This is a genomic window from Kistimonas ophiarachnellae, from assembly GCF_057552235.1.
The window spans coordinates 57,672-115,342 of record NZ_BAAJPA010000001.1 but is presented as its reverse complement, the minus strand read 5'-3'; the positions used below and the strand labels follow the sequence as shown (position 1 = coordinate 115,342).

The following is a 57,671-nucleotide window of genomic DNA, read 5'->3' as shown; positions in this document are numbered from 1 at the left end:
ACCGATATTTTTTAAACATTCCTGTTGAAGACTGATCTTAGGCAATAACAGCGCCCTTTTTATTGTGAAGAATGCCTATCGCATCCTCATCGTCGAGTCATAAACGCTGCAATAAGGTTCTTTGATGTACGCTTACCCCTGCCTCACGATCAACCTCGATAGCATTCGGCACAATACCCGCGCCATGGTGGCACTCTGCCATCGTCATGGCGTTGAGCCCGCCGGTGTGACCAAACTGGCCTGCGCCAGCCCTGATATCGCCCGGGCGATGGTGGAAAGCGGTATCTCCCTGCTGGCGGATTCGCGCCTCATAAACCTGCAACGCCTTGAGGGCTTGCCGGTCAGGAAGATGCTTCTGCGACTCCCGGCGCTGAGTGAGGCAGAGGCGGTGGTGCAGTTTGCCCAGGTTTCCCTGAACTCGGAAGAAACCACGCTAAAGGCCCTGTCCAAAGCCGCCTGCCAGCTCGGCGTCACCCATGGCGTGATTGTGATGCATGATCTTGGCGACTTACGTGAAGGCTGCTTCTTTGAAGAAGAGACACTGCATCTGGCCCGAACAGTGACGGAATTGCCCGGACTGCAACTCGAAGGAATGGGTGCAAACCTGGCCTGTTATGGGGGTGTAGAACCCACAACCGACAACCAGACTGAACTGGCCGCAATTGCCAGCCGCGTTGAGAAAGCACTTGATGTTCAGTTAAATGTCATCAGCGGCGCCAGCTCCGCCGGCCTGTTCCTGATGCTGCGCGGCGGCCTGCCAAAGGCCGTCAATCAATTGCGACTGGGCGCTTCGCTGCTGATGGGCATCGGCCTCAATGATGACCCGGTACCCGGCACCTGCCAGTCTGCCTTCTCCCTTCAGTGTGAAATCATTGAGGTCAAACTGAAGCCCTCGGCACCGGTCAATTCCACCGCGCTGGACGCCTTCGGGAACAAGCCTGTTTTTGTAGACAGGGGGATTCGCCGACGCGCCATCTGCGCCATCGGCAAACAGGATATTGATATCAACCAGGTTACGCCCCGGGATCCGGGCATCCTGGTGATCGGGGGCAGCAGCGATCACCTGATTCTTGATATCACCGATGCCATCAACGTCCACAGCGTCGGTGACATTATCGAATTTGATGTTTCCTACAGCGGCGTTCTGCAGTGCATGACATCGGAGTATGTGGTCAAACGCTGTATTTCCGCCGACAACCTCCGCTGATCATCCATAGTGCGGGCAATGCGTCCGCACTATTTCTTCTGTCCCAATCCTGGAACGCCTTCAATCACGCTCAAAATCGGACTTTTCCGGAAAACGTGTCGCCAGAAACCGCTGCATCTGCTGCTGGTAAGGCGCATACTGCGCCTCGGGCATATCATCCGAGATATCGTTGATGCACAGGCACAGGGCATCATGGCGACCTTCCAGCAGCATCGCATACTGTTCAGCCGCCCCTGGTTCACAGTTTTCCATGTAACAATTCCGGTTTTGCCGATACTGCGCCCGCCCGAGATGATGCAGCCAGCGGAAGAACAGGTCATCAATGATGGGCGCATCCGCCCGACGGAACCGCCCCTGCATGGCATCCTGAAATAATGAAGGGAACTGTTTTTCCAACTGCATCATCCGGGAGCGCTGCATCGCCTTGGGGGCATGTTCCGGCATCGGGAAGGGATCGGTCACGCCAAATTCCCTCTGCATGAAGGTACGGCTGAAAACAACGCCGTTTCGATCAGAATGGCTGGTGTCCGATACGTGGTTTGCGTCGTCAACACGCTGTTCATTCACATAAAACAGGCTGCATTCACCGTCATAAAAGTCCCGCTCCTGCACCGGACGGAGAAAAAAGAAATCATCATTCAGGTAAAGGTAGCGTTCCCGAAGCCCGTGAATATGATGCAAACGGGCAATGATCCCCGTTGAAGAAAAAGTCGGCAGGTAATCCGCCGGAATGATGTCCCGATGATCAACCACTCGAATACGCGGGTGCTCCGTATGCAACCATGTCGGCGTCTGGCCCGCCGTTACGATATAAATCGTGCCCTCAAATGGCCAGTAGGCAGCCACAGAGCGCAATGAGTAGCGCAATTCTTCATTATCTTGCCAGCGGCAGTTCCGGTTCCCGATGTAATAACCCGCCTCATGGGCATAGCGGGCTTTCTCAGCCTGCCAGGCCGGGTCGGCACCATCCACCCACGTATACACCAGGTCTATTGCCGTATTGGACTGCACCACCATAGTGACCTGCTCCCCCGTTCCAGTCTCTGTGACAATCTCATTGCACCAGAAAGGTGCACCACGATAGTGCATAGCTCAATTTTTTCGCCCCAGAGCCTGCATCTGGCAGTGCACGATTTATGCGCATGATATGCAAAGCACCCTCTCTGTCTATCACAAAACCCCTGCAAAAACGGGATTTCGCAACAGTATTCAATAACTGGCACGATGAGTGCAATTAAGCCAGCAACCGCCCTGGACTGTGAGCCAACACGGGGCACACCGATTCACGACAGCGAGGAGCATCATGACAACAACAAAAACCGCATTCTGTCGTCTAACTAGTCACCGGCATACGGTTTCCACCGTCTGTCCGGCCATGATCCAGCGCGACAAGTACTTATAACCCGAAACCGAAAAGCGTAGACTTGTCCGGGTTCAGCCCCCCGGACACGCAAAGAATGAGAAGCTCAGGAGAAAATGCCATGAAACTGGTCTCAGCAGTCATCAAGCCGTTCAAGCTCGACGATGTACGTGAAGCTCTTTCCGAGATCGGCGTACAGGGTATCACCGTCACGGAAGTCAAGGGCTTCGGTCGCCAGAAGGGCCACACCGAACTCTACCGTGGCGCGGAATATGTCGTGGACTTCCTGCCCAAGGTCAAGATCGAAGTGGCCATTGGCGACGACATGCTTGACCAGGTTATCGAAGCCATCAGCAAGACCGCCAACACCGGCAAGATCGGCGACGGCAAGATTTTCGTCACCGCACTGGAACAGGCGATCCGTATCCGTACCGGCGAGACCGGCACCGACGCCATCTAATAACAACGATTAACGAATAAACGGCACGCCGGCATCCCGATGCCCGGCTCGCTAACGTAAACTGGGGGGTTTACTGTGGAAAATAATCTCTTTCACCTGCAATACGCCATAGACACGTTCTACTTCCTGGTCTGTGGCGCACTGGTCATGTGGATGGCCGCCGGTTTCTCCATGCTGGAAGCCGGCCTGGTCCGTTCCAAGAACACCACTGAAATTCTGACCAAGAACATCGCCCTGTTCGCCATTGCCTGCATCATGTACCTGGTCTGCGGTTACCAGATCATGTACGGCGGCGGCTTCCTGCTCGACGGCATCCTGGTCGGTGACGATCACGTGGCCAGCACGCTGAGCGATTTCGCCGGCCGTGAAGACGGCTTCGAGGGTGGTTCCATCTACTCCGGCGCGTCTGACTTCTTCTTCCAGGTGGTGTTCGTGGCAACGGCCATGTCCATCGTCTCCGGTGCTGTCGCCGAGCGGATGAAGCTGTGGAGTTTCCTGATCTTCGCCGTTGTCCTGACCGGCTTCATCTACCCGATGGAAGGTGCCTGGACCTGGGGCGGCAGCGATGTCTTCGGCCTCTACAACCTGGGCGACCTCGGTTTCTCTGACTTCGCCGGTTCCGGTATCGTCCACATGGCCGGTGCGGCTGCAGCCCTGGCTGGTGTTCTCCTGCTGGGTGCCCGTAAAGGCAAGTACGGCGCAAACGGTGAGATCAACGCTATCCCCGGCGCCAACCTGCCGCTGGCGACGCTCGGTACCTTCATCCTGTGGATGGGCTGGTTCGGCTTCAACGGTGGTTCTGTCCTGAAGCTGGGCGATATCGCCAACGCCAACGCGGTTGCCATGGTTTTCGTTAACACCAACGCCGCTGCCGCTGCCGGTGTTGTCGCTGCCCTGATCACTGCCCGCCTGCTGTTCGGCAAGGCTGACCTGACCATGTCCCTGAACGGCGCGCTGGCCGGTCTGGTGGCGATCACTGCCGAGCCTTCTACCCCGACCCCGGTTCAGGCCAGCCTGATCGGTGCCATCGGTGGTGTGCTGGTTGTCCTCTCCATCCTGGCGCTGGACAAGCTGAAGATCGACGATCCGGTCGGCGCCATCTCTGTCCACGGTACGGTCGGCCTGTTCGGTCTGCTGGTTGTGCCTGCCACCAACAGCGGCGCTACCCTGCTGGGTCAGCTGGCCGGTGCCGCCACCATCTTCGGTTGGGTGTTCGTTACCAGCCTGATCGTCTGGGGCGTGCTGAAGGTTGTCACCGGCATCCGCGTCAGCGAAGAGGAAGAGTACGAAGGTGTGGATCTGGCGGAGTGTGGTATGGAAGCCTACCCGGAATTCACTTCCAAGTAAGACTGCAATACCCAATCAAAAAAGAGCGCCTTGTGCGCTCTTGTTGGTTGACGCATAAATTGTAAATCAACCACATATAGTGAAAATGATAGCAACATAAAGTGAAAAGGGGTTTTCACCATAACTTGTAAACTAACGACTCTGGTCTAACCTGCCATCAGGTTACCAGAGTCGTTCAGTTATGAAACCACGCAAGCTTGGCAAATCTACCAAAAAACACATCTATGGCTTCAATAGCATAAAGTCGGGAAAGCACTTCAGAGTCGAGTCGGGCAACGAGTTTGGTGCTTGTTATCATCTCGAATATCTAAATTCCGTCGCTGCCTTTGAAGCTCAACCCCTTGGGTATCAATATCAGGAATATCGTCGCAAAGCTCAGTATACGCCTGATTTCAAACTTACAGATCAGCAGAATAAAGACAGCTACCTTGAAGTAAAGCCTGCAGACAGGGCTTCCACATATAAGTTTCAAGATACTTTTGAGTGCAAGCAAAAAGCGGCTGAAGCAATGGGTGTTCCACTGACTCTGCTGAAAGATTCAGATATTAAGCGTGAGCCCCTTCTGCGGAATTTAAGGCTTTTGCACAAATACAGAACTGATTCTGAATTGACTATCAAGCACTGCAAGATATTAGAAATTTTTAACAGCTATCAGAAGCTATCTATCTTTGATATCAGCAAAGTCTTATCTATAGACAAGAAGGAGTGCTATCCGCTTATTTATGACCTTTTAGCCAGAGGAGCACTAACCCCGGTATGCAGTCTTGATGACACACCTTTAACCAGCAACTCGTTAATCCAGAAAACACCATGAACCGCTTTATTGAAGGTGCAAAAGTGCGGATTGAGTCCTTGGAAGGAAAGACTCATGAGTACCTTCTCGCTTCCCGAGAAGGTGAAACTTTTCAGCTGGATAGTTTGCTTGTGGAGAGCCGAACTATAGAATTAACCTTGCAGGAATTGCAAAGTGCCTTGTCAAAAGGCAGGCTTACTTTCATCCACTCATCGGAAGATGAAGATAAAAAGTTAGCGGCAGATTTAATGTCCTTTCCTGAAGAAGTAAGGGCAGAATCACTTCGACGGTATAAATATGTTACAGGCCTTATAAATCGGGGGGTTCAATATTGGAGTCCGAATTACATTGAAGACCTGATACCCGATATCGCAGTTGAGCTTCAAGACCCTAAGCCCCCAAGCTGGTTAACAATATGGCGCTGGCACAAACAGTACGTTCAGGCAAACTATTCAATCTTAGGCTTGTATCCTGCTAACCGTAAAAAAGGAAATAGAAAGAGTCGCCTGAAAAAAGAAGTCGATGAATCTATACAAAAAGCCATTACCTATTATCAGAATGAGCTCCGTCCTGACGCAAAGGATGCATATAATCGCTTGGAAGAGTACATCGTCGAAGCTAATGGCATTCGCCACGAAGATGATAAACTCGTCATACCCAGCTACAGAAGTTTTCTTAGACGTTTGGAAAAAATAGTACCGTATGAAATAGCAAGAACCAGACACGGAAAGCGAAAAGCTGATATCGAATACAATAGTATGAAAGATGGTGTAGTTACTGAAAGAGTTATGGAAAGAGTCTGTGTTGACCACACTAAACTAGATTTGTTCGTTATCGACCCAGAAACCCTAATCCCTCTTGGCCGCCCATGGCTTACTCTGGCAGTCGATGAATATTCAAGATCTATTGTCGGTGCATATATTTCGTTTCGTGACCCTGATTTTATTGTTCTGGTTAAATTGATAAGGAATATTATCGAAGATAAACAGTATATAAAAGAAAAATACCCATTCATTGAGAATGATTGGACTTGCTATGGATGCCCGGAAGTATTTATTTTTGACAATGGGAAGGAATTTTGGTGCAAAGATCTTGAAATAGTTCTGGCAGAACTAAATATCCAATATTCATTCAACCCAGTACAACACCCATGGCTGAAAGGAAAGGTTGAAAGAAAATTTGGAACAATCAACACCGAACTTATTTCTCAAATGCATGACAAGACGTTTTCTTCCATCGCCAAACAGGATGACTATAACCCAAAGAGAAATGCAGTCATCCGATTTAATTCACTTGTTGAAATATTCTACAAATGGCTTATCGATGAATACCAAGTGTCACCTACAACGAAGGACGAAATCATTCCTGACTTATACTGGTTGAAGTCTGTTGAAGATTACCCTCCAAAAATGATTGAGCCAGATCGATTGAATATCGTTCTTGGGCGTACAGAGGAAAGCAAACTGAGAAAAGGAGGTATTTATTATAAGAAATTAAGGTATGACTCAGAGGAGCTTGCAAGCTACAGAACCAAAACTGGAGATAAAGTAACAAAATATAAAGTTGATCCGGATGACCTTGGCTTTATCTATGTCTTTAATGAAATTGATAACAAGTACATGAAGGTTTTTGCCGTTGACCAAGAATACGCCTTAGGTCTTCGCGACAACCAGCATGATGTACATATTCGATATGCAAGGGAAGTGATAGGAAAAGATTACAGGCATGAAGATGTAGTCAGAGCAAGGCTCGAGATACAAAGAAGAATTCAGGAAGAAATAGATTCCTGGATAGAAATGCCAAGTAACACTTCAATCAGCGGAAGTTCGGCGGCTGCAAAATACTGCGACCTCGGGCAAGATTCCAACTCAAGCCTATCTGAAGGGCTTTCCTCACGTGAACCACAGAAAGAACAGAAAAAAGAATCAGAAAGCACAATAGTTACCATTGAAGAATTCGATGATGACGATGTGCTTGATACCTCTGGGTGGCGGAGTAACATGTGATGAATGAGCTTTATGAGCGGTATAACTCCATAACAGAAGAGCAAGATGAAAAAATAGAAAAAGTAAGAAACTGCTACATCAGCTCTCCAAATCTGGATCGTATTCTGGCGGACATACATCGTTGCAGGAAAATATCCCAAAGAGGGGGATATCCTGACTGCATGCTGGTGCTGGGTGAACCTGGTGCAGGAAAAACGACGCTGAGAAAAGAATATTTACGGCCAAACCCTATAAGAGAAGAACCTGAGGGCTCAGTTATCAATGTATTTTCAAGTGATTTCCCTGATCAACCCGTACCAAGACAAGCAGCCATCTGCTTTTTACAGGATCTTGGCCATGAACTGTCACCCAAAGGGCTTTCAGCACCCGAGCTAACAAGAGTATTGGCTAATTTAATGATTCACTGCGGCGTAGAGATCAGCCTATTGGATGAATTCCAACATCTTATCGAAACAAAATCCTATAGGGTTCTTGAAGATGCGGCAAAGTGGTTAAAAATTTTGATTAATAAGTCAGGCCTTCCTGTTGTCCTCTTTGGTATGCCGTATAGTAAAATTATTCTTGAATGTGATGATGCCCTTGCTGGACGATTTATGATCCAGAGAACAATAGAGCCATTTAGGATTATCAATAAAGAGCAGCGACAAGAATTCCGAACATTCTTGAAAGTATTTGACGATAGTTTGCCATTTTCAAGAAAACCAGGACTACATGAACTGGAGTTTTATCCAAGGCTCTTTGCTTTCTCTAAAGGCAATATGAGAAGACTGAGAGTTCTAATCAACTATGCCGCAGTGGAAGCCATACTGAATAAAGATGATGAGTTAAATATGGAGCACTTCATAGCAGGCTATCACTATTACATGGAGCATATTACTAAAAAGGATCAAATTGACAGTGCTGAAAAGTTAGAGGCTCAGCCCAATCCATTTGACACCCCTGTTGAGGAGCTAGAATTCAGGCAAATGGAATCCACATCTTATTGGAAAATGGATGCTGGAAAGGGGGAGTCCCGTATAGTTCCGGCAAAGTACACACGATTGATACCACTGCGCACTTTATTGAAACGCAGATAATCAGTTTATTGTAGAAGTCGCACTGATCAGCACCATACCAGATGGTTTTTATTTTATTATCAGGTCAACCCACGACTTCTACCATTTTTATGGTATCTCGTACTCCTGAACACCAGCAGAGGCTAACAAATCGTAAAAATCTGATACCCTGTTTCTATGGCCCCTTTGCTGACAATAGGAGAAGATTGCCCTTTGTTTAGCACGAGACAATGCAACAAAAAATGTAGATAGTCCTTCAGTGTCGCCTGGTTGGTAGGACCACCAAGCATTGTCATCAATCCCCATAAAAATAGTCGTATCAAACTCCAGTCCTTTGCTTTTATGAATAGTCATTAACGGGATATGATTGATGCCTTCAAACTCATCCAAGCAGTTTCTCCAAGAATTTTGTATACCAACGCAGCTCGCAAAAAAGGCTTCAAGTGCTTCCAAGGTTATTTCAAGGAGGTCGCCTGTAGCATAACGCACATATGCCTTTCGAAGGTCATTTAGATCAATGAAAGCTATGATTCGATCGAAAACAAGGCGACTATTTTCTGATGTAAACGGTTGTAGCATCAAGCCTCTAAGCTCAGAAATAAAGTTCGTTATCCCCTGCTCAACCTGCCTCAGTGCTTTTTCATCTTCTTTGTTTGTATTTCGCAGTAGCTGTATAGCTGCTGATAATTGACTCCAAACTTTTGCATTTCGCTGTCCAAATCCCAACCTTAGCAGGCTAGAAAACAGAATGGTCAAGTCTTCGGTAAGCAAGTCCTGAAGCGTAGTTTTCCCTATCTTCACACTTTCATTTCGTAAACTAAGTCCGTGCTGTGTTAAGCAAGTGGATAGTTGTTGCTCGTAATCCTCAGGTCTTTGTCGCACAAGAACTGAATAGTCTCTTGGCTTCAGTGATCTACTTCGCATGTCATCCACAATCCACTGTGCCAAATAACTAGCCTCATGATCAGTGTTATGGCTAACACAAACCCATGAGGCATTACCTGGTATTTGATTGTGATTAGTTGTTTGTACCTCTCCCACCTCATGGTCAATTGCTCGTGCGATAACATGCTGTATCCTCACCAACTCAGATGATGATCGATGATTAAGCAGCAGTGGATATCGTTGTGCAGAAAAATCAGCCTCAAACTGACGAAGTGCATCACTACGGGCTCCAGCCCAACCCATAATCCGCTGCTTATAATCCCCCACCACCGTTACAGATGTTTCACTATGACCAAAAGCTGACAACAGGAAGTCATACTGGCCAAAAGTCGTATCTTGGAATTCATCAACGAAGACAAATGGGTATGTCGCTTTTATAGCTCTGCATACATGATTATTAGTACGAATGATATATTCCGCTAGCCTATTCAAGGTAGTAAAGGACAGTCTTGATTTGTCGTTGCTGGAAGCGCTTATTTGCTTAAGTAACCAGTTAAAAATGATATAATCTTTGGCAGATTGAGGCGCTTGGAGACCACCTGCAGGAATCCTCCAAGTACCAATTGTGTTGCTTTCAAATGTCCTATCATCCAACTGCCTAACTGCTGTTGCGATCACAGCCCGGTAATTATCAGGAACACTGCGTTCTAGTTCCCTCCAAAAATTTCTTACCTGTGTGCTATTCGGATAGATAATTTCATACTGTTTTGATGGCTTCCAGTCGCCATGAATTGCAGAATAAAACCGGTCAACTAGATTTTTGGTAAATGCATCGAAAGTCATCGAAACAAATCTGTGGCCAAGTTCCTGAGAGCAACGTTCTTCCACCCGATCAGCAAGGTTTTTTGCAGCATCGGTTTTGAATGATATAGCTAAAATTTTCTTGTTTTGTGGGCACAGGCCTGTCTCAAGCAGATATGCAGCCTTTTGCGCTAAAAACTCTGTTTTACCAGCTCCTGGGCCAGCAATAACGCTTGTGGATTCCTGACGCCTTAATGCAAGCCAAGCATTTGGTTCAAGATTGTCTACCCCTTTGGGGCGCCAGTGTTCTGGTAGAATAAACTTCATTCTTTACCCCTAGCCTTGAAGAACAGCGTGTATAGACCGAACTAAGGCTTGCAGTTCTTCAGGTGCACACTCAGCTAACTGTGCTGAAGGAATTGTTCCCAGCACGCGAATGTGCGTACTTGGTTTGCCTCTACCTAAGAACAGATATCTGTACCACCGCAAATTTAGCAAGTCATTTGCGTAGAACTCAGGATGACCTTCATCTCCCAGAACAGCGTTACCCGGTTGGCCTCGTGTCGATGGTCCTGAAGAGCTTTCGTCTGGAGCAATTCGATATTGATCTGGAAATGCTCTCAACATCGAATAATCAATGTCCAGTGGGCTTGAGAAGTAAACATTGTGACTTCTGAGAGCAACAACCCAAGTGTCAATATCATCAGAATTATCATCTGGGAAGGTATCAAATGCATCAAGATTACGTTGGTATCCTAATGGATCAGGATCTTGAAAAATTGCGCTTGGATTAACACCATACTCTATCAGCTTTGCACATGCGTTTTTGATCCTTCCCCAGCCACCACCGTGCCTTCCCCAATCCAGATCCAGCAATGTGACAAAAGGTATCTCTAGGTCCGTCAACAAGCGCCACATATGATTCACATGGCGACCCCCTAATGGAACCATTGCAACAAAAGACTTATCTATTTGTACACCCATAGCTTCTGATATAGCAGGAAGGATTACCTCTTCTGAAGCCCCTTCTCCGAGAACAACAACCTTAGCGAAGTACAGCTCTGGATAGGCTTTTACTGCTTGCTGGATATACTTTGCAGCTTCATTCCCATCATCGGGCAAAGTCAGTTGTCGAACAACTGTCGTATTTGACCCTGATGCCAGCCTGAAGTGCCTTACTTGTGTTGGTTGAATTCTGGCGAGGATGCTGGGTGAATGGCTTGATATCACGGCTTGTGCCCGTAAGCCATGCGTCAGGCTAGTAATCTGACTTATAATTCGAGATAGATAGTATGGAGCCAGGTTGTTCTCCGGTTCCTCAAGCGCCAAAATAGTCAGCGAGGGCAGTGGTAAGCTTGCACCAAGAAAATCCTCACACTCTGGCTGAGCCAAGATCTCAGCTTCAACATCAAGAGTTGTTGAGGTCATAGCAATGTGGAACAACGAGCTTTGGCCATCACTTAACTCATCAATGCTCCTATCCCGGCCACTTTCATCTGGATGCAAAAGCACCTCAACCTTTCGCACAAACTCTTCAAAGCGCAGGTCTACCGGACGAAATTTAGGTGTGCTGTCAGTCCCTGCGGAATGCAGCTCCTGCCAGCGCTCAGTCAGCTTTCCGGTGACGGTACTAATCGCATTTTCACCCTCAAAGGCCTCATTAAGCTCTGTAGCCTTCTCCCTAAAAGATGTACGAACTTGTTCTGACCAGTTGATAGCTTTCCAAAGCCGCCCTTTCAAAAATGCGGATACCTGAGAAACTGCACACCTTGTCGCTGGCACATAAATCAATTGGATACGAGAGCGATCTGCTGGTCGTACATTATGAAAATCAGTTTCTTCTGGCTCTCCCCATGCTGTAACTGCCCGAAACTGGCTTGTAATATATCCATCTACTGAGCCATCATCTTCCCATTCTGCGTCCAAGCGCAAACGGCATTTCAGTTTGCCACCCTCATCTGTCACACTCATATGGTGAAAGAAATCTGGTATTGCAGAATGATCACCGCCTTCGTCGTCTAACTCAGGGAAGGCGACAATGGCCTCAAGAACTAAAGTCCGCTTACTGGGGGGGACTTCTTCCGTAGAAGGAATATGAAAGTCCTGACGACGAATAGCCCGTTGTTCATTGGAAATGCCAAACATTCGCTGCAAGGCCTGCATCAAGACCGTTTTTCCAGCACCGTTTGCTCCAACCAGGGTGGTCAGATCAGGGGCAACTGCTATGTTTTCCCCTTCTGGCCCAAAGCTCCTAAAGTTCTTTAGCTTAAGTGTTTCAATATACACTGTGGTTTTCCCTATCTAATCCATACCCGCATATCGTGTAGAGCCTCTCATACAGGCTTATCACTAATAACATCCGGTCATGAAGCTTGTGTTGGCTTACGGGTTACAAACGGTTAGCAATGCAAACAATTCTTCAAGATCGCAGCGACAAAGAATGGGAAGCTCTATTGCAAGTGTTGATAGAGCTTCAAGGCATAGACTTTTGTGACCGAAAATCCGCCAAAAAGTACCAATACTTCAGTTCACCACATCCGCTTGATACAAATACTTCTGAAATCCTCTGAACGTCTGCCCAATCGCAGCTGGTGAACCAAGCACTGCAGCAGCATCGCTGATGGTGTTGTACTTCAACTCAACCATGCTGCGCATCTTGGTCTTGGCCAGCTCATCAACATCATCCTGCACATATTTATCCAGTACAAAGTCGATAAATTCCTGCTGTTTCTCATCACCGAAAGCACTGTAAATAAGCGGTCTGGCCTTTTCGACGCGCTCCTGGCGTGTGCATGGTTCAGCGGCATAAGCGATATAAGCAAGAACGTCGTACACATCACTGTCCTGGGCATCAATCAGCTCTTTCATGCTGTCGAGTTTTTCATCGTCGTAGCCAGCCTCTGCGAGATCCTCACGCAGTTTTTCCCGTGTATCCGGGTCGCCCCAGATTTCCCGCAGCTGATCTTCGTTAGTGAAGAAGCGGGGCAGGTCTTCAAACATTTTCTCAACAAACTCTTTTGCGGTAATGGGCTTGCCGTCAGGCCCCCAGTACATCACTGAAGAGATATGCTGAATCTGCCGGGCCTTACCATCATGGAGTTTAATGGTGATCTTCTCAGGCTTTGGTGGTGCCTCACAGCTGCACGGTGATGTGCCACAAATTTCACAAGCTTCCGGTGCACAGGCACAAGGCTGCTGACCGCATTCCGGACAAGGTGGCTTGGGGCAGGCGCAAGGAGAGAAGCCACACTCAGCACAAGGCTCCTTCACGCAGGCACAGGGGCTTTCTTCACATTTCTTGCAGGGCTCAGGAGGTAAGGGTTCGCCATCCCATTCCGGGTCAGAAAAATTATGGTGGGCTTTCACAAAGTCATAAATAGTGAAAAACTCTTTGCCCTCGTACACCCGCGTACCACGCCCGATAATCTGTTTAAACTCGATCATATTATTACAGGGGCGCATCAACACAATGTTGCGCACGTTGCGGGCATCGACCCCTGTTGAAAGTTTGCGTGACGTTGTGAGAATCGTGGGAATGGTTTTCTCGTTATCAGAGAACGTTTCCAGGTCATTTTCACCGGCTGCGCCGTCATTGGCGGTGACACGCACACAGTAGCTGGTGTTGGTGGTCCAGCCCTTTTTTACTGCGTATTGATTGATAAAGTCACGCACCATACCGGCATGCGGTTGAGTGGCACAAAAGACGATGGTCTTGTGTTGCGGATTCATCCGATCCATCCAGTAATGTACCCGCTTCTCTTCACGGGCGGGAATGGTAATGGTTCGGTTAAAATCGCCTTCTTTATACAGCTTACCCGGCTCGGGCTCACCCTGAATCACTACGCCGTCACCGGGGGTATACACATACTCATCCATCGTGCCGACAATGGGGTACACCTTGAATGGGGTTAAAAAGCCGTCGTTGATACCTTCTTTCAAGGTATAAACGTACACAGGCTCGCCGAAATAACCATAAGTGTCGGCATTCTCGGTGCGTTTCGGTGTGGCGGTTAAACCCAGCTGCACGGCTGGGCTGAAGTAGTTGAGAATCTCCCGCCAGCTGCTTTCATCGTTGGCACCACCCCGGTGACATTCATCAATCACAATAAGATCGAAGAAGTCCGCCGGATAGTCACCAAAGTACGGTGCTTCATTCCCGTCTTCATCGGTTCCGCTCATAAAAGTCTGGAAGATGGTGAAGAACACGCTGCCATTCTTGGGCACCTGCCCCTTTTTTTTGATAGCATCCGGCGCAATGCGCACAATGGCATCGTCACCAAAGGCTGAGAAGTCGTTAAACGCCTGATTCGCAAGTACATTACGATCAGCCAGAAACAGAATCCGTGGGCGACGTTGTGAAGCATCCGGGGCTTTCTGTGTACTCAGGCTCCAGCGGCTTTGAAACAGTTTCCATGCAGTCTGGAAAGCGATACAGGTTTTGCCTGTGCCGGTCGCCAGTGTTAACAAAATGCGGTTTTTCCCTTCGGCGATCGCTTCAAGGGCATTGTTGATGGCATTTTCCTGATAGTACCGTGGTTTCCAGTCGCCTTTGGCTTCAAAGGGAATGGCGCTGAACCGGTTGCGCCAGACGGTTTTATAATCAGGCGCACCTTTATCTGTTTCAGCAAAGGTGAGTGCCCATAATTCATCCGGGGAGAGGTACTCATCAACCAGTTTCTCTTCCCCGGTCGCCATATCAATCTGGTAGATCTCATGGCCATTGGTGGCATAGGCCAAACGACACTGGAGCCGCGTGGCATAATCCTTTGCCTGCCGTACCCCTTCGGTGTAACTCAGGCTCTCTTTTTTCGCCTCGACCGCCGCCAGTTTACGGCCCCGGTAGATCAGTACATAGTCGCTATCCACCGTTGGTCCACGTTTGCCACCGGTTAAAATCATGCCAGGGCAAATCAACTCACGGCGAATATAACTTTGCGCCACCACACTCCAGCCTGCGGCTTTGAGCTGTGGGTCAATCAATTCTGCACGGGTATCGGCTTCATTACGCGTCCTGGCGTGGCTCATTAGGCGACTTCCTTACTCGTTAGCTGGCCGGAAAAGGCGTGTTGTAGGATGGATTTTTTGAGTTCGTCGAGAGATTCTTTTTTTCTTTTATATATTTTATTCAAAGCATCTATTTGCATAGAAAGGCGGTCTAATTGACTTACAATCTTTTTAGATATGTTGGCTTCAACCTTTGGAACAGGTATTGAATTGAGAGCCTTTTGATTCAGTTTTGGTTGAGCCATGCCGGATACAAAAGGAGCTAATGAAATTGAGTTCAGGTAATACTCTATGAACTTACGTTCATGGGAAGTAGCAAAGCGGAGAACGTGAGCATGATTATTCACCCAGTATTTTCCAGTTGCGGTAAATGCAATTGGGTAAGTACGGGCCAACAAATTTGCCCCATCCTCAGAAACAAGGAGAAGATCTTCATCGAAAAGGTAACCTTCTACATAATCAACGATTCCAGATGCACCATAGTAAGGGTACTCCCCGTGAATCCGATCTTTTTTGGTGATAGGGACTCGCTGACGGTCTAAGTTTTCAGCAATATCTGCAAGGGATGATTCCCCCCCCTCACCACACTGGCTAAACACCTGCTGTAGGTAACTTTCAAACAGTTCACGGGCGTTTTTGAGGTTTTGTTCGGCAAGGGCGCGGGCTTGCTCAATCTCGGCAAAGGCTTTGTCCAGAATGGTGACGATGCGTTTTTGTTCTGGGATTGTGGGAAGCGATACTTCTGTATTTTTAATTTTCTGCTGCGAAATGTTTGGTTGTGCATTCCCAACAGCCTGAGCAACCAGCAGTTGTTTATGATTTAAGAAAAAGTAATACAGGTACTCAGGTAGTACCTGATCATTTGGATAAATACCACATACAGCCTGATTTGTTGCTGCCTCAAAGCGCAAAATACCAACCTCACCAGCTGTCGCACCATACATAGCAACTAAGACGGTATTTACAGGGAATACTTTTGCTGAAGAACCCTTCAAGCCTGCTTGTGTGATGAAATTTTTAGTGCTGGTAATGTTCCTGTTTCCAACCTCTCCACTCAATAGCCAAGGAACCTCCCCTCCTTCATAGAACTCTTTCTTACTTTTGAGAGGTGTTCCTCCGGCTGCTGTCTTACAGAAGTCTGATATTTTCATCACAGCAACTCCTGAATACTAGCCAGAATCGCTTCACTCTCTTTATCCAGCGCAATGATTTCTTCAATAATCTCAGTAGGTGTACGCAGCCCTACTTCATCATCCACATTGGGATTTTTCACCGACAAATCCCATGTCTTTTCATCCAGTGAGTCAACTGCCAGTGACCAGGATTTCTGCGAGGGTTCAAAGGTCTTCTGCAGAGTCAAAAAATCCTGCATATCATTGTCGTTTAACGGATTGGTTTTGCCCAAACTGCGCCCCGGATCAAGCTGATAAAACCAGACGTTTTTGGTGGCTTCACCCTTGGTAAAGAACAACACCACGGTTTTAACCCCAGCTCCCAAAAATGTTTTGGCCGGGCAATCCAGCACCGTATGTAGGTTGCAGCTTTCCAGCAGCTCCTTACGCAGGGCAATGGCGGCGTTGTCAGTGTTCGACAGAAAGGTGTTCTTGATTACCACTGCTCCACGACCACCGGGTTTGAGCATCTTGATAAAGTGCTGCAAAAACAGAAAGGCTGTTTCACCGGTTTTTATCGGGAAGTTCTGCTGCACCTCTTTGCGCTCTTTACCCCCAAACGGCGGGTTGGCCAGAATCACATCGTGTTGATTGTCAGGCTGAATATCCTTCAGGTTTTCGGTGAGGGTGTTGGTGTGGATAACGTTAGGCGCTTCAATGCCGTGAAGGATCATGTTCATGATCGCAATCACATAGGCGAGGGACTTCTTCTCCTTGGCGTAGAAGGTTTTCTCCTGCAGGGTTTTCAGGTCATTGGTAGAAAGTTCCTTCTTTGCGGCACCGCCCCCACGCAAGTAGTCGTAGGCTTCACACAGAAAGCCTGCTGAGCCTGCTGCACCGTCGTAGATGGTTTCCCCTATTTGTGGCTGCACCACATCAATCATTGCCCGGATCAGTGGCCGGGGTGTGTAGTACTCACCACCATTGCGCCCGGCATTGCCCATGTTCTTGATTTTGGTTTCGTACAGGTGGGAGAGTTCGTGCTTCTCTTCCTGAGAACGGAAGCGCAGTTCATCAACCTTCTCCAGACAGTCCCGCAGAGAGTAACCGCTCTGGATTTTGTTTTTGATCTCGCCGAAGATCTCCCCAATCTTGTACTCGATGGTGTTGGGGCTGGCAGCACGCTGCTTGAAGCCTTTCAGGTAGGGGAACAGTTCACCATCGACGTATTCCATCAGGTCGCTGCCGGTCATGGCTTCGTTGTGGTCGAAGTTGCCTTTAGCATCCTTCGGCGCTGCCCACTCGCTCCAGCGGTGAGCCCTGTCGATGATGTACTTGTATTCTTCGCCCATCATCTCGGCTTCCTGGTCACGCTGGTATTCAAGATCATCCAGGTACTTCAGGAATAGCATCCACGACGTCTGCTCGGTGTAATCGAGTTCACTGGAACAACCAGCATCTTTGTGAAGGATGTCGTCTATGTTCTTGAAGGTTTGCTCAAACATATGGGCTCGCAACGGCTTTGGTAGTGTGCGCTGATGGTGTAGGCACGCAGTTCTAAATGCAGATATTTTGCCTGACTGCGAGGTGTTTGTCTCAGCGTGTTAGCCCCATTGGTTAACGGGGCTTCGAATACTTCCCGAGTCGCTCACCGTTAATTGAAGAGGAAGTAGTTGCTTCTACGTAAGCTTGAATGGTTGCAGGTCAGGCTGCTTCGAGAACAGCGTCTGTTTGTTTAACAAGTTCATTAAAAAATCTCAGGCACCTATCCAGTTCATCACGTTTTACAATGTGTGGACCATTGATGTTCACGTCCATTCGGTGAACGGCTTCTCCCCGCTTCTTGATCCAGCTGTTGAGCTGGGCTCTGGCCTGTTCCTGGCCGATATTTGACCAGAGCCAATTGGCAGTGACATCAATGCCAAAAAAATCTTCAAACAGGTGCTTGGTTTTCAAGGAGTCTGGTGTATTGAACCGTTTTAATTCTGTTTTGAAGTTCTTCTCCATGTAGTTACCCACATGACTGCCTTGGAGCACTCCAAACTTCCGTTCAAACAACTCTGTTGCCACATCTTCAACATAGGTTTCCCAAGCAGTAAGAATCATGATCAGAGTGGCTCGCTTCAATACTTCAGGGCCAGATGCAGGCCCTTTATTGTTGATGGAGTCATAACAGGCCAATAATTCATCTACATCATTGGTTGCAATCAGAAAATTCTCAAGCGCTTTGGACATCACTGTTCTCTTACTCATTATGGGGAGGCGTCTTGCTTCCTTGGCCGGTGATGATTATGCCAACAGAGAGTGGAATCTCAAACTGGTCTACTTTGCGTGATGTCATTGCAGATACACATCTGATGTCGTATGGTCAGCAAAAATAAGCCGCATAAACAATAAAAGAATGGAGTCTTAATGAGTAAGCAGTCTATGGCTAAAGTACCCAGCCGTAAGCAGAAACTGGAACAACTGATTGGCGAGTTGCAACAAGGATTGCTGGAAAGAGAAACCCAGACAAAACTGATATTGCTGGCAGCACTGGCTGGCGAACATGTTTTACTGCTCGGTCCTCCAGGCACAGCAAAAAGCGAGCTGGCAAAAAGACTCAAAGAAGCTTTTGTTGAAGCCAACTATTTTGAAAGATTGCTTACCCGATTCTCTGTGCCTGAAGAGCTGTTCGGTCCTTTGTCCATTCAGTCACTGGAACAGGATCAGTATAAAAGGCTGACAAGCGGCTATCTGCCCCAAGCCTCCGTCGCTTTTATTGATGAAATCTTTAAAGCTAACAGTGCGATTTTGAACAGCCTGCTCACCGTATTGAATGAGCGGAAATTTGATAACGGAAACCGAAGAGATAACATTCCATTGATCTCGGTTGTTGCGGCCAGTAATGAGCTACCAGAGGGTGAAGAGCTCAATGCTTTGTATGACCGGTTCATGCTCCGCTGCTATGTGGACCAGGTCAGTGATGACAGTTTTGTTGAACTGTTGCAGCTGGATAATCAGAACTGCAGCCCTGATCTGGATATCAGACTTCGGGAAGATGATCTCCTGGAGGTTCAGGAGCTGGCGCAGAAGGTTAAGGTGCCTTCTGCGGTTATTCAGCTGATGAAAGAGTTTCGAAAATACCTTGCTGAGGAAGAAATCTACGTTTCTGATCGTAGATGGCGCAAGATCGTTAAACTATTAAAAGTTTCTGCATTCACCAACGGTCAGAATGAAGTCAGTGTGTACGATGCCTGGTTGATACCCCACTGCTTATGGGAAAAGCCTGAGCAATTTGATGGGTTGCAGAAGCTTTATCATGAGCGGATAGCCATAGATGGGGATGTGAGCTTTACTAAATTAACGTCCATCGTTAACACATGGGAATCCATACTTGAGGGTGATAGATGCAAGCAAAAACACCTATATAATCAAGATGGCAATCCACTTTTTAAAGGTGAAAAACTCGAACCCATCGAGACGCCAACAAAGAATGTTCAAAAGAAAAACAGCAAAGGCAAATTGCTTTATATAGATAACAGGAGTAAATCAGAAACTACGAGTACTCATGACGACTACTATGGTGATGAAAACGAACCTGCTTTGGAGACCATACACAATGAACCTTACATGGTTGCCGTTGAGTATTCTCAAGCTCATATTGATGGACGCGTATCTCAGGTTACCCCTATCAAAAATGATGTAGACCTTTTTTTCAATAGGCTGTTAGCTCATAAAGAAAGTGCAGACTCCCTTCTCAGTAATCACGTATGGGCAGATAAGAGCATACTTCCAGAGATAACTCATAGTTTGGATAGAGCCACAGATCAAGTGCAATCACTGCAAGACAGAGTTCTGAAGATTATTTCCGGCTTTGAGTCCCTCCCTCTTGAGCAACATATTGATGGAGTCATTGATTTTTCATCGTCAGCTGAGAACCCTGTAGAGGCACTGGAAGGTGAAATTGTCGATTAAACATGCTGAAGACAGCCATAAATTGTTAGAGCTTTCTCAGCTTGAGAATAAATATTCGCCATTTGACCTGTTGCCAGGTGCGCTACTTGCTCCAGTGTTATCACACTCAATGGGGCTTCCTCTCCAAAGAGCTGTAGCTGTTAATGAATTAAGGGAAGAGTTACTTCAGGGGCAACTACCAGATCAAGAACTTGCTTGGCCAATGAAGCAAGTTCAAGCCCAATTGCTTCAGCTTTTGAAACAGTTAGGAATTGTGCGCTATTGCTACCAGAACGAAGAAGTCACTGATGCTCTTCTAGTTGATATTCTGAAAGCACTTGATGAACAAAATGGTGTTTATCTTCAGCGATACCCTGCACTGGTTGAGCTATTGAAGAAGCAAGAGCTGGAGAAGCTGGAAGAAGCCCAGAATGCGAAACGACATCGTAAACAGAAAAAGCCAGACAGAAGGAGCAAAGGTCAACGGGTAGAACTCACAGCAGATCGCATAATAGAGCTGGAAACAGTTGCTGAGCAGGAATGCTGGGAAGCCCTTTTTCCTAAGATTTCGGCTGCGTTGGATCGGCAGTGGCTTGAGCGTCTTGAAGTTTGGAGAGAAGTCGAGTCGGTTTTTCGTGACCTCCAGCTTGTTGCACGACTTGGCTACGATCTGTGTAAAGGTATTTTCCAAAGTCATGGCTGGCTAAACATAGTGCGTCTCAGGGAGTTGTTGGAAAAACTTCCGGAGCTACAGGATGTCATTCGCTCACTGGGACGAATGCAGCAAACGGATGGGCAGCCAATACTGGAAACCATTATGGAAGCTGTGAAAAGACAGCAAGATGGTGTTCGGGAAGTCAAAAGCCCTCTGGTTCCAATGGAAATGCGCGGTGTTACACGCAGCGATTCCATAAACCGAATGCTTCCACAAGAAGCGGCTTTGCTCGGTCATCCTGTTTTGAAAGGACTATGGCATGCGAAAAGATCTGAACAGGCTTTGTTGAGTTATGCGGTAGAAGGCGTTGAACTGGAAAGTATTACGACAGAGGTGGAAGAACAACAGGAGATCACAAGAGAGGGTAAAAGCAAACGCCTTGATAAGGGACCTGTTCTGGTTTGTCTCGATACGTCGGGCTCTATGTCTGGTACTCCTGAGCAAATAGCGAAAGCCTTGGTATTGGAAACATTAAGGGTTGCTGGAAGCGAGAAACGGGATTGCTATGTATACCTCTTTGGCAGTACTAACGAAGTTGCTGAAATGGAATTGAGTGCTGATAAAAAAGGCATGGATCGTTTAATTTCATTTCTCTCCATGTCATTTGGTGGCGGAACAGATGTTCAAGGGCCTGTAGAGAAAGCCCTGGAGCAATGCAAACAGGAAAAGTGGCAAAAGGCAGATATCCTGATCGTCAGTGATGGTGATTTTGGCTATGCCGACAACTTACTCCAGCGGGTAAAAAGACGGAAGACCACTCACGGCCTGAGAGTGCATGGCGTACTTATTGGTCATGAAAGTTCGATGATGGAAAAACTGTGTGACCCATTACACCAGTTTGACGATTGGAGGACGTTGCTCAATTGAGGGGTTAAATTACAACTCCCAGTCAAAGAAATCTCTGATATTCACCCCCAAAGCCCTGGCCAGTTTTTTCATGCTCTCCAGGGTGATATTTTTTTCCCCTCTATCAATATCCCCGATATATGTGCGATTTAACCCAGCTTTATGAGCAAGCTCCTCCTGAGTAATGCACTGCTCCTGCCTGATTTCTCGTAAACGGTTTCCAAACTCTTTCTAAACTGTAGCCAAGCTCAGCATCCCTCTGAAATGACAAATCTGCCGGAGAGGCAGCTTCCAGAAATCGAAGCGAAGGATCGCTCCGACCGCTATAAATTTTCAACATATGCTTCATTAGAAGGCACTAATTTTCATTAATTGTATCATCCCTGCATTTTCATCTTATTCGACATACTCTACACACCATGGAGAACAGCAAATTCCATTTACACTTTATGCGTCAAACAACAGCGCTCTTTTTTGTCGTTTGAAGCATAAACTAACAATTTGGGCGTTTTTTTAGCTGCTGAGAAAATGCTCTTCAAAGGCGTAAGCGAGATTGCAGATACCTCTGCGGGACAGAGCCTTTCCAAGCCGTGAAAAGGTCGGCGCTGACGCCAGCTGCGCCTCAATGTTCAGAGGGCTGCGACCGACTGCCAGCTTGAATATGGGGTCTTTACGCAAGTGATTGCTGTCATTGGCATTCTGATAACCACACGACATTTGCAGCAATCTCGGTACCAGAAGATCCTGAATGGGATGGTCAATATATGATTGATGATGCTTATCCTGTATTGCCTGGACGAAAGACCGTCAACGCCCAAACCAATTGAACTAAGAACCGGGGCGGTCATCAGGCCCGCCACTATATCAGGATGCCCCTGCACCGAAGAGCAGGGGTTATATTGATGGTAAACCGAGCTTGTCAAAGAACGCTTTGTTTCTCTCTTTCGCAGACTGTACCAGCCGGTTATAGGAGATGACCTCAATAAAGGCACCGTAGCTTTTGCTGTAACCAAAGTAGCCCATATGATCATGAGTCGGGGTTAAATCAAAGATACGGCATCGTTGCACTACCGTTGGTGTGAGGTCACATATGATATAGCAAAAACCCGGGACATCCCGTGAGTTAGGAATGAGTCTACCATTCGCTGTTTTTGCCCGACCTTCACGAATACGATCCAAATAGCCCAAGGCCTGCTCGATTGGATCTTTCTCTTCCCCCTCTTTAGCATCATTGCGCATGGGTCTTTTGATCTCGACCACCGTAATGGAGGCCAACGGTAAAGCTTTTTTATCGGCTACCAGAATCGGGTTGTCACAAATATTAAGAGCACACAGGTCCGGCTCTTTTCCAGAAGCATCGCCTGTAATTGGCATGGTGACTAAGGGCTTGTCAGAGGCTAGATAGTCATGAAACGCCAGTCGTTCATCAATCAGCCAGAGATTACAGGCATCAAGCGGCGTCTGGGTCGAATCCTTTTGCATTGGCATAATCAGCTGGTGAATCAGATTTTCACGAGCGTACTTGCCATCATCTAACTGTTCGATATGTTTTTCCAACAAATCGATTATTGTCCGACGATGGGTAACGTAATTGGCCAGATCTGACTGTTTGAAATCCTGTGCTTTTTTCAGGTAGTCACTGAGCCGGCTCTGGTATTCCTGCAGGTTACTTTCCACAACCGGATTCATAATTTCATGCCCCTCATCAAGAAGGGTCTTTTCTGCTTCGTAGTATTGCTTGTGGAGATGTAGCTCAAGCTCTTTATCAGATACTCTGGGGTCAACCACAAGATCACTTTCATCCATATGACTCATAATTGAGCGATAGCGTGGTGCTTTTTGAGCCACAAAAGCATTCACACGCTCCCTGCCTGCTTTCATGTTTTCCTGAAGATAGCCGGAAAGATAGGCTTTGGTTCTCGTAACTACTGCTTCCCGGATTTCACTGAGGGAAATCTCTAAATCACTGGTAAGCCCTTCGACATTTTCAGCAATATTGAATGCCGTTCTCTCTGAACGGACATGCTCATCAAGATAGGCAGAGGTGACATAGCAGGCGTAGGTAAACTCACCGGCATCATCGGATATCGTTCCAAAGAGCCCAGGCACTTTCTTGCTGATAGACTCTTCTTTAACGACACGATTGGCTGCACAAAGGCACATTGAATGGTTTTTGTTCACCCCTGCGCGAAACTTGATGTGAGTCAATTCAAAAATATAGCCCTTTAAGCTGACTTGTTCTGCCGTTGCTGCAGAGTGCATACAACGATCATAAATGCGGCTAAGTGAAATATTTTCAGTGCCGTCTTTCACAACAATATTTGGCGAAGCCGGGCCTCTGACGAAATACCATAGACAGTGTTCGAGTAAAGCCTCAGCAATACTCAATGCGGTCTTACGGCAGCTTATGTAATAGTCTTTTTCAAACCCATCAAGTTTTAAAATTGTCCGTACTGTTTGATCATGAACCTCTACGGGAGATTCTGCCTGAACCCCCTGTCGGGATGAAAAAGAGAAATTTCGACAGTAGAGCTTCCCCCCCTGATGGAAAACACTGTCAACCTCGGCGATATCAAACGCCTTCAACCACATGAGTCGTCCAATACCCCGGCAACCTTTGTCGATCTTATGATCTGAATCCAGTGTTTCAAAGGATTCCATGTTGGCCTCATTGAAACCAACACCGTTATCCGTGATAGTGAAGCCTTTGATGACTTCCTGCTCACCTCCTTTGTCGGAGTGCATCTGTTGCTGGGGGTTACGGACAATCTCAAGCGTAATCTGACCATTTGCCAGCCTATCGGCTTCTTCGAGAGACTGAATCGAGTTTACAACGGCTTCAAAAACCGGCAGCAGGCCATGGGTTTTCGGCAAATTGGTATTCCGCAACCTTCCGGCAAGATTGGTATGAAGACTCATTATCACTCCCTTGGAAACAGCCAGATAGTTGTTTCTCACTAGTCGCAGATCATAGCAGACAGAGTAATTTGCACCCAAAGAGAAAAAATAGACGCTGCGGCGTGCAGTACTGTATAGCGGGTTTCCCCCTGCCTGATTTTTTGGAACCCGTTCATTCCTTTGGCCGGATTGCAATCATCAGCTGTCAGTGACAACCGGCTGGTTTTATTTGGGCCAATCATCCTGTCGTAATCGGTATCCTGGCCAACCTGCTGGGTTTTGTCTGCAGTGGCCTGTTCAAGGGCCCCCCCTGTCTCACGACAACAAACACCATCCGGTCGCCTGCAAAAACTGGGTACCCGAATGCAGGCCTTTTTCCACAAACCCTGAGCAATGCATTACTGCCTGTTAACCACGTTTATCCCATGGCAACAGGCAGCATTTGCACATTATTGCTGCAACCGGGCCAAGGCGTTCTACTTTAGAGGGTAGGCAGTGCCGTCAATACACTGTGCTTCTCATACTGGAGTACGACGATGTCAGCCCACTTCAAAATTACCCAGAAGATCGCCAAAACCTTTTGTCATAAGCTATCCAACACATCGCCGCCGGCAACCCGATCAACGTCTGCCCAGCGCAGTGCGTTGCGTCGGGGTGCTCATAAGGTGCATAAGCGACTGCGTTCAACATTCAATCAACATCAGACCCCGACGCCCTCTGCGCCACTGGTGAACATCCCTCCGCCGTCCAGGGCGCAGCAATTCAGGCGGAGAGCCGGACAGCTGGCTGAGAATACCGATGCAGCGGGTTTCCGTGATGACTTTTCTGCAGATCTTGTCGCGATCATGGGCAGCATTGCGGATGATGTGATCGGCAATACATTTGGCACCTTCGCCACGGACCCTTCGTTTGGCGCCATGGCCTTTTCCGAGCTTGACTGGGAAAGCCTTTTTGCCGGAGAAAACCTGTTACAGGAAGCCAGTGTACTGCCAATTGGCGCCTATATCGGCGACCTGTACGATCTCATCATCAACTTGAACGCCTCCCGCTCCGAACCGGAAATCTTCAACAATCCCCTGGCTCAACTGGAGCTCGATCTCAATGACAGCATGGGCTTCCAGGACTCCTTCGAAGCCTCCATCTTCAGGGATATTCAGCAGGAAGACTCCCCCCATGTTCTGGCTTATCTGAAACGACGCCAAAAGAAGGAGATCCTGGCTTCCGCGGCCACCCTGGCAGGCACCGCCCTGTCCACCGTGACACAAGCCAATGTGCCCGCCGCCATTAAACACGGCCATGCCGAAGCACGAACCCTGCGTCATATTCATGAATTCCGGAAAATCGGCGACCGGATTGGTGCGGATTTCCCTGAAATAAAGGGGCTCTGTAACAGTATCATCCGGATCAAGGGTGCCAAGGCTGCCAACCAGGTTTTCCAGATGATCAGCAACCTGATTCCCAACACGGCGATTGGCGCAGGACTTGTGGGCGGCATCCCCAGCCTGGTTGCCAATATCTATGTGCTTATGTACCAGCAGGAACTCAGTGCGCTCTCTGCCCGGCTGCACTACTTCGCCTATTCCTACCTGCGGGGTATGGCGAGGACGGATGTCGCACCACAGCAACTGCAAAAATACGGCTTTGCCTACCAGCTGTTCCGTGAATTTTTCCGAACAATTATCCGCAATGAACACGATATCAGCCTGCCAACCAAAAAATCCTCCGCGCCCCCGCTGTTGACGCTTCGCCCTGCCGAAGATCTGCACAAGTTCGATAATTACATGTGGGAACCGGCCGGCTGGCAGGTCGTGCTGGATAAGCTGACGCTGATTTGATGTCACCCGGTGTTTCTAGGGCAAATCAAACCATAGCGCTTCGAAGCCGTCGTCTTCAGCGACAACCGTTAATGTTTCAGACGCAATCACGCCAACACCATCGCCTGCCTGTAGCGCTGTTTTCCCTGACGTCGCACGCCCACTGATAACATGCAAATAGCCCTGACGAGATCGGGCTTCCAACGCCTTTGACTCACCCGCGCCCAGTCGCAACCGATAAAGACTCGCATCCTGATGGATATGCAATGAGCCGGCACGACCATCCGGTGTCACCAGTGGCGTCAATGGCCCGGTCTGTTCAATATTGGCCTGCTCATAACCGGGTTTGATGCCCTGCACACTGGGCGTTATCCAGATCTGCAGAAACCGGAGATTCCCGGTACCGGACGCATTGTATTCAGAATGGAGGATACCGCTGCCCGCACTCATTCGCTGAACCTCACCGGCAGGCACAACGAAGCGGTTTCCGAGGCTGTCCTGGTGTTCGATTGCGCCTTCCATCACATAGGAGATGATTTCCATATCCCGGTGGCCGTGGGTGTCAAAGCCGGCGCCGGGGGCAACCGTATCGTCATTGATCACCCGCAGGACGGACAGCCCCATATGCCGGGGATCATAATAAGAACCAAATGAAAACGTGTGGCGGCTGTCGAGCCAACCGGCCTGCTCGTGGCCACGGCTGTCGGCAGGTCTGAAGTAATCCATGGTTTGCCTCCGTTATCGTTAAAATCATTCTCTATGTGTGATTTAAAACGATGGCAAACCGAAAAAAAATTACTGTTTTTGGTACCTGATATTTCATTATTTCGAATGGAATGACGACCTCAATCAGCGACCAGACCCTGCGTCTGATAACGTAATTCCCCGAGGAAAGTACGCGCTGCAGGACCCAGCCGGTCAGCATCACGGAAGTTCAGGTACAGGCTGGCACTGCGCCGCTGCGCCTGCTCCAGCGGCAGGGGTTTGAGTCGTCCGTCCTTCAGGTACTCGCCGATGGATGATTCCGGAAACCAGGCAAAGCCGAAGCCCTTGCTGACCAGGTCAATGGAGGTTCCCATATGGCTGACGGTCCAGCGCTGTTCTGCACCTAACCAGCCGGCATCAATGCGGGTATCCAGGGCGGAATCCCGGATGACAATCTGCCGGTGCGCCTTCAGGTCTTCATAGGTCAGTTCTCGTCCCTGATGATGCAGGGCATGGCCGGGGTTGGCGACAGCGACAAAGGTAATCCGGCAGATCTCTTCATTCAGGCCGTCCGGTATGAGCAGGGGCGTCAATGCGATATCCGCCTTTCCCTGCTCCACCAGCTCATTGGCGCCGGAAAGAATGGTTTCCATCAACTCAATGCGCAACAGGGGATACTGCGCTGAAACAGCATTCAGCACGTTGTAAAGCACTTCCTGTGGGAAAGCACCATCCACGGCGATGTTCAGGCTGGTTTCCACACCGGCACTCAAGGTGCCAGCCACCGCCTCAACCTTCATGGCTTCTTCCAGCAGGTAGTTAGCGCGGCGTAACATCAGTTCACCGGCGGCCGTCAGTTCAGCCTTGCGTCCCTTGACCTCCAGCAGCTGGACACCCAGGGCATCTTCCAACCGATGGACGGCGTGATGAATGGTCGACTGACTTTTATGCACTGCCTGCGAAGCCTGGCTGAAACCACCATGATCCACGACAGCCTTGAACATCCGCCACTGCTCAAGTGTTGTTTTTAACATGCCAGTTCCACCTGTTGGCTATTTTCACGATTTCCTGAAACCAGATTACCTGGCAAACACAAAAAACGGCGAGAGGGTAAGCTCTCGCCGTTAATGTCTGCATTCATGCAGTCGGTCTACGATAGCCGCCCTCTGTCATGTGGACGATTGTAATCAATCACTGGGCCAACCGGCACTATCCGGGTGGGATTGATCATGGTGTGGCTGAAGTAGTAATGGCGCTTGATGTGATGGAAATCCACCGTTTCGGCCACACCCGGCCATTGGTACAGCTCCCGCACGTACTGGCTGATATTGGGGAAATCCTCAAGCCGCTGGCGATTGCACTTGAAATGGCCATGATAGACCGCGTCGAACCGGATCAGCGTTGTGAATAACCGCCAGTCCGCCTCTGTCAGGGTTGCACCCATCAGGTAACGCTGTTGTGACAGTCGATCCTCAATTTGATCGAGCGCCTTGAAGAGTGTGTTACAGGCTTCTTCATACGTGTCTTGATTCGTAGCAAACCCGCCACGATACACACCATTATTAATGCTGTCGTATATCCATTCATTAACAGCATCAATCCCGGCAGCCAGGTTCTCGGGATAATAATCATCCGTGTTACCGGTCAGCCCATTGAATGCGCTGTTAAACATCCGGATGATCTCGGCAGATTCATTGCTGACAATGCGGCCCTGCTGTTTGTCCCATAATACCGGCACCGTGACGCGTCCGGTGTAATCCGGTTTGTTAGCCGTATACACCTGATGAAGATAGTCAAAACCCTGCAACGCATCGCCGGTACTGCCTTCTTCTGTTTTGAAGGACCAGCCCTTTTCCAGCATATCCGGACTGACTACCGAAACAGAAATGTGCGGTTCCAGCCCCTTCAACTTGCGAAAGATCAGGGTACGATGCGCCCAGGGACAGGCCAGTGACACATACAGATGGTAACGTCCGCTTTCCGCTTTGAATCCGCCTTCGCCGGTCGACCCCGGCTGGCCATCCGGAGTCACCCAGTTGCGTAGCTGGGCGCTTTCACGTTTAAAAGCGCCACCTGTTGTCTCGGTGTCGTACCATTGATCGTGCCATTGTCCGTTGACCAGTAGGCCCATGCTGAATACCCCACTTTCTGACCGAATCCACAGGCTGGCGCGGGCCAGCTTGTCATTGAAGGTTTTGTACTGCCTGTTACCGGGTTACTTACGGCGCCTGGCGTCACGGCTTAACTCACCGTTGTCATGGCCGTGCTCCCTTATTTATTCGTCTGTTGTCTGATTGTTATTTGATACGTTCAGAAGCTAGCTTAATAGCATCAATTAAAATAAAAACTGCATATTTTTGTATAAACAGTTCTGAATTTTAGAAAACTCCAACAAACCTACCAGCCTGAAACCCGGAAGATAACAACCATTTAAAAAAAACAGAATCTAACTACCTCGCTCATTAGCCAGTTTTTATAACCAAACTGTTATACGAAAAGAAAATAATTAAGATACACTTCATAATTAAAACTTTGCCCCACGCGTTAAACAGCTAGATTATGGCATCTCCAACTTCAACATCCCCAAAAGGCCACGTCACAATATCGACTTCCCAACAAACTATCGAACCCTCTCCATCGTTAACGACTGTGGATGCCAACATAGGATTGCATCATCAAATAGAATCGATCGAAATAGAAAAACTATATACCAGCCATGATAGATCAACTGAATTTCTTACAGACCCATCATCTTTAGACCCATTAGCTGAAGACCCATTTTCTGAACTATATCAATACGTGGAACAAGACAGTGTTGATAAAAAACCAGAATCTTCGAATACTGATGATTTATCTCAGGGTGTCGCAGGTAACGATCCAAGCCTATCAACTCAGGCTCCAGCAATCCAACAACAGGCTTCTTCTGTTAATGACCCGCCCAAAGACCAGGCAAAACCCATCACTACTTCAACATCCGGGGATTTTTTCAGTGTTACAGAGGAGCCGGGACCTTCGACGGCGTCAGAAGGTACGACTTGTGTAAAAAGTGAGCCAACTACATTAACGCAATCTGCAACAATGAAGCCTGGCACATCGGAAGAAGGACAACCATTAACTATCAATCAGCCGTCGAAAAAGAGTACAGAGAGTTTTCAATGCTCCCAACCAACCAATCCCAAATTTACCATAAGAGAAGCCATCATCTATTGTCTGAAAGATGAAGACCAACTGAATATTGGAGAACTTTATAACAAAATTTCAACGTTGTTTCCCGACATCAAGAAACAACATAACTGGAAAAACAATGTTCGTCACAAATTAACCTATAATCCAGAAGTCTTCACCCTCACCAAACACAATAAATCTGACCCTTACAGAGGAGGCTATTGGAGCCTTTCCGCTGCAAAAAAAGACCTACCAGAGTCAGGGATTAAAGATTGCACAAAAACATATCACCCTTGTACCACCCTGTTAACGTTATATTCAGAGAACACTCAAACTATGCAGAGTAGTACCCAAGAAGTACAATCCGCTCAATTGCATGAGCGAAGTATTCACCCATCCCCACAGGAAAGCGAAACAGCTTTTCCGCAAAAAAGCGAAAGCTCGACCGATTAGCGTTAGCTAACAGCGATAAAAACACAACAATCATCACCGTAAATCATTCATTATCCGATCGTATTTCCGCTGATCCTTATGCATCTCACAATAAACGCGATATTTCCGGTCGTAAAACGCCTGTAAGCCAGCATCTGGTTTCAGTGTTTCTCCCACCTGGCTCGTGCTTACCATTGCGCTGCGAATATCAGGAAAAACGCCAGCTGCCACTGCCGCCAGTATTGCCGCCCCCAGAGGCATCGGGTTTTGTTCATGATTCACAATGGCAGGCAATCCTAACGCATTGATATGTTCCTGCATGAATAATCGATTATGCGTGAGGCCACCGGCTGGCATCAGGGTTTCAAGGGGTAGCCCTGCGTGAATCAGACACTCCAGCCCGTGACGCGCTTCCAAAGCCAGCGCCTGAATCGTTGCAAGATAAATGAGAGCCATAGCGTCTGGACCACTATCCATCCCAAGGCCTGAGAGCACCCCGGTAAGATGGCAATCCCCGATTGGGCACCGGTTTCCGGCAAAAAAGGGCAGAATATGCAAAGACTGCGTTAATGTTGCGGTTGGCTGTTCCCCTGCAAACTGAACCAGACGCTTTTCCAGGTAATCATAAACATTGGTTCCTTCCTGCTTAGCCAGTCGTGCGACTTCTGCCGCTGCCGGGTGACTGAATGGCAAATGATCAAGTAAGGCACCGACCGCATTTTGTCCACAGGTATAGGCATTAAGACCGGCCATATCGCCATTATCCCAAGGCCCCCAAATGCCCGGTATGGCTTCTGTCTTAGACGAAAAACACTGGTAAATACTCGAAGTACCCACAACCATGCTGATACGAGAAGACAAACCACGTTCCAGTTCTGATGGAGCCTGCCCTTTCAGTCCAGCCCCCAATACTGCCAACGTGCCGGCATAACCATCGACAGTACCGGTACTTACCGGTGTTCCTGGCAGCAATCCCATCTGATGGGCAACCTCTGCCAATAATCCTTTGCCTACTGCTTTGCCATGGGGTAAATCCAGCCCGTTCGTACGATTATCAATGCCGATGCCCATATCTTCCGTGGACTGGTGACGCGTACGGGTACTGAACGAACAGGGGCTGCGAACCCATTCTCCCGTCGTTTTCAAAACCAGAAAATCAAACAACTCTATGATATTCGCAGTAGCTTGCCAGAGCTCCGGACGATGCCGGGATACCCAAAAGCAGCGGGAAAGCGGCATTTCCGATGTCACGCGACCACCGGACTTTGCCGAAGATCGCGTCTGCTGCTGTACTGCATTGATTTCATCGGCTTCAGCCATGGCACGATGATCACACCACAGCAGAACATCAAAAGCCTGTGTGTCAGTTTGAGAAAAGGACAGCGGTTGATTGTCCTGATCAAGGAACAGCATGGAGTAAGTGCTGTCAAAACCGATACCAAGTATCTGCCCGGGATGGACATGAGGATTACTTTCCAGCAACAGCCGGACCGCACGGATCAACTGATTCCAGATATCCTGACTGGACTGCTCTGCCTGTTGAGCTGTTGACCGGTGAATTTCCAACGGCATAACAGACTGCGCAAAGATATTCCCCGTAACCGATACCAGCGCCGCTCTCAGGCTACGCGTTCCCACATCAATGCTGAGCAGGTAATCTGCCATGGTCTCCCCATACCAAACAACGGTGTCAGGGGGATCAGAATAGTGGCTATTAGCGAAATAGTGACATAATTATTGCGTGATAATGATGGAGAATTCAGGACCATGTGGCGACAACAAATGATCCGGCTGACACCACGCCCCAGGGGGTTTCACCTGATTACTGACGATATCCTGTCGCAGCTGCCATTTCTGAATGAGTATGCCGTGGGGCTGTTGCACCTGTTTATCCAGCATACCTCCGCATCGCTTTCCATCAATGAGAATGCCGACCCGACCGTCAGGGAAGATATGGAGCGGCATACCAATCACATGGTGCCAGAGAGTTCTCCCTGGTTTCTTCACACCTGCGAGGGGACGGATGACATGCCTGCCCATATCAAGTGCAGCCTGTTCGGTGCCAGCCTGATGGTCCCCATACGCAACGGACAGCTTGCCCTGGGATCATGGCAGGGTATTTACCTGGGCGAACATCGAAACCACGGAGGATCACGACAGATTGTCGCGACACTTCAGGGAACCCGCGATGAAGGCTGAAAACACCTGTTTTTATAGCTAAAAGTCAGGAATTTATTCTTTTAAAAAATCAATTGTCATAAGCATTTCATGGAAATCCGGTAAAAAAAGATATGTAATGAAACTGGCATTGCATGAAGCATGCGCTATAACAATAAGAGCGATAACAACGGAGCCAGCAGGATGTTCTGGCAACCAGGCCAAAAAGAGGGAAATGGCTATGGCACGGAGAAAGCCTCAAAAAGCAAACGTTGTGGATGGTGTTGATTTTTCTTACCTGGGAAGCAAAGAGGAATCAGCGGAAGAAAGAACGGTGGAATCCCGCCGTCGCCTGCGCGAAATGCTCAGCAGTCAGGTTGAAGAATTCCTCAACAAGGGCGGACAGATAGAAACAGTTCCTTCCAATACCACCGCCAACCCACCCAAGAAACCTGAATCCAATTACGGTAATCGCCCCATTTAACCGAATCGGTTGAAGGGTAGAATCGCGTCATCGTGTAGAAACAATCTACAACAGGATGACGCGACACAATTTCAGCATAAAAAAAGAGGCTCGGAATTCGAGCCTCTTTTTTTATGGGTCTTTCACAGGGGTCACGGGCAGTATCACAGGATACTCTGAATCTCAGCATGCCAGATCAATGAAGCCACCAGTAAGACTGAATCTCTGGCTCTACTGCTCTCATTTACTCTTCCACACCTCTGCCCCGACTGTTATCGCCAGGGCAGATACCTTGTCAGGTCAGTGACCGCTGCAGCTCCGGAGGTTATCAGGAGAGAATGGTAACGTTCTCAGCCTGAGGACCTTTCTGCCCCTGGGTGATTTCGAAAGAAACCTGCTGACCTTCATAGAGGTTGCGGCGACCGGTGCCATTGATAGCACGGTAGTGTACAAATACGTCTTTTTCGCCTTCACGCTCAATAAAGCCAAAGCCCTTCTCTTCGCTAAACCACTTAACGACGCCTTCGACTAACTGACCTGACATATAACTCTCACCTTTCTACGTGTACCAGCCTGAGGCTGATTTCTTCAAGTTTACCGAAGCCACCACGGCTTCCGGTTTCACTATATAGCATTGCCCGGTGACATACACCTGAAATGCGATCCATCCGGGTCTCCTGCCCCAGTCGGGTAGTGTATCGGCAATCTACACGAAGGAACAGGAGATTTACATCGTAACCCGCTCACCCGTTGACAGACATCACTTTTGATGTTCGTACCAGAGGCCGAGTGATCAGGTTATCACTACGAGTGTATCACCTTCCTGCGGTTTCATCTCACCAATACGCGCCAGAACCAGTCCATGGTCAGCGGCAACCGTCAGAAAGTCTCGCTCTGACGACGGATGAACAGCGACCAGTAAACCGCCACTGGTCTGCGGATCACAGAGCAGATCCCGTTGCCGTTCAGTCAGCGACGATGCCTTGTCGCCATAACTGGCAAAGTTTCGCCCGGTACCACCGGGGACTGCACCTTGTATCCGGTATTCTTCAACATGTGGCAAAACCGGCAATTTGCTCTCTTCCACAACCGCCTGCAGACCACTGCCTTCGCACATTTCCAGCAGATGCCCCAACAGGCCAAAACCCGTGACATCGGTCATGGCCGATACGCCCGGTAACCGGGCAAATGCTGCCCCCGGTTTGTTAAGCGTACACATGGCGTCGCGTGCAATCGTCTGATGTTCTGACTTAAGCAGCTTCTTTTTCTCTGCTGTAGTCAGAATACCTATGCCAAGGGGTTTGGTGAGATACAGGTAATCCCCGGCCTGTGCCGTGTTGTTCTGCTTGAGATGTTCCAGGCTGACGCGGCCCGTCACCGCAAGTCCAAAGATCGGTTCCGGCGCATCAATACTGTGTCCACCCGCCAGGGGAATGCCGGCATCCAGACAGGCCTGTCGACCACCATCCACCACTTTTCGCGCAACATCCGGCGCCAGAACATTCACTGGCCAACCAAGTATTGCGATGGCCATCACGGGCGTACCGCCCATGGCGTAGATATCGCTGATCGCATTCGTGGCGGCGATACGGCCAAAATCAAAGGGATCATCCACAATGGGCATGAAGAAATCGGTGGTACTGATGACTCCTTCACCATTGCCCATGTCATACACCGCCGCATCATCCCGGGCGCTGTTGCCCACCAGCAGATTGGGAAAATCCGGTAATTCAATACCGCTTTCAAGAATGACATTGAGTACGGCAGGGGAAATCTTGCAGCCACAACCGGCACCATGGCTGTACTCGGTGAGTTTGATATCAGAAGTCATGAGGGGTACGCATCAGTCGGGTGAGGGAATAATCATTATTATGTGTTCAGGGCTGCCGTCAAACCAGGCGCAATAGTGGCAGCAGTTGCTAAAGGCTCATTCCCTGAGCCTCAAGAAGGTTAACTGTTACTCAACTCCGGACCACCCACAATCTCCGGCTCCGGTGCGATGACCACATCCCGGTTCTTGTTGGGGTAATCCAGCGAATGCAGCAGATGCCGCATGGTATTGATCCGCGCACGCTTCTTGTCATCGGACTTGATCACCGTCCAGGGTGCATCAGCCGTATCCGTGTAATGGAACATCTGCTCCTTGGCGCGGGTGTAGTCATCCCACTTATCCAAGGACGCAAGATCAATCGGGCTCAGCTTCCACTGCTTCAGCGGATCATGTCGACGTTTCTGGAATCGCCGCAATTGCTCTTCCTGGCTGACGGAAAACCAGAGCTTGAAAAGGTGGATATTACTGTGAACCAGCATCCGCTCCAGGTCTGCCACCTGGCGGAAAAACTCCATATGCTCTTTGCGGGAACAGAACTTCATGACCACTTCAACCCCGGCTCGGTTATACCAGGAACGGTCAAACAGGACGATTTCCCCGCGCGATGGCAGATGCTTGATGTAACGCTGAAAATACCACTGGCCCTGTTCTTCCTCATTGGGCTTTTCCAGCGCCACCACCCTGGCGCCCCGTGGATTGAGGTGTTCCATCAGCCGCTTGATAGTTCCCCCCTTACCAGCGGCATCACGTCCCTCGAACAGGATCACGACCTTCTGGCCTGTTTCCTTAACCCAACTCTGAACCTTCAGTAATTCAACCTGTAATTCCTGCTTCAGACGCTCATACTCACGGCGCGTCATCTTGTTTTCCACCGTGGACTTGAGGGGTTCCGCGGCTTCAAGGATGTGACGAATGCCGTCAGGCTGGCCTGATTGTTTTATTTCTGTCATTACCGCTCCGGGTGGATTGTTTTTCGCTATTTATTGTTATCCATCACGTCCAGGATATCGCAATCGCTAAGTACAAATACTGATCTCGATCATTAGAACACTATGGGTTTCTGGATGGGTTCCAGCGCCAGCGTATCCCGGATGATATCCAGTGCTTCCTGCAGCTGTCGTCGCTCTGCCAGGCTGCTGATACAGAAACGAATACATTGAGGTGCCGGTGAGCTGCCAGCAGCAAACATCTCAGCGCCCAGCACCCGGACACCCTGCTGCTCCAACTGAGTCACAAAGGTATTCGCTCGCCATGGCTCCGGCAGTTTTAACCAGCAGTGAAAGCTAAAAGGTTGAGACTTCAAATCATGACAGTTCAAAGTATCTGCCACCATCGCTTGCCGTGCCGCGATTTCATCCCGCTGCCAGGTCATCAGTTCCCATGCCTTACCGGAATCCAGCCAGGACATCACCACTTCCGCCATCAGCGGCGTCGCACTCCAGCAATCGCCGCGTAACACTTGCCCAATCCGTTCCACGAGATCGGGCGGACATACGGCAAATCCCATATGCAATCCGCCTCCCAGGGATTTGGAGAAGCTGCCACTGTAAATCACCTGTTCCGGCGCCATCGAAACCATGGCCGTGGTGCGATTTTCCGGCATGCTGAATTTCACATCATCCTCCAGCACCAGGACATTGAACTCGGCAGCAATCGCGAGAATCTCCCGACGCCGCGCTTCCGGCATGATGATGGAAGTCGGGTTATGCAGCGCCGGCATCAGATAAAGCAACCGGGGTTGATGTTGTCGGCAATACTCCACCAGGGCATCCGGCCTCATCCCCTGTTCATCCATCGGCACGCCGACATGACGCAACTGCTGCTGTCGCACGCTATAAATAAATCCGGGATAAGTCAGGTAATCAGACAGGACAGTGTCCCCGGGACGCGTCATGGCACGCAGGACAAGACTGTTGGCATGTTGGCCACCGTTGGTCATCAAAATACAGGCAGGGTCGGCATAAATGCCAAACCGTTCCAGCCAGTGAGCGACCATTTCCCGATGTCGCAGCAAGCCCTGTTCAGGATGGTATTTCAGAAGCTGAGCCAACCTGACGCTATTATCACTCAGCCGCTCCAAGGTATCCGCGAGCATTTTTTCCCGACAAGCCGGCACTGACAGGCTCAGGCTTAAATCCAGCAGGGTTGAGTCAGTTTCTGCCGGAATACTGAAATCCGGTCGGTCCCAACGTTTGCCACGTACGAATGTGCCGCTGCCAACTCGAGCCACCACCAGACGACGACGCTCAGCTTCTGCGTAGCCACGGGTAACGGTTCCTACGGTTACATTGAGCCATTCTGCTAATGATCGATGGGTAGGCAACCGCGTTTCAGGGGGGAGCTGACCATTGCCCACGGCCTCTTCAATGGCATCGGCCAGTGCTTTATATCGAGGCCCCGAAAAACGGGCCAGCTCGGGCGTCCAATGCTGCTCTGATTCTAAATACTTATTCTGCATATCCAGGCATTGTCATGGTGACAATTAATTTATTGATCTTATTTCACGCCATTCTAAGATCACAACAGAGCGATGAAAACGACAAAACACACAAATTGTAGGGATACAATGGCAACCAGAGAGTCTAACCCATGAACCATTCGGCGCCGGTCTTCTATCAGGATCCCTATCAGAAAGTACTGACCACTACGGTGTCCAGTATTCAGGATCAGAACGTGGTACTGGCAGAAACCATCTTCTATCCCAACGGCGGGGGACAGCCCGGCGACACCGGCCATATCAATGCCAGTAACGGCAGTCAATTCACGATCACCAATACGCGCAAAGATCATGAGTCTGGAGCAATATTGCACGAGCTTGGTGAAGCACCGCTTGATCTGAAACCCGGTGACGCGGTGACCGTCACGTTGGACTGGTCTCGCCGTTACGCCCATATGCGCATGCATACCTGCATGCACCTGCTCTGCTCCCTGATTCCCTGCGGGGTGACCGGTGGCTCACTGTCCGCTGACAAGGGCAGGCTCGATTTTGACATGGGCGATTTTGATGCCAACAAAGAGCTACTGACACAGCAGCTCAATGCGCTTATCGGGCAGGCAGAACCGATTTCTATTGAATGCCTGGAAGCCTCTGTACTGGATGCCAACCCCGAGCTGGTGCGAACGATGTCAGTCCAGCCGCCCAGAGGCTCAGGAAAAATCCGGATGGTAAGGGCCGGTAGAACCGATTATCAGCCCTGCGGCGGTACCCATGTGGCAAATACACGTGAAATCGGCCCCGTCAGAATCAGCAAGATTGAAAATAAAGGGCAACGCAATAAACGGGTCATCATTGTCTTCAGCAACGGGGAACAACAATGAAAACGCTACCCTATTATCAGATTGATGCCTTTACAGATCGTTTGTTCGGTGGCAACCCTGCGGCGGTGATTCCACTGCAAAGCTGGTTGCCTGATGACTGTATGCAGCAACTGGCCAAGGAAAACAACCTGTCAGAAACGGCTTTCTTCGTCCGGCATAACGACCGTTACCATATTCGCTGGTTCACGCCCGGTACAGAAGTCCAACTCTGCGGCCATGCCACCCTCGCGGCCAGTTATGTCATTCGTCATGAATTAGGCGACAGTACCCATCAACAGGTCTTTGACAGCCTGAGCGGTGAACTGAAAGTACGGTTTCAGGGTGAGTTTATTGAACTCAATTTTCCCATGGGACACCGGTCGCCTACCCGCTTGCCTGATGCCATTACCAAACTCCTGCCATTCACCCCATTGGCAACCTTTACTTCCCGTGATGACCTGCTCATTCTCGCACCGGATGAAAAAAGTATTGCCCAGCTGAATCTTGATCTCACCAAGCTGCCTGAAGGTATTATCAAACGCGGCGTGATTATCACAGCAGCATCAGACCGCGAATCGGTTGATTTCGTGTCTCGCTGGTTTGGTGGTCCGGAAGTTGATATCCGGGAAGATCCTGTCACCGGTTCTGCACACACACTGCTGACACCTTTCTGGGCAGAAAAACTGGATAAACAAGTGCTTCATGCTGAACAACTCTCGGCACGCAGGGGCAAGCTGGAATGTGAACTGTTGGGAGACCGGGTTTACATCCGCGGAAATGCCGTCAAATACCTGGAAGGCACTATCCAGATTCCATAACAAATCCCACATCAACAACAAAACAGAGTACAAAAGGAATGTTCGACTGGCACAGTTTTTATATACCACTGATGACGTTTGCTTTCGCCTCCAGTATCACACCGGGGCCAAATAACATTATGCTGACAGCCAGTGGTGCTAACTATGGTTTTTTCCGGACGCTGCCCCATATCGCCGGCGTTGCCAGTGGTTTTTTTATTCTGCTACTGGCTGTCGCCTTTGGCTTGGGTAATGCCTTCAGCACATGGCCGATACTTCAGACCATTCTGAAATACGTTGGCTCGGCGTACCTGTTATTTCTTGCCTGGAAAATTGCTAATGCAGGCCGACCCGAACAGAGAGACGGGCCTTCCAAACCGTTTACTTTGTGGCAGGCAGCACTTTTTCAAGTCGTTAACGTTAAAGCCTGGATCATGGCCATTGGCAGCATGTCAGCATTCACACTGGCCGGAGCTGATTATGCTATTTCAGCCCTGGTGATTGCCAGCATCTTTAGCCTGATAAACCTGCCCTGCATTTCTCTCTGGACCGGGTTTGGCGTAGCTATTGGACGTTTTCTGCAACATGACCGGGCACTGCGCACGTTTAACTTCTGCATGGCAGCCCTGACAGCAGGATCAGTCATTCTTCTTTATCTTCCGGAAAGCAGTCTGTAAAGGACTGCCTCCCATCTGGAAGCTTTTATGTCTTATTCATTATTCATTATTCATTATTCATTATTCATTATTCATTATTCATTATTCATTATTCATTATTCATTATTCATTAGAAGATTTTTATACGATTTAAATTCAAACCCAAGGCAGCAATCATCAAAATTTCAGAATAAACTTCTAAAGGACGTGGATCCTCTCCTCCCTGCAGGCCGCTTTTTCAGAACAATGTATACAGGGACAGAGGGTAATTATCTGGTCAGGTGATGAATATCGGGCAATATATTATGTTTAATTACTTTTCACTTTTTCCACTTTATGATCTTGATGGCAATGGATCAAGGTTACAAAGCGGTGATATTGGATTCTATGTTATCGTAGATGCCAGTGGCGTGACGTTTACTCACGCTTACATTGTCAGCCACTACAACAGTATGATCATTCACTCAAAAGAGATAATAGGTGTCTTTACGTCTAAACTGGATCCAGAAGAAAAAGCTGTATATTTTCGCTTCCAGGGAGATCCATCAATTGCCCAAGCCGCTTGCTCTAGAGCCCACAGCTGGTCTCGTGGAGAGTACCAGGAAAAGGAGGGGTGTAATTTCACTGAAAGAACAAAGCAGGTAGTGGGCTATTCAAGTGCAAGTTTTCAAACTATTCGTGCAATCAAGTCTGCATTGGGGACTTCTACTTTTGGAGATGGCGCAAGAGCCCGGCTAGCGAAGTATAAAAGAAGAGATACTTGCGCACCCAAGAATGCGATATGTACAGAACTAGCCATTCTTGCCTACCAGCTCAGTGTAGGCAGTGAGGATGAGAGTCGTGGTTTTATCATGCTTGATGCCAAGCATACCCTTCTGAAGAATCTCGCAGAATACCTTTCTAACAATCAACATTGGAAACTGATTGGCAGATCATCAGCCGCATACGGATTTTATTAAGATGATTGTCTCTAAAACAGTATTCAGCCAGCTGTCCGGTTTTTGCCTCAATTCGCCGACGCACTGGCATGATAAGTTGCACAAAAGCCTTAGGGGATCACCTCTCATGTTACGCTGAAGAGCATGTCTGCAGATCTATTCCCGGCCTCGCAATCACTCTTGAACTCAGGGCGTATGTATTCCTTTTCCCCGGGCAGCATGCCGTATATTTTATCCGGAAAATCGCAGGCTGCATTACGTTCATGGATGTTGGCTGCCGTCAGCTACAGCGAGACAGGAATACCTCTGCCATCAATAGGGAGATGATCCTGAAAGCCATAAAAATGTTTTTTCTTCAAGGAGCAGTATCCCAGACAGCAGGATCAGTCATCCTGCTTTATCTTCCGGAAAGCAGTCTGTAAAGGACTGCTTTCCCATGTGAAGACGGTATTCGCTGATCTAGTGGCGAACCCACACGGTACCGGCCAGAACAATAACAGCTCCAAAGCCACAGAAAACAATCAACGGCCAGAGCATATCACCGGGTAACAAGGTCACCACCACTGTACCGACTATGCAGACCAACAGTGCTTCAATGCAGTAATACAGGGCAACAGCCGTACCGGCTATTTCCTGGAAGGCCGCCAATGCACCATTAGCAGACACCGCGCAGGTACAGCTAATGCCAACCGCCACAACCAGCATTGGCATGAGTAGAGAAGCTGCACCTGAAAGTGACAATGCTTGCGCTATCAGCATCAGCAACGCGCCAATACCTATCGCTATCATGCCCAGTCGTAAGGTGCCGGGAACACCGCATCGGCTGACAATTCGGCCAGCAAAGCGACTCATCACAATCATCACCAGCGCAACAATTGCAAACAGCAAACTAAAGACAACAGGCGTATAACCGAGTTTCCCGATAAGAATCCTCGGAGCCGTAGAGAAATAGACAAAAAACGCCCCCATCGCTACCGCGAACGCCACGGTATACAACCAGAATCCACCGGACCGTATCACCTGTAGAAACGCTGTTTTGACATCAATATCAGATACACGTGTGCGGGTCTCCGGCCATGCAATCAGGGCATGGAGGCCAGCCAGTATGGCGGTCATTGCCAGCCCCCAAAACACGGCATGCCAACCTGCCCAGCCAATCAACAGCGCACCGGCCACAGGCCCCAATGCCGGAACAAATGCCAGCATGCCGCCCAGCAGCGCATAGATTGTGGTTGCTTCACGGCGATGACCGTACACATCCCTTACCGTGGCAAACGTTGCCACCAGTGATGCAGCGCCGCCTGCTCCCTGACCAATTCGCCAAAGGATAAACCCTTCAATGGTCGAAACATAAACCAGGGCCACTGAACTCACGACAAATAACAGGTTACCGCCCAGCAGTACGGGCCGACGCCCCAGCCGGTCAGACAAGGGGCCAAAAACCAGTTGTCCACAGCCAAGCATCAACATATAAAGCGACAGGGTCAGCTGCACCGCCCCGGATGATGTAGAAAACACCGATGCCATTTCTGGCACCGCTGGCAAATAAACATCCATTCCCAGTGACGCCAGCAGGTCAAAGGGCACCATCAGTAACAATGTACGCGATAGCGAAAGATTCCAGGGTTTATTCAAAGACACAATACATTTCCGTCAGAAGCGTAGAAAACGTTTCTGCGGCATGCAGGAGGGATAATCCGTCACGCCACAGCATCTTGGATTCGGGATGCTGTGGCTTAAGAGCGTGTTCTGACCATGGGCCTCATAAAAGCAGTCTCTTCGTTAATTGGCTGCAAGCCTAAGACGTTCTCTTTAAAACCACAATAACGACTAACCACCCGGTCAGAGCCACTGACGCGCGTTTGGCCGTTAGCCGCAGTCTATAGTTATTCCATAGATAAGCCGTGCAGTAGGGGGCTGATGATTATGCAAAAACCGGCCAGAGTATTTACATGGCTATTCTTTTTGATTTTAAGTCCATTCCGGGTGTTCGCCTCTCCGGCGTCCTGGGAAAAAATCCTGTCAGCAGAGCCCCTGGAGCGTCATCCATCCGTCAACCTGGCCTACGAAAAGCATCGGGCTTCTTATCTCACCAATAACAAAACCGCTGAAATGGTGATTTTCGAAGATGTTTTCGGCCTGGATGAACAGCAAGCCCGTCAATGCAGTCAGGATGGCTGTCAACTGGGATACCGACTGACCATTAACCGGTTTCCCTATTGGCTTGAAGACGGTATTGCCCACCTGTTGTTGTTTTCATCCGAACCGGTCTGGGATGAAGCTGTTCTGAAGCAGAAATGTGAGGAACTGCTCCGTCAACATTTGCCTGACATATCGCGCCATGGCGGTGTTGAGTGGAGTATCCGCATCAATCCTCCCGGGAAAAGAACCGTCAAGGGCTTAGGCCACGCACACATATTTATACGTGATACAACAGGAACCACCAACCTTAAACAGTGGGTTGAGCAATTAAAACAATATCGCCAGTCATTCATTGATAAGCCGACATCAGAGTAAAACATAAACGTTTTTGATTGAGTTACTGAACTCTATTGCGATCCAGTTGTCACATTGTTTTTGGGTGTATTGCATCTGTCAGATGCCTTAACTACAAACAAGGATTGAATCGCAGAGATAATATGCAACCGGTTACAACAGCCACTTCATCATCGGCTACTTCAGGTACAACAGACATCAACATTGCAGTTTTCGACGTCATTGATCACCGGTCTCAGCGAAGAGTCAGCATTCCGTCAATGCAAGAACAGTACAGTTCACTGATTAGCCCTAAAACACGCCCCTGGCATTCAGACTCCGAGCTTCATACCTTGAAGAGTGATGGATCTGAGTACGATATAAAGCTGAGTTCTTCTATAAAATTGTGGTCTTCGAGCCACGATATTTCTCTCCCAAGCCCGCTTGAAGAAAAACCCACAGATACCAGCACCATTACAGCAAGTAAAGCAATACCCTCATCTACCCTGCCCCCTACAGAACAAGCTCAACGATTAGAGGACATTCCAGATACCCGCTTTACCGGAAAGTCTCTGCAGACAGACTCGGAACAGCCGGAAGAATTAACGGTTCAACTCCCGCCTGAAGGGACCCAGATACAAGCATCGACACCTGATTTTCCTCCAGGCTCCGGAGCAAGACCCAAAACAAGGTCTGCAGAACCTAAAAAAAAGAAAAAGAAGAAAAAGAAAAAACACACTGAAAAAACGGCAACTTCGGGTTCAGCGAAAGATACTGCCCCCCTCTCAGCCAGTCAGCGCCCCCATGCTGGATGAACCAGCCGGGAACACAGCGCCACCAGGAAAACCAGATATTGAGCGATCCATACCGATAAAAGGTCTTACACAAAAAATGCTGCAAGCTGGCAGTAATGAACTTCAGGTTTTTTACAACGAAATCAAGCGCCTTTATCAACAAATATCTAAGCAAAACTGGAATCAGATAAATAGAATACTGCGCAACCTTGAAAGGTTTCTTCCGGAACTGGAACGCCTCAGCAGTGATTACGAACTATTCAAACGCAATTATCCTGCCAGCAGTACTGATAAACGTCCATTTGGAAAGACTGAGAACGTTGGTGTCGGTATAAGTATCATTTTCACCTATGAGCAACGTAGTGAAGCAGCCCTGATGTTGGGAAGGATTGCTCAGTCTATGCTGGAGAATATGGAACAGTTTCTCCTGCGACACCAGCAACAAAACGAGTTCCTTGTCCATTTACTCAATCCCATACTGAAAACTGCCTGTTTCTGGTTTAAGTGGATCATAGAAAGCAGAATCAATGATCAACAAGCCATTTGCGACCAACACGGAACAGGTGTGCCTTTCGATGAAGCGGTGGCTTCGATCAATCTTCGCCAACTATTTTCACTCAAAGCGAAGATTAATGAACCGAAATACAGTGAAACCCTAATGAATCAAGTGTTTTATCGAGTAATATCATGGCTGGCCAGCGGTAATATTTACTATCAAAGACATTTGGCAGCCAGACAACAGGTAAAACCTGAATACCTGGTTTCCTCCCAGCAACTGCTAATACAACTACTGCAGCAGTATCGGGATTACCGCACATTTAAAAATGTATGAACCACAACCTGATGAACAAAATTTTCTTGATACTCAGCTTAATTATGCTGAACAATTAATTTTTAGCGTTCATGCGCAGTGTTGGGATCTCGCTCAAATGACACTTCAGCAATTATCCTCCATGATTGCCACTTTGGAATCTTCGCCCCAGAAAGCGCCCCAAGCAGACAGACAAGAAGAATCTCAAGAAGCAGAATTTAAAAAACTGGTTAATAAAGCAACTCGATTGGTTGAGCATGAAAACTGGCCTCAACAATGTGCAAATCGGCGTTTTTACAAACTGCATGATTATTTATCCATGAGTTTGAATGCAGGACACCAATGCTTTGATTTTTTTTATCAACAACATGTTTCTTCCTCAGCGCCGAAAGCATATTCCCTGCACATTGAACAACTACAGACCTTACTAACCCGATTTAAGCAATGGGCGGAACGTATTATCAGCTATGGGCTTGTAATAACATCAGAGCAAACCATCGACCCTTTATACCTGGAAGCACAACACCAACTGGAGGAAAATACTCGGCAACTCGAGCAACTGCATCAGAATAACTTAAGATTTCTCGCCCAGTATTTTCAGGAGCAAGTAGCCCCTCCTCCCGGAAAACCGAAAGACAGGAAACAAGGAGAAACAGGCGCAGACTCTCATAGAGAGGAAGATAGCCCTGAAGTATCTAGTGAAGCCTCAGCCGCTCCTCCCATGGTACAGGCAGATAGCGGAGTTGCTGATATCACTGCTGTCGTTGAAGAAACCGAGCATGAGGAAGAATTATCTGATGACGAATCCGATTGGCAGCAAGTCAGCCCCCGTAGAAGGCGGCTACCGGTAGAAACAGCCCTTAGTAGTCTGTCAGAGGCATTGATCGACCAAAACACAGAAGGAGCAAAAGCCGCACTGAAATCGACAAATTTGCATGATGCGCTCCAACAATTACAAAATCCTTCGACAGAACTGCAAGCATTACCTGTCGATGTTCTTAGCCTCCTGGTGTCTGGTTATTTACAGGTCAGGGACATGTCCCATCACATAAACACCGGTGAGTCATTAATCCCTGATATCAGGCCCTTTATAATATCGCTGCTTGATGAAGATACATTGACATCGATAGATATCACTAACAGATTCACTGCGGCAATCGAAGCGTTTAATAACGCCGATGTAGCAGCGCAGCATAAACTTGACGCAATTTCTCGAACTATCTATACACTGCTTGATAATTTTCAGACGGAAGAAGAACCATCCAGCAACGTTGCTGTAATGACGGCCTGTGATGTACTGATTACCTCGGTCCATAAACTGAATAAAAGGTTGGTTCATCTTCGTGAAGGAATTATTAATGCATGGAAGAAGCGGTATGAGCTGTTATTACGCCATTACCCAGAAAAACTGAAGGCAAAGAAGGGGCAGACCAAAGGCACGGATAAACCATTGAAAACACTTTTTTCCAATAACACAGGATTCAAGAAATGCAGCAGTGACTTTGAAAAATGTCAAAATCTGCATCAGGAAAGACAGAAAACTCTATTACACGCTGAGCGGTCCATTGATTCCGCCAGGGAACCAGAGTCAAAAGTAGCCATACAGGATATTGACAACATACTTAAACTATTCGAGCTATCACGCGAGCAGGCACCCTCAATGACTGTTCTCAGTCATCGCATAGATTGCATAGCCCAACAAACTAGCAATATGTCTGGGGATGAAAGCGCATATAGACTCGCACTTTTAAATATCGCACTTGAGCTGGATATTGAAATATCGGTTATTTACATCGATTCAGATACGACTCAGGACACAGAAAGGGAGCCAAACAGACCACCACCAGAGCAACGTCCACCTCTGGTTAACTACTTTAGTCATCCTCTCTTTCCCTTTCCTGAGAGTGAACGCATCCAAGCCTTGCGCGACTATTTCCATCTGAAAATACCAGCCATTCTGGCCGACCTTAATTCTGATAAAATCAGCATGCCTGTCGTCCTGACCGGAAGTATGGCATTCCAGCTTCAGATACTCTCATTGTGGGATAACGCATCAGACTCAACGTTAAGCCTGCTCTATGAACAGGCTGCACAGCATTTACCGACAGGCATAACCCATAATCACATGCAGGCATGCATGACACCTCGGGATACCGATCTGATCATTCTCATCCGCAATCAATTTACTGAAATTGTGAAACGACTCAAAAGCTCTATGAATCGTGCTAGTTTGGAGCACTGGAATCTGCAACATAAGGATGGCGATGTCGATACCAGTGGCCTAAAGAAAATGACAGACCATAATAATAAAAAACTCACAACAGACCGCATTTTTGTAACGAGCACTGCCCCCTTTCCAGAAAACACCCCCTATGTTATCGACGTAGCGATGGGGCTCTATCCAGACCAGCCCTCGCCTGATCACTACACAACATTACCCTATGGCAACAGTAATATTCATTTACGTCGCATGGATGACATCATTTTGGATGAATTGGATATCATAAAAATAAAATCTGTTGGTGAAGAAAGAATCCAGAAAGCAATTACTCGCTTATTTATGATTGCTTTCCTGGAGTGCCAGTAACCAAAGCTGGATTCGGTATCAAGAATAGCCCTGCTATATGCATTGGACTCACTCCCCGGAGAAGATCCCATCATCACAACACTGGCAGAACAACTTCGGCAAAGACCTTTTTATATCATTTGCCATGAAGGGCGCTTTCAGGGCGCACGACAAGCAGCCCCCGACAGACCTGCCCCACCCTCTCGGACACAAAGCGGCGCCAAACCAAACCACTGATACATCAGCTTGTCAGGAACGTTACCACGTTATCAGCTGCCATATTAACCAATTTCTGGCGAGCAGATTTTGATGCCCAGGCACAATGCGGTGTCACAATAAGGTTCGGAACATCGCCATCCAGAAGCACATTGCCATTAACAGGTGGTTCTTCACTGAGCACATCAAAACCCGCACCACCGAGTTTCCCCTGCTTCAGCGCAGCAACCAGCGCCTCTTCATCCACAAGACCGCCACGTGCTGTATTAATTAACAAGGCGTGAGGCTGCATCAGGGACAATCGACGGCTATCAATCAAATGTCGTGTTTGCTCTGTCAACGGACAGTGAAGGCTGACGACATCCGCCTGAGCCAATCCTTCATCAAGCGCAATTCTGTCTTTAGCGCGGGTGGGGGAACCGGGAACAGCAGCCACCATGACGTCCATACCGAATGCTTCAGCCAGACGGGCAACCGCCTGCCCCAGTTCACCATATCCGATTATGAGCAATTTGCGTCCATGCAATTCCATGATCGGATAATCCAACAGGCAAAACATCGGGCTGGCAGACCAGGTGCCGTCCCGACTTGCCCGGGCATAACGTGGTTGTGATGTCGCAAGGGAAAGAATGAGTGCAAATGCATGTTGCGCGACGCTGGCTGTGCCGTAACCGGTCACATTGGTGACCTTGATGCCCCGTTGACCGGCAGCCTCAAGGTCAACATTGTTCATCCCGGTCGCCATGACCCCGATGTAACGCAAGGCCGGAAATGTTTCCATATGTTCACGGGTGATAACCACTTTATTGGATAACACGACGGCGGCATCCTGAATACGCTCGACAACCTCTTCCGGAGCCGACATGTCGTATACCGTCCACTCAAGGTCAATATCAGTCAATGGGCTGATATCAACGCCAGGCCCCAGTGTTGTCCAATCCAGGATCACCCCTTTCATACATCCCCCAAACACTCACAACCACAATGTTGTCATTTAAATCATTTAGGCCTTGATGCGTTGACGTACCGCTTCGAACAGGCAGACACCCGTAGCAACCGATACATTCAGGCTACTCACCGTACCACTCATGGGCAGGTGTACCAGTCCGTCACAATGTTCACGGGTCAGGCGGCGCATGCCTTTGTCTTCTGCCCCCATGACCAGTGCCAGAGAACCTACAAGGTCAGTCGCATAAAGGCTGCTGCTGGCTTCACCGGCGGTACCGATCATCCAGATGCCACGTTCTTTTAACTCTCGCATGGTGCGAGCCAGGTTGGTCACTGTCACCAGCGGTACCGTATCAGCAGCACCACAGGCAATTTTTCTGGCAACACCGTTTAATGGTGCAGAATTATCTTTGGGCACAACCACTGCGTGTACACCGGCTGCATCAGCTGAGCGCAGGCAGGCACCCAGGTTATGGGGATCAGTAATACTGTCCAGAATCAGCAGGAACGGTGGTTCAGTGAGATTATCCAGCAATTCATAAAGTTCATTTTCCCGGTACACACGGGCTTCTCGCACAATGGCAACCACGCCTTGGTGATTACCCTCTGCCTTGCGTTCCAACCGCTCGCGGTCGACGAAACGCACAGGAATACCGGTTTCTTCCGCTTGCTGAATCAGACGGTCAATCCGTCCACCCCGTTTGCCCCGCTGGAACCAGATTTCCAGGATCTGATCCGGACGTGTGTCCAGCAACGCCTGGACGGCATGAACACCAAAATAACCTTCGCTACTACTCATTGACTCTCTCCGCCCGGTTATCAAAACCACCGGGCTGCATTACAACTTCAACCAACCATCATCGTGTGACGGGGCGTTTTCTCGGTGTTCGGGACGGCGCTTTACCTGCCCCTTTTTTAGCTGTTGGCTTTTTAACCGCTTTAGATGTGCTGTTTCCTGCGGCTTTTTTAGCGGCTTTGCTACGGCCTTTGGCCTTTTTGCCGCCACCCGCTTTACCACTTTTTACCTTCTTCTTACGCGAAGGCTTCTTGCCGGGGCGTTCATCCTCAGTCCTTACTGCACGACGTCTGTCCTTTGCTGTCTCTTGCTTCCGCTCCGGTGCACGGCCTTTACGACGACGGCTCTTTGGTGCATCAGCCAATTCGAAGTCGATCGTTTTTTCATCCAGATCAACCCGAACAACCCGTACCCGCAGTTCATCCCCCAGGCGAAACATCATGGCGGTGCGCTCACCAACCAGACGCTGTTGAGAAGACTCAAAGTGGTAATAGTCGCCCGGGAGGTTACTGATATGTACGAGACCGGTCACATAGATATCGTTGAGTTCAACAAACAGGCCAAAGCCGGTCACTGTCGCTACCAGCCCATCATAGACTTCCCCGATATGTCCCTGCATATACTGGCATTTCAGGGAATCCATAGCATCACGGGTCGCATCGTCAGCGCGCCGTTCCGTCATGGAACAGTGTTCGCCCAACGCCAGCATGTCTGCCGTTTCGTAAGGGAATATGACTTTTTTCTTAAGAACCGATGCGCCCTCAACCCGCTTAACGTGACGGGACGGCATTTCCGAACGGATCACATACCGTATGGCACGATGCACCAACAGGTCAGGATAACGGCGGATCGGTGACGTGAAATGCGCATACGCCGGATAAGCCAGGCCAAAGTGCCCGATATTATCCGGACTGTAGACCGCCTGACTCAAGGAGCGCAGCAGCATGGTCTGGATAATCAGGAAGTCAGGGCGATCCTTGATGCGCTCCAGCAATTGCTGGTAATCGCTGGGTTCCGGCTGGCTTCTACCCGGCAGGAACAGGCCCAGCTCACCCAGGAAACTATACAGGTTTTCCAGCTTTTCGCTGCTGGGACCTTCGTGTATGCGATAGAGCGCCGGCAATGCGTGTTTCTCCAGAAACTTCGCCGTCGCCACATTGGCGCAGAGCATACATTCTTCAATCAAACGATGGGCATCATTCCGTTCTGTCGGAACAATCTTTTCAATCTTGCGTTCATCACTGAACACAATTTTTGTTTCCACCGTATCAAAATCAATGGCGCCGCGTTCTACCCGTCCGGCATGCAATATCTTGTACAGCGTATAGAGGGTATTCAGGTGGGGAACCAGCTTCGCATAGGTACGAGCGACTTTCTGCCCATCCGGGGTCTCCGGATGCTCCAGCAGGGCGCCAACCTCGGTATACGTCAGCCGCGCATGGGACTGAATCAAGCCTTCATAAAACTGGTAACCACTGAGTTTGCCGCGTGCACTGATGGTCATTTCACAGACCATGGCCAGCCGGTCCACTTTCGGATTCAGTGAACAAAGGCCATTGGATAACACCTCCGGCAACATCGGAATGACATGACCGGGGAAATAAACTGATGTGCCACGGTTCTGGGCTTCATTATCCAGTGCGGTTCCCGGCTTCACATAGTGTGAGACATCGGCAATCGCTACAAACAATCGCCAGCCACCGCTACGCTTCTGCTCACAATAGACGGCATCGTCGAAATCGCGGGCATCTTCACCATCAATGGTGACAAACGGCATCTGTCTGAGGTCTACCCGGTTTTTCTTGTCCCGACTCGGGACATTGGGGGAAAACTTGCTGACCTGCTCCTCAACCGCTTCCGGCCAGGTATGGGGAATATTGTGGCTGCGTACGGCAATCTCCACTTCCATGCCCGGCGCCATCTTGTCGCCAAGGATTTCTTTGACGATACCTGTCGCCAGTGCACGCCTCGTGGGATACTCAATGATCTCCACAACCACATACTGACCACGCAGTGGCAACAGAGGCCCCGGCTTGATCATGATCTCACTGGTCATACGACGGTGATCAGGCTCTACAAACCCTGTACCGTCACGTTCGAAGTATTTTCCGACTACCTGGGTAACACTGCGCTCCAGAATCTCGACTACTGCACAGTAACGACGGCCACGGTTATCCACATCGGTCTGGCGGACAACGACGCGATCACCATCATACAATTCGCTCATCTGGCGAGACGTCAGGAACAGGTCATCCCCTTCCCCGTCCGGCAGAACAAAACCAAACCCATCGCGATGCCCCTGAACCTTACCGGTAATCAAGTCCATCTTGTTCAGCAGTCCGAAGGCGCCCTTGCGGGTCTGGATCAGCTGTCCATCACGCGCCATGGCAATCAGGCGGCGACGCAGCGCTTCGATCTGGTCGTCATTATCCAGCTCAAATTCCCGGCAGAGGACTTCATGCGTCGCCGGCGCACCCCGTTCATCGAGGTAGTTCATAATCAATGCGCGGCTGGGCACAGGGTTGTCATAACTCTGTTTTTCCTGCTTTGCATTCGGGTCGGCGTCTCTCCACCATTCTGGCATGGGTCATCCTGATCAAATCTGTTTGCCTGAAGCCCTGCCTGCATCGATGGGGATGCCATGGTCGGACTCACTGATAGCCTGTTGCATAGTATACGCAGCCCTCTCGTGACTAGCGATGACGGCTTACCGGTAATTTGCCGGTTTTTCCTGCTGCGTCTACCTTTGCCTGCACGGTTGAAGAATCAAGAACGCTATCTAAGGAGTTTTTCAATATGCCTGACAATCAGGGCGCCAGCCTGTTCGATGAACTGACGCGTATCGGAATTGATACCAATCTCGCGCGCAGAATGGACAAATCCCTTGACCCTGAACATGTCGCCACCAAAAAGGATTTGATGGTCTTCCAGGAAACCATGCTGCAAATGCAGTTTCGTAATGAGAAAGCGATGTCTGACTTGCGGGAAGATGTTCGCTCAGTCGCTTCCGATGTTAGAGATCTTCGTGCAGAAATGCATGGAGAGGTTGGCTCACTGAAAGCAGATATTAAAGAAGTGAGGGCTGAAATCAAGGAAGTTCGTGCGGAGATGAAAACAGATATTGCAGCTGTTCGCACCGAGATGCATGGCTTAAGCCGACAATTCTGGATTACCTTTGGTGGCTTGATCACCACCATCCTCAGTGTATTTCTGGTGAACTGGTATTTTCACGCACTGATCAGCTAATAACAGCGGCAAGCCCAACAACAGAAGCCGACCCTGAAACAGGGTCGGCACCGCCATAATCAGGCAAACGGATGACGTAGGATAATGGTCTCGTTACGGTCAGGACCGGTAGAGATAATATCCACCGGCGCACCAGCGATCTCTTCGACACGCTTGATATAAGCACGGGCATTTTCTGGCAGCTCGTCCATGCTCTTGGCACCGAAGGTAGACTCAGACCAGCCAGGCAGTTCTTCGTAAACCGGCGTCAGGGTTTCGTACTCTTCAATATCGATCGGAGTTACGATTTCCTCACCTTCGGCATTACGGTAAGCCGTGCAAACCTTCACGGTTTCCAGACCATCCAGTACGTCCAGCTTGGTCAGGCACAGACCGGAAACACTGTTGATCTGAATGGCCTGACGCAGGGCAACGGCATCCAGCCAACCGCAACGACGGGGACGACCGGTAGTTGCACCGAACTCGTGGCCTTTCTCTGCCAGGTAAGCGCCGATTTCGTTGTGCTGACCACTTTCATCCAGCAACTCGGTCGGGAACGGACCGGAACCGACACGGGTGGTGTAAGCCTTGGTAATACCCAGAACATAATCCAGGTACAGAGGACCCATACCACTACCGGTTGCAGTACCACCGGCGGTCGTGTTGGAAGAGGTAACGAAAGGATAGGTACCGTGGTCGATGTCCAGCATGGAACCCTGGGCACCTTCAAACATGATGCTTTCACCCTTACGACGATGATCGTGCAGGCTGTCGCTGACGCGATCAATCATGGGAGCCAGCTCTTTAGCCATGGCCAGGGCTTCATCCAGCTGCTTCTGGAAATCAACGGGCTCAGCCTTGTAGTAGTTCTGCAGAACGAAGTTATGGTATTCCAATACAGACTTCAGTTTCTCTGCGAAACGTTCCGGGTGCAGAAGATCGCCCAGACGCAGACCTCGACGGGAAACCTTGTCTTCATAAGCCGGGCCGATACCACGACCGGTGGTACCGATCTTATCCTTACCCAGTGCCGCTTCGCGGGCCTGATCCAGTGCCACATGGTAAGACAGGATCAGCGGGCAGGCCGGGCTCAGACGCAGACGCTCGCGAACGGGCACGCCGCGCTCCTCCAGTTCCGCCATCTCCTTAAGCAGCGCTTCCGGAGACAGTACAACACCATTGCCGATATAGCAGGTTACGTTGTCACGCAGGATACCGGATGGAATGAGGTGAAGGACGGTCTTTTCGCCGTCAATAACCAGCGTGTGACCTGCGTTATGGCCGCCCTGGAAACGTACGACAGCAGATGCCTGATCAGTCAGCAGGTCAACAATCTTGCCCTTGCCTTCGTCGCCCCACTGGGTTCCCAGAATGACTACGTTCTTGCCCATGATAAAGTCTCAGTAAAAAAAAAATGTCCGCCCGGAAAGACTGTTGTCGTTTACCGGCGGCACCCACCCAGTTCCTTCTGACGTTGACGTCAGCCTGCCGGTATCACCTGCCAGCTGCCGTCTGTCAGTTTCAGTTCGCGATCACATCCGATATCCCGGGCAGACTCGGTTTGCCCCGGTAAACTGTAGATCACTTTTTCGCCCTGTTCGCGCAGGCGCCTGACCACTGTCTTGTCAGCATCAGCCGGCGCCAGAATGCCATGACCGGCCTCTGGTACACCATTGCCCAAACGCATCAGGGCTTTCAGATCAGTACTGAAACCCGTGGCCGGGCGTGCCCGGCCAAAAACCTCACCAATGCCGTCATAACGTCCGCCCTTGGCGATGGCCTGCCCTTCTTCAGGCAGGTAGGCGGAGAATACGACACCCGTATGGTAGTTATAGCCCCGGAGTTCTGAGAGGTCGAAATAGAGTTCAACCTGTGGATATTCCTCTGAAAGGTGATCCGCAATTGTCTCCAAGGTCTCGATAGCTTCAACGACAGATGCAGGTGCATCAGCCAAAGTCGTTCTTGCGTCACTCAGAATCTCTCGCCCACCACTGAGACCTGACAACTCTGTCAGCATACGCCCAATGGAGGGAACTACGGCCCAATCGGCAAGATATTGCTGAATCTCCGGGTTCGCCTTGCGTTGCAGTGCATCGAAGAGCTCTGCTTCCTGAACATGATTCAGGCCGGCGGCGCTGGTCAGCTGCCTGAAAATATCCACATGACCAAGATCCACGTGCGGATTCGCAATACCGACAGCCGCCAATGTTTCCAGCATGAGGCTGATGACCTCAATATCGCTGGCCACACCAGTGTGGCCATACAGCTCGGCTCCCACCTGAATCGGTGTTCGTGATGCAGCGAGCGAAGCCGGCCGGGTATGGAAGACGCTGCCCGCATAACAGAGGCGCGCAGGTGCCGTGCGATTCAGGGTATGTGCGTCCATCCGTGCAACCGCAGGGGTCGTATCTGCACGCAGCCCCATCATGCGACCGGTCAGCTGATCGGTAATCTTGAACGTTTGCAGTTCCAGGTCGTTACCAGCTCCAGCCGAGAGAGACTCCAGAAATTCAATATGCGGCGGTATCACCAGTTCGTAGCCCCAGGAGGCATACAGATCCAGCAATGTCCTGCGCATGGTTTCCACCTGCCACGCCTGGGGCGGCAGCACTTCCTCAATACCGTCGGGTAGCAGCCAGCGGTCGGCTATTGTCATGATTCTGCTCTCGCTTGCTAACGGTTCAACGCACCAGATACAGCAGCAGCGTACCTGCCAGCATGCTGATCAGACCACAGATTCTGAGGGTACGGTCATCCACCGTCGCCAGTTGTTCAACCAGACGACGCCAGCGCTGCGGATAAAGGAAGGGAACGATACCCTCCAGCACCAACAGCAGGCAGAAGGCTACGATAAGTTCATGCCAGAAACTCATACATCTCTCTGCAATCTGACCCGTACGACGCACATGAAAAAACCGGGCTTTCCCCGGTTTGGGCAATCATACCATCCGACCCGTGCGGGGTACATAAAAACGCCCGGATGGTTCCGGGCGTTTTTAGCGCAGGGCGTGTTACTGTTTGCCTGTTGCGCTGTTCATGAACTGGAAGAACTCGCTGTCAGGCTCCAGCAGCAGGATATCCGAGCTGCTGTCAAAGGTATCGCGATAAGCCTTCAGGCTACGGTAGAACGAGTAGAACTCGGCATCCGCACCATAAGCCTTCGAGTAAATCGCAGCCGCCCTGGCGTCGCCATCACCGCGAATCTTTTGTGAATCACGGTAAGCCGCAGCGATGATAACCTGACGCTCACGATCGGCATTTGCACGGATCGCCTTGGCCATCTCGTTACCCTTGGAGCGATACTCCTGGGCTTCCTTACGACGCTCGGAAGACATCCGGTCAAAGACCGAGTCGCTGACCTGGGGGGGCAGGTCGATCTTCTTGACCCGCACGTCCAGTACCTGCATACCCAGGCGCTCAACCGACTTGTTCAGGGTCTCGGTAATTTCGGTCATCAGCTCATCCCGCTGACCGGAAACCACCTCGTTCAATGTCAGAACACCAAACTTCTCCCTCAAACGTGAACCCGCACGCTGAGACAGCAGGGTGTTGGCACGGAACGCATCACCGGATGTGGACCGGTAAAACTCCTGAACGTCCGCGATACGCCACTTGATGTAGGCATCAACAATGACGGCTTTCTTCTCCTGGGTGAAGAAACGTTCCTGTGGTACATCCAGTGTCTGGATACGACCATCGAAGACGCGCAGCTTGTCAATGAATGGCACCTTGAAGTGCAGGCCCGGTTTCACGTCTGGCTTGATGATTTCACCAAAACGCAACAGCACTGCACGCTCACGCTCGGACACGACATACACACTGCTCAACACACCCAGCAGAACAACACCAATCAGGATCAGGGCAGTCATGGCTTTAGAGTTCATCGTACACTCCTCCCTGTCCGGGCATTGGATGCGCGACGGTTCAATTCAGCCGTGACACGATCCGTCAGCTCATCCAACTCCTGCGCTGTCAGCTCGCCTGTGGTGCTGGTTGCAGAAGAACTCTTCTTCTGATGCTCCATCAACTTGTCCAGCGGCAGGTACATCATGTTGTTACCACCTTTGACATCCACCAGCACCTTGCTGGTTGAGCCAAGAACATCCTGCATTGTGTCGAGGTAAAGACGCTCACGGGTAACCCCGGGCGCTTTCTTGTATTCCGCCAGTAACTTGGTGAAGCGTTCCGCCTCACCCTCAGAGCGGGACACCACTTCCTCACGGTAACCGTTGGCTTCCTCAATGATACGCTGGGCATCACCCCGGGCTTCCGGCACCACCTGGTTGGCGTAGGCTTCCGCCTCGTTCTTGGCGCGTTCCTCGTCCTCACGGGCACGGATAACGTCGTCAAACGACGCCTGCACCTGCTTGGGCGGATGCGCACTCTCCACGTTGACCTTACTGATGTAAAGACCCGTGCCGTAGCTGTTCAGATAAGACTGCAGACGCTCTTTGACTTCATCACCGAGCACCTCACGGCCTTCCGTCAGCACCGAGTGCATTTCGGAACTACCCACCACGTGACGCAACGCACTCTGAGTCGCCTCTTTCAAGGCTTTGTCAGGGTTCGCGACATTCAGCACATAATCTTTCAGGTTGGAAATGTTGTACTGGACCGACAACGCCACCTCGACGATATTCTCATCTTCGGTCAACATTTCCTGGCTGACCGGGTACGAACGGTATTCGGTCACCACGTCCTGAAACTTGGTTTCAAACGGAGGGAAATACATATGCAGGCCCGGATCTACCGTATCTACATATTGACCAAAGCGAAGGATTACCGCACGTTCCTTTTCATCAACCACGTAAACTGCATTGAACAGGTACGCCACAATCGCGATGACGACTGCGCCGACCACCAGGCCGCCACCGCCTCCACCACCACCGGAAGGACGCTTGCCTGAAGAAGGGCCACCCTTGCCACCAAAAATACCGCTGAGCTTCTGTTGAAACTTGCGTAGTGCCTCGTCCAGATCCGGCGGCCCCTGGTTACCACCACGGTTTCCGCCACCCCAGGGATCCTGTTTGTTTCCACCCGGCTCGTTCCAGGCCATAGAGTTCTCCGTCGTCAGAGTTGTACAACTACTGTCTGAGCATCCTGCAAGGATACAGGGAAAGAGCGGTGCCGCCACTACTATCGGATAAACATCCGAAAGCC

Annotated in this window: 47 protein-coding genes and 1 pseudogene; 21 read left to right on the top strand and 27 right to left on the bottom strand. The window is 49.5% G+C overall.

What is annotated here, in order from left to right; translation table 11 throughout:
• Nucleotides 1-124: 124 nt before the first annotated feature.
• Nucleotides 125-1,207 (top strand): alanine/ornithine racemase family PLP-dependent enzyme, encoded by a 1,083-nt coding sequence (locus AC27K1_RS00470; protein WP_487147472.1) that lies wholly within the window; start codon nucleotides 125-127, stop codon nucleotides 1,205-1,207.
• Nucleotides 1,208-1,267: 60 nt separating this feature from the next.
• Here the strand turns inward: AC27K1_RS00470 and AC27K1_RS00465 are convergent, their stop codons facing one another.
• Entirely contained in the window at nucleotides 1,268-2,296 is a 1,029-nt protein-coding gene (locus AC27K1_RS00465) for a Stealth CR1 domain-containing protein (protein ID WP_487147470.1), read from the bottom strand.
• 392 nt (nucleotides 2,297-2,688) lie between these two features.
• Between AC27K1_RS00465 and glnK the strand changes: the two genes are divergently transcribed.
• The 5 genes from glnK (at nucleotide 2,689) to AC27K1_RS00440 (ending at nucleotide 8,249) form a co-directional block, all read left to right on the top strand.
• Nucleotides 2,689-3,027, top strand: a complete 339-nt coding sequence (gene glnK, locus AC27K1_RS00460) for a P-II family nitrogen regulator (RefSeq protein ID WP_211829967.1) — start codon at nucleotides 2,689-2,691, stop codon at nucleotides 3,025-3,027.
• Between the two features lie 75 nt (nucleotides 3,028-3,102).
• On the top strand, nucleotides 3,103-4,374 hold the full coding sequence (locus tag AC27K1_RS00455) for an ammonium transporter (protein WP_487147468.1): 1,272 nt from the start codon (nucleotides 3,103-3,105) through the stop codon (nucleotides 4,372-4,374).
• Nucleotides 4,375-4,555: 181 nt separating this feature from the next.
• Nucleotides 4,556-5,188 (top strand): TnsA endonuclease N-terminal domain-containing protein, encoded by a 633-nt coding sequence (locus AC27K1_RS00450; protein ID WP_487147466.1) that lies wholly within the window; start codon nucleotides 4,556-4,558, stop codon nucleotides 5,186-5,188.
• Complete coding sequence (locus AC27K1_RS00445; protein WP_487147465.1) at nucleotides 5,185-7,173, top strand: Mu transposase C-terminal domain-containing protein; 1,989 nt, start codon at nucleotides 5,185-5,187, stop codon at nucleotides 7,171-7,173. The genes AC27K1_RS00450 and AC27K1_RS00445 overlap by 4 nt, the downstream gene beginning before the upstream one ends.
• Nucleotides 7,173-8,249, top strand: coding sequence for a TniB family NTP-binding protein (locus AC27K1_RS00440; protein ID WP_487147463.1), 1,077 nt, complete (start codon nucleotides 7,173-7,175; stop codon nucleotides 8,247-8,249). The genes AC27K1_RS00445 and AC27K1_RS00440 overlap by 1 nt, the downstream gene beginning before the upstream one ends.
• A gap of 87 nt (nucleotides 8,250-8,336) precedes the next feature.
• Here the strand turns inward: AC27K1_RS00440 and AC27K1_RS00435 are convergent, their stop codons facing one another.
• The 6 genes from AC27K1_RS00435 to AC27K1_RS00410 all read right to left on the bottom strand — a co-directional run bounded on the left by AC27K1_RS00435 (nucleotide 8,337) and on the right by AC27K1_RS00410 (nucleotide 18,283).
• Nucleotides 8,337-10,241 (bottom strand): UvrD-helicase domain-containing protein, encoded by a 1,905-nt coding sequence (locus AC27K1_RS00435; protein WP_487147461.1) that lies wholly within the window; start codon nucleotides 10,239-10,241, stop codon nucleotides 8,337-8,339.
• Between the two features lie 9 nt (nucleotides 10,242-10,250).
• A complete protein-coding gene (locus tag AC27K1_RS00430; protein ID WP_487147460.1) occupies nucleotides 10,251-12,200 on the bottom strand; it encodes an ATP-dependent nuclease in 1,950 nt (649 codons plus the stop codon).
• A 237-nt stretch (nucleotides 12,201-12,437) separates the two neighbouring features.
• Complete coding sequence (gene hsdR, locus AC27K1_RS00425; RefSeq protein WP_487147458.1) at nucleotides 12,438-14,939, bottom strand: EcoAI/FtnUII family type I restriction enzme subunit R; 2,502 nt, start codon at nucleotides 14,937-14,939, stop codon at nucleotides 12,438-12,440.
• On the bottom strand, nucleotides 14,939-16,069 hold the full coding sequence (locus AC27K1_RS00420) for a restriction endonuclease subunit S (protein ID WP_487147456.1): 1,131 nt from the start codon (nucleotides 16,067-16,069) through the stop codon (nucleotides 14,939-14,941). The genes hsdR and AC27K1_RS00420 overlap by 1 nt, the downstream gene beginning before the upstream one ends.
• Nucleotides 16,069-17,535, bottom strand: a complete 1,467-nt coding sequence (locus tag AC27K1_RS00415; RefSeq protein ID WP_487147455.1) for a class I SAM-dependent DNA methyltransferase — start codon at nucleotides 17,533-17,535, stop codon at nucleotides 16,069-16,071. The genes AC27K1_RS00420 and AC27K1_RS00415 overlap by 1 nt, the downstream gene beginning before the upstream one ends.
• A 199-nt stretch (nucleotides 17,536-17,734) precedes the next feature.
• On the bottom strand, nucleotides 17,735-18,283 hold the full coding sequence (locus AC27K1_RS00410; RefSeq protein ID WP_487147453.1) for a HEPN domain-containing protein: 549 nt from the start codon (nucleotides 18,281-18,283) through the stop codon (nucleotides 17,735-17,737).
• Nucleotides 18,284-18,442: 159 nt separating this feature from the next.
• Between AC27K1_RS00410 and AC27K1_RS00405 the strand changes: the two genes are divergently transcribed.
• Nucleotides 18,443-19,987, top strand: coding sequence for an AAA family ATPase (locus AC27K1_RS00405; protein ID WP_487147452.1), 1,545 nt, complete (start codon nucleotides 18,443-18,445; stop codon nucleotides 19,985-19,987).
• Complete coding sequence (locus AC27K1_RS00400) at nucleotides 19,971-21,548, top strand: VWA domain-containing protein (protein ID WP_487147450.1); 1,578 nt, start codon at nucleotides 19,971-19,973, stop codon at nucleotides 21,546-21,548. The genes AC27K1_RS00405 and AC27K1_RS00400 overlap by 17 nt, the downstream gene beginning before the upstream one ends.
• 9 nt (nucleotides 21,549-21,557) lie before the next feature.
• On the opposite strand, the pseudogene AC27K1_RS00395 reads toward AC27K1_RS00400, so the two are convergent.
• The 3 genes and pseudogenes from AC27K1_RS00395 to AC27K1_RS00385 form a co-directional block, all read right to left on the bottom strand.
• Nucleotides 21,558-21,743 (bottom strand): annotated as a pseudogene (locus AC27K1_RS00395) (helix-turn-helix domain-containing protein); the annotation flags it as partial.
• Between the two features lie 297 nt (nucleotides 21,744-22,040).
• Nucleotides 22,041-22,316, bottom strand: coding sequence for a transposase (locus AC27K1_RS00390; RefSeq protein WP_487147982.1), 276 nt, complete (start codon nucleotides 22,314-22,316; stop codon nucleotides 22,041-22,043).
• A gap of 105 nt (nucleotides 22,317-22,421) precedes the next feature.
• On the bottom strand, nucleotides 22,422-24,446 hold the full coding sequence (locus AC27K1_RS00385; protein ID WP_487147448.1) for a hypothetical protein: 2,025 nt from the start codon (nucleotides 24,444-24,446) through the stop codon (nucleotides 22,422-22,424).
• Between the two features lie 515 nt (nucleotides 24,447-24,961).
• Here AC27K1_RS00385 and AC27K1_RS00380 point away from each other — a divergent pair.
• Nucleotides 24,962-26,260: a hypothetical protein gene (locus AC27K1_RS00380; RefSeq protein WP_487147446.1), complete on the top strand. Its 1,299-nt coding sequence runs from the start codon at nucleotides 24,962-24,964 to the stop codon at nucleotides 26,258-26,260.
• A gap of 15 nt (nucleotides 26,261-26,275) precedes the next feature.
• Here the strand turns inward: AC27K1_RS00380 and AC27K1_RS00375 are convergent, their stop codons facing one another.
• From AC27K1_RS00375 to AC27K1_RS00365, 3 genes are all read right to left on the bottom strand, one after another.
• Nucleotides 26,276-26,965: a pirin family protein gene (locus AC27K1_RS00375; RefSeq protein WP_487147445.1), complete on the bottom strand. Its 690-nt coding sequence runs from the start codon at nucleotides 26,963-26,965 to the stop codon at nucleotides 26,276-26,278.
• 119 nt (nucleotides 26,966-27,084) lie between these two features.
• Nucleotides 27,085-27,978, bottom strand: a complete 894-nt coding sequence (locus tag AC27K1_RS00370; RefSeq protein ID WP_487147443.1) for a LysR family transcriptional regulator — start codon at nucleotides 27,976-27,978, stop codon at nucleotides 27,085-27,087.
• Nucleotides 27,979-28,094: 116 nt separating this feature from the next.
• Complete coding sequence (locus tag AC27K1_RS00365) at nucleotides 28,095-29,075, bottom strand: glutathione S-transferase family protein (protein WP_487147442.1); 981 nt, start codon at nucleotides 29,073-29,075, stop codon at nucleotides 28,095-28,097.
• 428 nt (nucleotides 29,076-29,503) lie between these two features.
• Between AC27K1_RS00365 and AC27K1_RS00360 the strand changes: the two genes are divergently transcribed.
• The gene (locus AC27K1_RS00360; protein ID WP_487147440.1) at nucleotides 29,504-30,562 is read left to right on the top strand and encodes a forkhead box protein; all 1,059 of its coding nucleotides are present in this window, start codon (nucleotides 29,504-29,506) and stop codon (nucleotides 30,560-30,562) included.
• 33 nt (nucleotides 30,563-30,595) lie between these two features.
• Here the strand turns inward: AC27K1_RS00360 and AC27K1_RS00355 are convergent, their stop codons facing one another.
• The gene (locus tag AC27K1_RS00355) at nucleotides 30,596-32,206 is read right to left on the bottom strand and encodes an FGGY-family carbohydrate kinase (protein WP_487147438.1); all 1,611 of its coding nucleotides are present in this window, start codon (nucleotides 32,204-32,206) and stop codon (nucleotides 30,596-30,598) included.
• 102 nt (nucleotides 32,207-32,308) lie between these two features.
• On the opposite strand from AC27K1_RS00355, the gene AC27K1_RS00350 reads away from it, so the two are divergent.
• A complete protein-coding gene (locus AC27K1_RS00350; RefSeq protein WP_487147436.1) occupies nucleotides 32,309-32,740 on the top strand; it encodes a secondary thiamine-phosphate synthase enzyme YjbQ in 432 nt (143 codons plus the stop codon).
• A 199-nt stretch (nucleotides 32,741-32,939) separates the two neighbouring features.
• Nucleotides 32,940-33,182 carry a hypothetical protein gene (locus tag AC27K1_RS00345; protein WP_487147435.1) on the top strand — a complete coding sequence of 81 codons (243 nt, stop codon included), beginning with the start codon at nucleotides 32,940-32,942 and terminating at the stop codon, nucleotides 33,180-33,182.
• 307 nt (nucleotides 33,183-33,489) lie between these two features.
• On the opposite strand, the gene AC27K1_RS00340 is transcribed toward AC27K1_RS00345, so the two are convergent.
• The 4 genes from AC27K1_RS00340 to AC27K1_RS00325 form a co-directional block, all read right to left on the bottom strand.
• The gene (locus AC27K1_RS00340) at nucleotides 33,490-33,705 is read right to left on the bottom strand and encodes a cold-shock protein (protein ID WP_211829990.1); all 216 of its coding nucleotides are present in this window, start codon (nucleotides 33,703-33,705) and stop codon (nucleotides 33,490-33,492) included.
• 249 nt (nucleotides 33,706-33,954) lie between these two features.
• The gene (gene selD / locus AC27K1_RS00335) at nucleotides 33,955-34,992 is read right to left on the bottom strand and encodes a selenide, water dikinase SelD (protein ID WP_487147434.1); all 1,038 of its coding nucleotides are present in this window, start codon (nucleotides 34,990-34,992) and stop codon (nucleotides 33,955-33,957) included.
• Nucleotides 34,993-35,111: 119 nt separating this feature from the next.
• Nucleotides 35,112-35,942, bottom strand: coding sequence for a polyphosphate kinase 2 (gene ppk2 / locus AC27K1_RS00330; protein ID WP_487147433.1), 831 nt, complete (start codon nucleotides 35,940-35,942; stop codon nucleotides 35,112-35,114).
• A 92-nt stretch (nucleotides 35,943-36,034) separates the two neighbouring features.
• Nucleotides 36,035-37,450, bottom strand: a complete 1,416-nt coding sequence (locus tag AC27K1_RS00325) for an aminotransferase-like domain-containing protein (RefSeq protein ID WP_487147432.1) — start codon at nucleotides 37,448-37,450, stop codon at nucleotides 36,035-36,037.
• 131 nt (nucleotides 37,451-37,581) lie between these two features.
• Here AC27K1_RS00325 and AC27K1_RS00320 point away from each other — a divergent pair, with 131 nt between their 5' ends.
• From AC27K1_RS00320 to AC27K1_RS00305, 4 genes are all read left to right on the top strand, one after another.
• On the top strand, nucleotides 37,582-38,310 hold the full coding sequence (locus tag AC27K1_RS00320) for an alanyl-tRNA editing protein (RefSeq protein WP_487147430.1): 729 nt from the start codon (nucleotides 37,582-37,584) through the stop codon (nucleotides 38,308-38,310).
• Nucleotides 38,307-39,107 (top strand): PhzF family phenazine biosynthesis protein, encoded by an 801-nt coding sequence (locus tag AC27K1_RS00315; protein ID WP_487147428.1) that lies wholly within the window; start codon nucleotides 38,307-38,309, stop codon nucleotides 39,105-39,107. Before AC27K1_RS00320 ends, AC27K1_RS00315 begins: the two co-directional genes overlap by 4 nt.
• A 38-nt stretch (nucleotides 39,108-39,145) precedes the next feature.
• Nucleotides 39,146-39,763 carry a LysE family translocator gene (locus tag AC27K1_RS00310; protein ID WP_487147426.1) on the top strand — a complete coding sequence of 206 codons (618 nt, stop codon included), beginning with the start codon at nucleotides 39,146-39,148 and terminating at the stop codon, nucleotides 39,761-39,763.
• 263 nt (nucleotides 39,764-40,026) lie between these two features.
• Nucleotides 40,027-40,701 carry a hypothetical protein gene (locus AC27K1_RS00305; RefSeq protein WP_487147425.1) on the top strand — a complete coding sequence of 225 codons (675 nt, stop codon included), beginning with the start codon at nucleotides 40,027-40,029 and terminating at the stop codon, nucleotides 40,699-40,701.
• Nucleotides 40,702-41,139: 438 nt separating this feature from the next.
• On the opposite strand, the gene cml is transcribed toward AC27K1_RS00305, so the two are convergent.
• Entirely contained in the window at nucleotides 41,140-42,324 is a 1,185-nt protein-coding gene (gene cml / locus AC27K1_RS00300) for a CmlA/FloR family chloramphenicol efflux MFS transporter (protein WP_487147980.1), read from the bottom strand.
• Nucleotides 42,325-42,606: 282 nt separating this feature from the next.
• On the opposite strand from cml, the gene AC27K1_RS00295 reads away from it, so the two are divergent.
• From AC27K1_RS00295 to AC27K1_RS00280, 4 genes are all read left to right on the top strand, one after another.
• Nucleotides 42,607-43,197, top strand: coding sequence for a DUF3605 domain-containing protein (locus AC27K1_RS00295; RefSeq protein ID WP_487147423.1), 591 nt, complete (start codon nucleotides 42,607-42,609; stop codon nucleotides 43,195-43,197).
• A gap of 239 nt (nucleotides 43,198-43,436) precedes the next feature.
• The gene (locus tag AC27K1_RS00290) at nucleotides 43,437-43,970 is read left to right on the top strand and encodes a hypothetical protein (protein ID WP_487147421.1); all 534 of its coding nucleotides are present in this window, start codon (nucleotides 43,437-43,439) and stop codon (nucleotides 43,968-43,970) included.
• Nucleotides 43,960-44,781, top strand: coding sequence for a hypothetical protein (locus AC27K1_RS00285; RefSeq protein WP_487147419.1), 822 nt, complete (start codon nucleotides 43,960-43,962; stop codon nucleotides 44,779-44,781). The genes AC27K1_RS00290 and AC27K1_RS00285 overlap by 11 nt, the downstream gene beginning before the upstream one ends.
• The gene (locus tag AC27K1_RS00280; protein ID WP_487147418.1) at nucleotides 44,774-47,347 is read left to right on the top strand and encodes a hypothetical protein; all 2,574 of its coding nucleotides are present in this window, start codon (nucleotides 44,774-44,776) and stop codon (nucleotides 47,345-47,347) included. The genes AC27K1_RS00285 and AC27K1_RS00280 overlap by 8 nt, the downstream gene beginning before the upstream one ends.
• A gap of 220 nt (nucleotides 47,348-47,567) precedes the next feature.
• Here the strand turns inward: AC27K1_RS00280 and AC27K1_RS00275 are convergent, their stop codons facing one another.
• From AC27K1_RS00275 to rnr, 3 genes are read right to left on the bottom strand one after another with little or no spacing between them, the layout of a single operon-like run.
• Nucleotides 47,568-48,500, bottom strand: a complete 933-nt coding sequence (locus AC27K1_RS00275; RefSeq protein WP_487147417.1) for a D-2-hydroxyacid dehydrogenase — start codon at nucleotides 48,498-48,500, stop codon at nucleotides 47,568-47,570.
• 45 nt (nucleotides 48,501-48,545) lie between these two features.
• Nucleotides 48,546-49,289, bottom strand: a complete 744-nt coding sequence (rlmB, locus tag AC27K1_RS00270) for a 23S rRNA (guanosine(2251)-2'-O)-methyltransferase RlmB (protein ID WP_487147415.1) — start codon at nucleotides 49,287-49,289, stop codon at nucleotides 48,546-48,548.
• A gap of 58 nt (nucleotides 49,290-49,347) precedes the next feature.
• Nucleotides 49,348-51,870: a ribonuclease R gene (gene rnr / locus AC27K1_RS00265; RefSeq protein ID WP_487147414.1), complete on the bottom strand. Its 2,523-nt coding sequence runs from the start codon at nucleotides 51,868-51,870 to the stop codon at nucleotides 49,348-49,350.
• Nucleotides 51,871-52,082: 212 nt separating this feature from the next.
• Here rnr and AC27K1_RS00260 point away from each other — a divergent pair, with 212 nt between their 5' ends.
• The gene (locus AC27K1_RS00260) at nucleotides 52,083-52,532 is read left to right on the top strand and encodes a hypothetical protein (RefSeq protein ID WP_487147412.1); all 450 of its coding nucleotides are present in this window, start codon (nucleotides 52,083-52,085) and stop codon (nucleotides 52,530-52,532) included.
• Between the two features lie 59 nt (nucleotides 52,533-52,591).
• Here the strand turns inward: AC27K1_RS00260 and AC27K1_RS00255 are convergent, their stop codons facing one another.
• The 5 genes from AC27K1_RS00255 to hflK all read right to left on the bottom strand — a co-directional run bounded on the left by AC27K1_RS00255 (nucleotide 52,592) and on the right by hflK (nucleotide 57,567).
• On the bottom strand, nucleotides 52,592-53,902 hold the full coding sequence (locus AC27K1_RS00255) for an adenylosuccinate synthase (RefSeq protein ID WP_487147410.1): 1,311 nt from the start codon (nucleotides 53,900-53,902) through the stop codon (nucleotides 52,592-52,594).
• Between the two features lie 89 nt (nucleotides 53,903-53,991).
• The gene (locus AC27K1_RS00250; RefSeq protein WP_487147409.1) at nucleotides 53,992-55,167 is read right to left on the bottom strand and encodes an ATP phosphoribosyltransferase regulatory subunit; all 1,176 of its coding nucleotides are present in this window, start codon (nucleotides 55,165-55,167) and stop codon (nucleotides 53,992-53,994) included.
• Nucleotides 55,168-55,192: 25 nt separating this feature from the next.
• Nucleotides 55,193-55,384: a DUF2065 domain-containing protein gene (locus tag AC27K1_RS00245; protein WP_487147407.1), complete on the bottom strand. Its 192-nt coding sequence runs from the start codon at nucleotides 55,382-55,384 to the stop codon at nucleotides 55,193-55,195.
• Nucleotides 55,385-55,522: 138 nt separating this feature from the next.
• Complete coding sequence (gene hflC / locus AC27K1_RS00240) at nucleotides 55,523-56,395, bottom strand: protease modulator HflC (protein ID WP_487147406.1); 873 nt, start codon at nucleotides 56,393-56,395, stop codon at nucleotides 55,523-55,525.
• Nucleotides 56,392-57,567 (bottom strand): FtsH protease activity modulator HflK, encoded by a 1,176-nt coding sequence (gene hflK / locus AC27K1_RS00235; protein ID WP_487147405.1) that lies wholly within the window; start codon nucleotides 57,565-57,567, stop codon nucleotides 56,392-56,394. Before hflK ends, hflC begins: the two co-directional genes overlap by 4 nt.
• Between the last annotated feature and the right edge of the window lie 104 nt (nucleotides 57,568-57,671).

What these genes read in the sequence shown, in the direction of transcription:
- AC27K1_RS00285 (WP_487147419.1), top strand. Translation starts at nt 43,960, where the DNA reads ATGCTGGATGAACCAGCCGGGAACACAGCGCCACCAGGAAAACCAGAT.
- AC27K1_RS00420 (WP_487147456.1), bottom strand. Translation starts at nt 16,069, where the DNA reads ATGAAAATATCAGACTTCTGTAAGACAGCAGCCGGAGGAACACCTCTC.
- rlmB (WP_487147415.1), bottom strand. Translation starts at nt 49,289, where the DNA reads ATGAGTAGTAGCGAAGGTTATTTTGGTGTTCATGCCGTCCAGGCGTTG.
- AC27K1_RS00465 (WP_487147470.1), bottom strand. Translation starts at nt 2,296, where the DNA reads ATGCACTATCGTGGTGCACCTTTCTGGTGCAATGAGATTGTCACAGAG.
- glnK (WP_211829967.1), top strand. Translation starts at nt 2,689, where the DNA reads ATGAAACTGGTCTCAGCAGTCATCAAGCCGTTCAAGCTCGACGATGTA.
- hsdR (WP_487147458.1), bottom strand. Translation starts at nt 14,939, where the DNA reads ATGAGCCACGCCAGGACGCGTAATGAAGCCGATACCCGTGCAGAATTG.
- hflC (WP_487147406.1), bottom strand. Translation starts at nt 56,395, where the DNA reads ATGAACTCTAAAGCCATGACTGCCCTGATCCTGATTGGTGTTGTTCTG.
- rnr (WP_487147414.1), bottom strand. Translation starts at nt 51,870, where the DNA reads ATGCCAGAATGGTGGAGAGACGCCGACCCGAATGCAAAGCAGGAAAAA.
- AC27K1_RS00245 (WP_487147407.1), bottom strand. Translation starts at nt 55,384, where the DNA reads ATGAGTTTCTGGCATGAACTTATCGTAGCCTTCTGCCTGCTGTTGGTG.
- AC27K1_RS00450 (WP_487147466.1), top strand. Translation starts at nt 4,556, where the DNA reads ATGAAACCACGCAAGCTTGGCAAATCTACCAAAAAACACATCTATGGC.
- AC27K1_RS00325 (WP_487147432.1), bottom strand. Translation starts at nt 37,450, where the DNA reads ATGCAGAATAAGTATTTAGAATCAGAGCAGCATTGGACGCCCGAGCTG.
- hflK (WP_487147405.1), bottom strand. Translation starts at nt 57,567, where the DNA reads ATGGCCTGGAACGAGCCGGGTGGAAACAAACAGGATCCCTGGGGTGGC.
- AC27K1_RS00295 (WP_487147423.1), top strand. Translation starts at nt 42,607, where the DNA reads ATGCAAAAACCGGCCAGAGTATTTACATGGCTATTCTTTTTGATTTTA.
- AC27K1_RS00275 (WP_487147417.1), bottom strand. Translation starts at nt 48,500, where the DNA reads ATGAAAGGGGTGATCCTGGATTGGACAACACTGGGGCCTGGCGTTGAT.
- AC27K1_RS00380 (WP_487147446.1), top strand. Translation starts at nt 24,962, where the DNA reads ATGTCAGCCCACTTCAAAATTACCCAGAAGATCGCCAAAACCTTTTGT.
- AC27K1_RS00355 (WP_487147438.1), bottom strand. Translation starts at nt 32,206, where the DNA reads ATGGCAGATTACCTGCTCAGCATTGATGTGGGAACGCGTAGCCTGAGA.
- AC27K1_RS00310 (WP_487147426.1), top strand. Translation starts at nt 39,146, where the DNA reads ATGTTCGACTGGCACAGTTTTTATATACCACTGATGACGTTTGCTTTC.
- AC27K1_RS00360 (WP_487147440.1), top strand. Translation starts at nt 29,504, where the DNA reads ATGGCATCTCCAACTTCAACATCCCCAAAAGGCCACGTCACAATATCG.
- AC27K1_RS00345 (WP_487147435.1), top strand. Translation starts at nt 32,940, where the DNA reads ATGGCACGGAGAAAGCCTCAAAAAGCAAACGTTGTGGATGGTGTTGAT.
- AC27K1_RS00290 (WP_487147421.1), top strand. Translation starts at nt 43,437, where the DNA reads ATGCAAGAACAGTACAGTTCACTGATTAGCCCTAAAACACGCCCCTGG.
- ppk2 (WP_487147433.1), bottom strand. Translation starts at nt 35,942, where the DNA reads ATGACAGAAATAAAACAATCAGGCCAGCCTGACGGCATTCGTCACATC.
- AC27K1_RS00250 (WP_487147409.1), bottom strand. Translation starts at nt 55,167, where the DNA reads ATGACAATAGCCGACCGCTGGCTGCTACCCGACGGTATTGAGGAAGTG.
- AC27K1_RS00365 (WP_487147442.1), bottom strand. Translation starts at nt 29,075, where the DNA reads ATGGGCCTACTGGTCAACGGACAATGGCACGATCAATGGTACGACACC.
- AC27K1_RS00305 (WP_487147425.1), top strand. Translation starts at nt 40,027, where the DNA reads ATGAATATCGGGCAATATATTATGTTTAATTACTTTTCACTTTTTCCA.
- AC27K1_RS00315 (WP_487147428.1), top strand. Translation starts at nt 38,307, where the DNA reads ATGAAAACGCTACCCTATTATCAGATTGATGCCTTTACAGATCGTTTG.
- AC27K1_RS00320 (WP_487147430.1), top strand. Translation starts at nt 37,582, where the DNA reads ATGAACCATTCGGCGCCGGTCTTCTATCAGGATCCCTATCAGAAAGTA.
- AC27K1_RS00375 (WP_487147445.1), bottom strand. Translation starts at nt 26,965, where the DNA reads ATGGATTACTTCAGACCTGCCGACAGCCGTGGCCACGAGCAGGCCGGT.
- AC27K1_RS00435 (WP_487147461.1), bottom strand. Translation starts at nt 10,241, where the DNA reads ATGAAGTTTATTCTACCAGAACACTGGCGCCCCAAAGGGGTAGACAAT.
- AC27K1_RS00470 (WP_487147472.1), top strand. Translation starts at nt 125, where the DNA reads ATGTACGCTTACCCCTGCCTCACGATCAACCTCGATAGCATTCGGCAC.
- selD (WP_487147434.1), bottom strand. Translation starts at nt 34,992, where the DNA reads ATGACTTCTGATATCAAACTCACCGAGTACAGCCATGGTGCCGGTTGT.
- AC27K1_RS00445 (WP_487147465.1), top strand. Translation starts at nt 5,185, where the DNA reads ATGAACCGCTTTATTGAAGGTGCAAAAGTGCGGATTGAGTCCTTGGAA.
- AC27K1_RS00350 (WP_487147436.1), top strand. Translation starts at nt 32,309, where the DNA reads ATGTGGCGACAACAAATGATCCGGCTGACACCACGCCCCAGGGGGTTT.
- AC27K1_RS00385 (WP_487147448.1), bottom strand. Translation starts at nt 24,446, where the DNA reads ATGAGTCTTCATACCAATCTTGCCGGAAGGTTGCGGAATACCAATTTG.
- AC27K1_RS00280 (WP_487147418.1), top strand. Translation starts at nt 44,774, where the DNA reads ATGTATGAACCACAACCTGATGAACAAAATTTTCTTGATACTCAGCTT.
- AC27K1_RS00340 (WP_211829990.1), bottom strand. Translation starts at nt 33,705, where the DNA reads ATGTCAGGTCAGTTAGTCGAAGGCGTCGTTAAGTGGTTTAGCGAAGAG.
- AC27K1_RS00260 (WP_487147412.1), top strand. Translation starts at nt 52,083, where the DNA reads ATGCCTGACAATCAGGGCGCCAGCCTGTTCGATGAACTGACGCGTATC.
- AC27K1_RS00370 (WP_487147443.1), bottom strand. Translation starts at nt 27,978, where the DNA reads ATGTTAAAAACAACACTTGAGCAGTGGCGGATGTTCAAGGCTGTCGTG.
- AC27K1_RS00410 (WP_487147453.1), bottom strand. Translation starts at nt 18,283, where the DNA reads ATGAGTAAGAGAACAGTGATGTCCAAAGCGCTTGAGAATTTTCTGATT.
- AC27K1_RS00415 (WP_487147455.1), bottom strand. Translation starts at nt 17,535, where the DNA reads ATGTTTGAGCAAACCTTCAAGAACATAGACGACATCCTTCACAAAGAT.
- AC27K1_RS00405 (WP_487147452.1), top strand. Translation starts at nt 18,443, where the DNA reads ATGAGTAAGCAGTCTATGGCTAAAGTACCCAGCCGTAAGCAGAAACTG.
- AC27K1_RS00255 (WP_487147410.1), bottom strand. Translation starts at nt 53,902, where the DNA reads ATGGGCAAGAACGTAGTCATTCTGGGAACCCAGTGGGGCGACGAAGGC.
- AC27K1_RS00440 (WP_487147463.1), top strand. Translation starts at nt 7,173, where the DNA reads ATGAATGAGCTTTATGAGCGGTATAACTCCATAACAGAAGAGCAAGAT.